Source organism: Aquidulcibacter paucihalophilus (assembly GCF_002105465.1).
Lineage (GTDB): Bacteria > Pseudomonadota > Alphaproteobacteria > Caulobacterales > Aquidulcibacteraceae > Aquidulcibacter > Aquidulcibacter paucihalophilus.
Genome location: NZ_NCSQ01000058.1, coordinates 57,672 through 100,913, shown reverse-complemented (window position 1 = coordinate 100,913; position 43,242 = coordinate 57,672). Strand labels below are relative to the sequence as shown.

The 43,242-nt window shown below is 56.5% G+C and carries 43 protein-coding genes (1 of these 43 cut by a window edge); 24 read left to right on the top strand and 19 right to left on the bottom strand.

Going from position 1 to position 43,242, the window contains the following annotated elements; genetic code table 11:
• Window positions 1–237: 237 nt before the first annotated feature.
• A complete protein-coding gene (locus B7364_RS05015; RefSeq protein WP_085338833.1) occupies window positions 238–1,050 on the bottom strand; it encodes a LytTR family DNA-binding domain-containing protein in 813 nt (270 codons plus the stop codon).
• A 107-nt stretch (window positions 1,051–1,157) separates the two neighbouring features.
• Here B7364_RS05015 and B7364_RS05010 point away from each other — a divergent pair, with 107 nt between their 5' ends.
• From B7364_RS05010 to B7364_RS05000, 3 genes are all read left to right on the top strand, one after another.
• Entirely contained in the window at window positions 1,158–1,745 is a 588-nt protein-coding gene (locus tag B7364_RS05010; RefSeq protein ID WP_085338832.1) for a DUF2306 domain-containing protein, read from the top strand.
• A 167-nt stretch (window positions 1,746–1,912) separates the two neighbouring features.
• A complete protein-coding gene (locus B7364_RS05005) occupies window positions 1,913–3,289 on the top strand; it encodes a M28 family peptidase (protein WP_232780812.1) in 1,377 nt (458 codons plus the stop codon).
• Between the two features lie 11 nt (window positions 3,290–3,300).
• Window positions 3,301–4,350, top strand: a complete 1,050-nt coding sequence (locus tag B7364_RS05000) for an RluA family pseudouridine synthase (protein ID WP_085338830.1) — start codon at window positions 3,301–3,303, stop codon at window positions 4,348–4,350.
• 429 nt (window positions 4,351–4,779) lie between these two features.
• Here the strand turns inward: B7364_RS05000 and fumC are convergent, their stop codons facing one another.
• Window positions 4,780–6,165 carry a class II fumarate hydratase gene (fumC, locus tag B7364_RS04995; protein WP_085338829.1) on the bottom strand — a complete coding sequence of 462 codons (1,386 nt, stop codon included), beginning with the start codon at window positions 6,163–6,165 and terminating at the stop codon, window positions 4,780–4,782.
• Between the two features lie 45 nt (window positions 6,166–6,210).
• Window positions 6,211–8,058 (bottom strand): DUF4153 domain-containing protein, encoded by a 1,848-nt coding sequence (locus B7364_RS04990; RefSeq protein ID WP_085338828.1) that lies wholly within the window; start codon window positions 8,056–8,058, stop codon window positions 6,211–6,213.
• A gap of 78 nt (window positions 8,059–8,136) precedes the next feature.
• On the opposite strand from B7364_RS04990, the gene B7364_RS04985 reads away from it, so the two are divergent.
• Both B7364_RS04985 and B7364_RS04980 read left to right on the top strand, forming a co-directional pair.
• Window positions 8,137–8,613 (top strand): PaaI family thioesterase, encoded by a 477-nt coding sequence (locus B7364_RS04985; RefSeq protein WP_085338827.1) that lies wholly within the window; start codon window positions 8,137–8,139, stop codon window positions 8,611–8,613.
• Window positions 8,610–9,068 (top strand): PaaI family thioesterase, encoded by a 459-nt coding sequence (locus tag B7364_RS04980; RefSeq protein ID WP_085338826.1) that lies wholly within the window; start codon window positions 8,610–8,612, stop codon window positions 9,066–9,068. The genes B7364_RS04985 and B7364_RS04980 overlap by 4 nt, the downstream gene beginning before the upstream one ends.
• Before the next feature lie 93 nt (window positions 9,069–9,161).
• Here the strand turns inward: B7364_RS04980 and purB are convergent, their stop codons facing one another.
• The 3 genes from purB to B7364_RS04965 all read right to left on the bottom strand — a co-directional run bounded on the left by purB (window position 9,162) and on the right by B7364_RS04965 (window position 13,515).
• Complete coding sequence (gene purB, locus B7364_RS04975) at window positions 9,162–10,478, bottom strand: adenylosuccinate lyase (RefSeq protein ID WP_085338825.1); 1,317 nt, start codon at window positions 10,476–10,478, stop codon at window positions 9,162–9,164.
• A 78-nt stretch (window positions 10,479–10,556) separates the two neighbouring features.
• Entirely contained in the window at window positions 10,557–11,972 is a 1,416-nt protein-coding gene (locus B7364_RS04970) for a spinster family MFS transporter (RefSeq protein ID WP_106407561.1), read from the bottom strand.
• 121 nt (window positions 11,973–12,093) lie between these two features.
• Complete coding sequence (locus B7364_RS04965; protein ID WP_085338824.1) at window positions 12,094–13,515, bottom strand: spinster family MFS transporter; 1,422 nt, start codon at window positions 13,513–13,515, stop codon at window positions 12,094–12,096.
• Between the two features lie 404 nt (window positions 13,516–13,919).
• Here B7364_RS04965 and B7364_RS04960 point away from each other — a divergent pair, with 404 nt between their 5' ends.
• The 7 genes from B7364_RS04960 (at window position 13,920) to ilvC (ending at window position 20,048) form a co-directional block, all read left to right on the top strand.
• Window positions 13,920–15,716: an acetolactate synthase 3 large subunit gene (locus B7364_RS04960; protein WP_198534041.1), complete on the top strand. Its 1,797-nt coding sequence runs from the start codon at window positions 13,920–13,922 to the stop codon at window positions 15,714–15,716.
• A gap of 533 nt (window positions 15,717–16,249) precedes the next feature.
• The gene (locus B7364_RS17815) at window positions 16,250–16,426 is read left to right on the top strand and encodes a hypothetical protein (protein WP_198534040.1); all 177 of its coding nucleotides are present in this window, start codon (window positions 16,250–16,252) and stop codon (window positions 16,424–16,426) included.
• Entirely contained in the window at window positions 16,423–16,776 is a 354-nt protein-coding gene (locus B7364_RS04955; RefSeq protein WP_085338823.1) for a nuclear transport factor 2 family protein, read from the top strand. The genes B7364_RS17815 and B7364_RS04955 overlap by 4 nt, the downstream gene beginning before the upstream one ends.
• 33 nt (window positions 16,777–16,809) lie before the next feature.
• Entirely contained in the window at window positions 16,810–17,352 is a 543-nt protein-coding gene (gene ilvN, locus B7364_RS04950) for an acetolactate synthase small subunit (protein ID WP_085338822.1), read from the top strand.
• 72 nt (window positions 17,353–17,424) lie between these two features.
• Entirely contained in the window at window positions 17,425–18,090 is a 666-nt protein-coding gene (locus B7364_RS04945; protein WP_085338821.1) for a hypothetical protein, read from the top strand.
• An 11-nt stretch (window positions 18,091–18,101) separates the two neighbouring features.
• The gene (locus tag B7364_RS04940) at window positions 18,102–18,893 is read left to right on the top strand and encodes a nuclear transport factor 2 family protein (RefSeq protein ID WP_085338820.1); all 792 of its coding nucleotides are present in this window, start codon (window positions 18,102–18,104) and stop codon (window positions 18,891–18,893) included.
• Between the two features lie 135 nt (window positions 18,894–19,028).
• Window positions 19,029–20,048: a ketol-acid reductoisomerase gene (gene ilvC, locus B7364_RS04935; protein WP_085338819.1), complete on the top strand. Its 1,020-nt coding sequence runs from the start codon at window positions 19,029–19,031 to the stop codon at window positions 20,046–20,048.
• Between the two features lie 583 nt (window positions 20,049–20,631).
• On the opposite strand, the gene B7364_RS04930 is transcribed toward ilvC, so the two are convergent.
• Entirely contained in the window at window positions 20,632–21,414 is a 783-nt protein-coding gene (locus tag B7364_RS04930; protein WP_085338818.1) for an SDR family NAD(P)-dependent oxidoreductase, read from the bottom strand.
• Between the two features lie 115 nt (window positions 21,415–21,529).
• Between B7364_RS04930 and B7364_RS04925 the strand changes: the two genes are divergently transcribed.
• Genes B7364_RS04925 through B7364_RS04915 form a run of 3 tightly spaced genes read left to right on the top strand, consistent with a single transcriptional unit; the run spans window position 21,530 to window position 24,495 of the window.
• Window positions 21,530–22,534: a glycosyltransferase family 2 protein gene (locus B7364_RS04925; RefSeq protein ID WP_085338817.1), complete on the top strand. Its 1,005-nt coding sequence runs from the start codon at window positions 21,530–21,532 to the stop codon at window positions 22,532–22,534.
• On the top strand, window positions 22,521–22,952 hold the full coding sequence (locus B7364_RS04920) for a GtrA family protein (protein ID WP_157893500.1): 432 nt from the start codon (window positions 22,521–22,523) through the stop codon (window positions 22,950–22,952). The genes B7364_RS04925 and B7364_RS04920 overlap by 14 nt, the downstream gene beginning before the upstream one ends.
• On the top strand, window positions 22,939–24,495 hold the full coding sequence (locus tag B7364_RS04915; protein ID WP_157893499.1) for a hypothetical protein: 1,557 nt from the start codon (window positions 22,939–22,941) through the stop codon (window positions 24,493–24,495). Before B7364_RS04920 ends, B7364_RS04915 begins: the two co-directional genes overlap by 14 nt.
• On the opposite strand, the gene B7364_RS04910 is transcribed toward B7364_RS04915, so the two are convergent.
• Window positions 24,485–25,210 carry a class I SAM-dependent methyltransferase gene (locus B7364_RS04910; protein WP_085338814.1) on the bottom strand — a complete coding sequence of 242 codons (726 nt, stop codon included), beginning with the start codon at window positions 25,208–25,210 and terminating at the stop codon, window positions 24,485–24,487. The two genes, B7364_RS04915 and B7364_RS04910, sit on opposite strands and share 11 nt — an antisense overlap.
• A gap of 254 nt (window positions 25,211–25,464) precedes the next feature.
• On the opposite strand from B7364_RS04910, the gene B7364_RS04905 reads away from it, so the two are divergent.
• Window positions 25,465–27,054, top strand: coding sequence for a hypothetical protein (locus tag B7364_RS04905; protein WP_085338813.1), 1,590 nt, complete (start codon window positions 25,465–25,467; stop codon window positions 27,052–27,054).
• Here B7364_RS04905 and B7364_RS04900 read toward each other — a convergent pair.
• The gene (locus B7364_RS04900; protein WP_085338812.1) at window positions 27,051–27,503 is read right to left on the bottom strand and encodes an NUDIX hydrolase; all 453 of its coding nucleotides are present in this window, start codon (window positions 27,501–27,503) and stop codon (window positions 27,051–27,053) included. The genes B7364_RS04905 and B7364_RS04900 overlap by 4 nt on opposite strands.
• A gap of 14 nt (window positions 27,504–27,517) precedes the next feature.
• Here B7364_RS04900 and B7364_RS04895 point away from each other — a divergent pair, with 14 nt between their 5' ends.
• Together B7364_RS04895 and B7364_RS04890 are read left to right on the top strand one after the other, a co-directional pair.
• Window positions 27,518–28,192 carry an SOS response-associated peptidase gene (locus B7364_RS04895; RefSeq protein WP_085338811.1) on the top strand — a complete coding sequence of 225 codons (675 nt, stop codon included), beginning with the start codon at window positions 27,518–27,520 and terminating at the stop codon, window positions 28,190–28,192.
• 142 nt (window positions 28,193–28,334) lie between these two features.
• Entirely contained in the window at window positions 28,335–29,600 is a 1,266-nt protein-coding gene (locus B7364_RS04890; protein ID WP_085338810.1) for an MFS transporter, read from the top strand.
• Here B7364_RS04890 and B7364_RS04885 read toward each other — a convergent pair.
• From B7364_RS04885 to alaS, 5 genes are all read right to left on the bottom strand, one after another.
• On the bottom strand, window positions 29,597–30,631 hold the full coding sequence (locus B7364_RS04885; RefSeq protein WP_085338809.1) for a patatin-like phospholipase family protein: 1,035 nt from the start codon (window positions 30,629–30,631) through the stop codon (window positions 29,597–29,599). The two genes, B7364_RS04890 and B7364_RS04885, sit on opposite strands and share 4 nt — an antisense overlap.
• A complete protein-coding gene (gene yaaA, locus B7364_RS04880) occupies window positions 30,631–31,425 on the bottom strand; it encodes a peroxide stress protein YaaA (protein WP_085338808.1) in 795 nt (264 codons plus the stop codon). The genes B7364_RS04885 and yaaA overlap by 1 nt, the downstream gene beginning before the upstream one ends.
• Window positions 31,426–31,507: 82 nt before the next feature.
• Entirely contained in the window at window positions 31,508–31,870 is a 363-nt protein-coding gene (locus tag B7364_RS04875) for an Mpo1-like protein (protein ID WP_106407560.1), read from the bottom strand.
• An 81-nt stretch (window positions 31,871–31,951) separates the two neighbouring features.
• The gene (locus B7364_RS04870) at window positions 31,952–32,404 is read right to left on the bottom strand and encodes a hypothetical protein (RefSeq protein ID WP_085338806.1); all 453 of its coding nucleotides are present in this window, start codon (window positions 32,402–32,404) and stop codon (window positions 31,952–31,954) included.
• Entirely contained in the window at window positions 32,405–35,050 is a 2,646-nt protein-coding gene (alaS, locus tag B7364_RS04865; protein WP_085338805.1) for an alanine--tRNA ligase, read from the bottom strand.
• A 215-nt stretch (window positions 35,051–35,265) separates the two neighbouring features.
• On the opposite strand from alaS, the gene B7364_RS04860 reads away from it, so the two are divergent.
• Together B7364_RS04860 and B7364_RS04855 are read left to right on the top strand one after the other, a co-directional pair.
• Window positions 35,266–35,835, top strand: a complete 570-nt coding sequence (locus B7364_RS04860; protein WP_085338804.1) for a hypothetical protein — start codon at window positions 35,266–35,268, stop codon at window positions 35,833–35,835.
• Between the two features lie 203 nt (window positions 35,836–36,038).
• On the top strand, window positions 36,039–36,305 hold the full coding sequence (locus tag B7364_RS04855; RefSeq protein WP_085338803.1) for a type II toxin-antitoxin system RelB/DinJ family antitoxin: 267 nt from the start codon (window positions 36,039–36,041) through the stop codon (window positions 36,303–36,305).
• Between the two features lie 7 nt (window positions 36,306–36,312).
• Here B7364_RS04855 and B7364_RS04850 read toward each other — a convergent pair whose 3' ends face one another.
• The 4 genes from B7364_RS04850 to grxC all read right to left on the bottom strand — a co-directional run bounded on the left by B7364_RS04850 (window position 36,313) and on the right by grxC (window position 39,608).
• Window positions 36,313–37,962 carry an amidohydrolase gene (locus tag B7364_RS04850; protein ID WP_085338802.1) on the bottom strand — a complete coding sequence of 550 codons (1,650 nt, stop codon included), beginning with the start codon at window positions 37,960–37,962 and terminating at the stop codon, window positions 36,313–36,315.
• A gap of 94 nt (window positions 37,963–38,056) precedes the next feature.
• A complete protein-coding gene (locus B7364_RS04845; RefSeq protein WP_085338801.1) occupies window positions 38,057–38,536 on the bottom strand; it encodes a DUF1178 family protein in 480 nt (159 codons plus the stop codon).
• On the bottom strand, window positions 38,533–39,351 hold the full coding sequence (locus B7364_RS04840) for a carbon-nitrogen hydrolase family protein (protein WP_085338800.1): 819 nt from the start codon (window positions 39,349–39,351) through the stop codon (window positions 38,533–38,535). The genes B7364_RS04845 and B7364_RS04840 overlap by 4 nt, the downstream gene beginning before the upstream one ends.
• A 2-nt stretch (window positions 39,352–39,353) precedes the next feature.
• A complete protein-coding gene (gene grxC, locus B7364_RS04835; protein WP_085338799.1) occupies window positions 39,354–39,608 on the bottom strand; it encodes a glutaredoxin 3 in 255 nt (84 codons plus the stop codon).
• 74 nt (window positions 39,609–39,682) lie between these two features.
• On the opposite strand from grxC, the gene B7364_RS04830 reads away from it, so the two are divergent.
• Window positions 39,683–40,231: a DUF1003 domain-containing protein gene (locus B7364_RS04830; protein ID WP_232780811.1), complete on the top strand. Its 549-nt coding sequence runs from the start codon at window positions 39,683–39,685 to the stop codon at window positions 40,229–40,231.
• Between the two features lie 11 nt (window positions 40,232–40,242).
• Window positions 40,243–40,803: a 16S rRNA (guanine(966)-N(2))-methyltransferase RsmD gene (gene rsmD / locus B7364_RS04825; RefSeq protein WP_085338798.1), complete on the top strand. Its 561-nt coding sequence runs from the start codon at window positions 40,243–40,245 to the stop codon at window positions 40,801–40,803.
• Window positions 40,804–40,810: 7 nt separating this feature from the next.
• Here rsmD and B7364_RS04820 read toward each other — a convergent pair whose 3' ends face one another.
• The gene (locus B7364_RS04820; RefSeq protein ID WP_085338797.1) at window positions 40,811–41,539 is read right to left on the bottom strand and encodes a DnaJ C-terminal domain-containing protein; all 729 of its coding nucleotides are present in this window, start codon (window positions 41,537–41,539) and stop codon (window positions 40,811–40,813) included.
• Between the two features lie 169 nt (window positions 41,540–41,708).
• Between B7364_RS04820 and pdxH the strand changes: the two genes are divergently transcribed.
• Window positions 41,709–42,377: a pyridoxamine 5'-phosphate oxidase gene (gene pdxH, locus B7364_RS04815; RefSeq protein WP_085338796.1), complete on the top strand. Its 669-nt coding sequence runs from the start codon at window positions 41,709–41,711 to the stop codon at window positions 42,375–42,377.
• 37 nt (window positions 42,378–42,414) lie between these two features.
• Window positions 42,415–43,242: the 5' portion of an SDR family NAD(P)-dependent oxidoreductase gene (locus B7364_RS04810; protein WP_198534039.1), read on the top strand. It continues 33 nt past the right edge of the window; 828 of the gene's 861 nt are visible here — the first part of the coding sequence; it begins with the start codon at window positions 42,415–42,417; its stop codon lies off the right edge, out of view.

Below are 43,242 nucleotides of genomic sequence, written 5' to 3'. Positions count from 1 at the left end.
ACGCGACAAATCGCCCGAACACACTGGATGAAGCGGTTTGGGTGACCAGAATGGGCACCAAAGCGCTTCTAGACAAAAAACTCTCCCCGCCGCCACAATGCCATCTCTGCCTAGGCGTGCGCCGCCCGCGGGGACCCTACCGGGCCTCGCGGCATTTTGCGAAGCAAGGTCTGGGAGGCGGCTGACGACACAAGCGATGACGTCGCGATTGTTACGGGGCTTAGCGGTACAATCCCCCTAATACCACCCAATCTCGCGCAGGGCTTTGGCATAGGTGCGGCTGACGGGGACTTGGGTGTCATTGATGAGGGTAAAGACGGCTTTGCCATCGCCGCGCTCGACATCTTTGACGGCGGCTCTGGCGACCCACCATGAGCGATGCACTTGCGCGCCCTCAATACCGTCAAGCTCGCCAATGGCATCGCTCAAGCGCATCAGGATAAGATCGGTACCGCGTGAACTATGAATGCGCAAATAATGATCTTCGCTGGAGACTGCGTAGATTTCTGCTCCCCGCAGCGCGATCGGAAGGCGCTCTCGGAAGCGAACCTGGGGAGGGGCGTCGTCGGCGTTCTGAGGCGAGGGCGCGCCATGGGTTTCGCGTGGTGCCTGATTGGTGAAGGTTAAGATGCCTGACATGAAGGCCGAGACCAGCGTCACCGTCGGGAAGAAGAAGGGTAGATGCGCTAGCTTTACGTGTCCTTGAAACGCGAGCCCTGTCACCGCCCACACGATGAAGGTCATGGGAATGGCGACGAGCACCGTCACAACGGCCCAACTTAACAAAGGTGAGCGGGCCCAACGTTCAATCGCGACCAGTTTCCAACTGATCAGACCACCAATAAAGGCACCCGCCAACATTACGGGCAACCAATAAGCAAAGCGTGCCCAAAGCGGCAGATCTTGGGTTTCAAAAGCACCAGACACCGCCAAGAGGCTGCCCAACGCCACACTGATGATATAGCCGCGCCGGTGCTCTGCACTGACAAACAGGTGCGTCCAACTGGTGTTTGGCGCTTCGTGAATAACAGGGCTTGGTGTTTCGCGCATGAAGCCAGTTTCTCTACGTAATGGCGCGTGCAAGCACCCAAAGCTTCTTCTAACCAAAGCCTGCGTCGCTCGCAAAGAGCTTCTGACACGATTTGGAGTTTAAGCTGATGACCGACATTTCCTCCCCCCCAAATACCCAACTCGAACGTGCCGCACCCAGCCCGCTGGGGAAATTGCTGGCCATAGTCCAGCCCCTGCTGGGGCATTTGTTCGCCATAGGTATCGTGGCTTTCGCGCTTTCAGTATTTGGACCGAACGTTTGGTCGTATATATTAAGCCAGAATTTTATCCCGCATGCGCCAGATTGGCATGTCTTCACAAAACTCCCCTTGGTCACTCTGATCCATATCGGCGGAGCGACAACTTCTTTGGTTCTGGGTGCCATCGTGTTGTTTGGACCCAAGGGAACACCCAGCCATAAGTTGATGGGGCGGGTGTGGGCCGTGACCATGCTGACCACGGCACTTTCCAGCTTTTTCATGAAAAGCTTTGCCCCCATGCTGGGTCAATTCGGCCCAATCCATATCTTGTCAATTTGGACACTTTATAGCTTGCCGCGCGCCATTTGGTACATCCGCCAAGGCCATGTGGAAGGACATTTGAAAACGATGCGCGGCCTTTATTTCGGCCTGTGCTTAGCTGGGCTCATGACCTTTATTCCTGGTCGCACTTTCTATGCCCTCATGTTTGGATAGGCCTTGCCATGTATCCTTGCCATGTACCTAAGCCTCGCCCGACTGGCCAAATCAATCCTGCCCGATTGTCTGGCCTTTCGTTTGGCGACTAGGTCTCGACGGTAAATGGGCTTGCCTCATATCCACGGTCACGACTACGATGCTGGCCAGAAATGAAGGGGCAAATGATGGGCAGAGTTCGCGCGGGGCTTGTTGCAGCTATAGTGGCGGTGTTGCCAACGCTGGCCGGGGCACAGACTCCGATTCCAAGCCCACCGGCTAAAGCCTTGATTGAGGCGGCGCTCAAGGATGATCGCGCCTATGCCATCACCCGGGATTTGAGCACTGAAATTGGGCCGCGCCTTGCGGGAAGTGAAGCTGAAGCCCGCGCGCGGGCTTGGGCGGTGGCACGCCTGACGCAGGAAGGCTTTACCGACGCGCGGATTGAGACCTTCCCCTTGACCGCGTGGGAGCGTGTGGTTGAAAGCGAAACCATTTTGGGGCCACATAGCCAACGCCTTGAGGCCCACGCAACGGGCGGCTCGCCCTCAACGCCGCCAGAGGGCATTGTTGGCGAAGTGGTACGGTTTGCCGACATGGCCGCTTTGCGGGCAGCTGCTCCGGGCTCTTTGACGGGTAAGATTGCTTTTGTCGATGATGTCATGCCTGTGACCCAAGATGGCAGCGGCTATGGCAAGGCGGTGGTGAAGCGGCGGGAATGTTCTTCGGTTGCTGCTGATTTAGGCGCAATTGGCTGTTTGATCCGCTCGGCTGGAACCTCAGAGCGGGAAGTCCATGTCGGCCAAGGGGCACGCGGGCAGCAAAGCAAATTGCCGGTGTTGATCCTAGCCAATGCTGACTCCAATCAATTGGGCCGTGTGTTGCAAAAAGGGCCGACCCAAGTGCGCATGCTGGTGCAAACCAAGGTTCAACCCGCCGCCCTGTCTGGCAATGTGATTGCGGAGATGCGCGGCACAGAGCGGCCAGATGACTATGTGGTTCTGGCCTGCCATTTGGATTCTTGGGACCTTGGGACGGGTGCCCTGGATGATGCGGTGGGCTGTGGGATTGTAACCGCCGCTGCCAAGATTGTGCGCGAGATCGCAGGCCCGCCCAAGCGCTCCATCCGAATGATTTGGTATGGGGCCGAAGAAGTGGGCCTGATCGGCGCAGCCGCCCATGCGCAAGCCATGAAGGACAAAGCCGATACGTATGTGTTTGCGGCAGAATCCGATTCTGGCGATGGTAAAGCCTATCAAGTTGACTTTGGCTTTGGTGCAGGGACAGGGGCTATCAAGGAAGCCATTGCGAAGGCGCTTGCGCCTTTGGGTGTTGCGCGTGGGACAGACACTGCGCGCGGCCAATCCGACATCTCAACCTTGCGGCCTTTGGGCGTGCCGGTGATGGATTTGCAGCAAGATGCCAGCAAATATTTCTCCATCCACCATACGCCTGACGATATCCTGGAAAATGTTGACCCCGAGTCCGTGCGTCAAAATGTGGCCGTCTATCCTGTGACAGCATGGTTTGCGGCTTGGACGACACTTGATTTCCGGGCGCAATAGTTATCACCAGCATGGAAGATGATGAGTTTGCCGATCTGGAGGCCCTAGACGCCCCCGACGTTGCGCCGAGCCTGCAGGAAGTCGTCGTCTCGCCCGAGGCTGCGGGCGAGCGCTTGGATAAGTTCTTATCCGAGGCCTTTCCAGCCCTTTCCCGCTCGCGCATCAAGCAGTTGATTGAAGCGGCGCGGGTGTATCGCGACGGGGTTAAAGAGATGAATGTCTCGGCCAAGGTGAAGGCCGGCACCCATTATCGTCTTGAAGTCCCGCCGCCTGAACCCGCCGAGCCACAGGCTGAAAACATCCCCCTGTCGATCCTTTATGAGGATGCACATGTGTTGGTAGTCGATAAGCCTGCCGGCCTGTCGGTTCATCCGGCCCCGGGCAATTGGACGGGGACTTTGGTCAATGCCGTCTTGTGGCATGCGGGCGATAGCTTGAAAGTGGTGGGGGCAACCGGCAGGCCAGGCATCGTACATCGCTTGGACATGGATACGTCGGGCGTGATGGTCGTATGTAAGAGTGAATTTGCTCTAGCCTCGCTGGGGCGGCAATTCCAAGACCGCACGATCTCGCGCCGCTATCGGGCTTTTGGCGTGGGCCAGCCGAAATCGCCTTGGGGCAAAGCCGGGCGGGTGGAGGCGCGGCTTGCCCGCGACCCGCGCGATCGTAAGCGCATGGCGGTCGTGGCAGAAACAGCCGCTGCTGGGAAGAATGCCGCCACCAATTATGAGATCGTCAAGCGCTTTGGTATCGGCCTGCACGGCAATCCGGGCGCTGCGGCAACAGAGATGGTGTGTGTGCTCGAGACCGGGCGTACCCATCAAATCCGCGTCCATATGGCCCATATTGGCATGCCCTTGATCGGCGATCAGGTCTATGGCGATACCAAAGCGGCCCGTGCCCTCAACACCGCTTTGCCAGAAGCGGTACGCTTACAGCGCCAAGCGCTGCACGCGGAAACCTTGGCCTTTACCCATCCAGCGACAAGTGAGCGGATGAGCTTTCAAAGCGACCTGCCAGAGGATCTATTGGCATTGCGCGCTGTCCTTTCCGACCTATAGAATTGGCTTCCTTAAAAAGGCCGACATCATCATCTCGCGGCCGCACCCTATTGGCTACCAGAACCGCTTCTGTGGGCCTGTTCGGACGCTTTGGCGCGTTGGTCCAGATTTTCCCAAAATCATGTGGGGAATTTGCCGAACCGGCGCAGGAAAGCTGCGAACTGACCTGTCAAATTGCCCAGAAATAAGTAAATCCGGCCTTTGGTTAGGCCTAGCCCGGACCAAAGTTGTCCTAAGCAGGCGCGTTTCAAGGCTCGCAGCGTTGCACTGGTCCTTTCAGGCCTCGGCTGCCCATCTCCACCCTCCAAACAGACGCTATTTCTCTAAAGGCAGCCCTTCGCGTTCAACCAAAGCATCTAGAGCCTCGAAGCCCGCTTTGAGTGGCCTCGTCCGTCTGATCCGAGTTTGGCATCGTCTCGGACGTCCACCTCACCCCGGTGCGATCATCAACTCAGGGCGGACGATGGCGTCGAAGTCTTCGCCGCTAATGCCTAGGGCAATGGCTTCCTCGCGCAGGGTGGTGCCGTTCTTGTGCGCGGTTTTGGCGACTTTGGCGGCCAGATCATAGCCATATTTTTCCTTTAGAGGCGTTACCAGCATCAAGGAATTGGCGAGGCCCTTGGCGATATTGTCGAGGCGCGGTTCAATCCCCACCACGCAATTATCGGTGAAGCTGACAGCGGCATCGCCCAAAAGCTGGACCGATTGCAGGAAATTATAGGCCATCATCGGGTTAAAGACATTGAGTTCGAAATGGCCTTGGCTGCCGGCGAAGGCGATGGCGGCATTATTGCCCAAGATGTGCGCGCAAACCTGGGTGAGGGCTTCGCACTGGGTCGGGTTGACCTTGCCCGGCATGATGGAACTGCCGGGCTCATTCTCAGGCAGGGCCAATTCGCCCAAGCCGGCACGCGGGCCTGAGCCCAAGAAGCGGATATCATTGGCGATCTTAAAGCAGCTCATAGCCACGGTGGTGATAGCGCCATGGGTGAAGACCATGGCGTCGTGGGCGGCCAAAGCCTCAAACTTATTGGGTGCGCTGGTAAAGGGCAGGCCCGTCAGGCCCGCAATTTCTTGCGCCACAGCTTCTGCAAAGCCAACGGGGGAGGCCAGGCCCGTGCCCACAGCGGTGCCGCCTTGGGCCAATTCCATCAGGGCAGGCAAGGTTTGGCGGATGCGCGCGATGCCATTTTCAATCTGCTTGGCATAGCCCGAAAACTCCTGACCCAAGGTGACCGGGGTTGCATCTTGGGTGTGGGTGCGACCGATCTTGATAATGTCGGCCCACGCTTTGGCCTTGGCATCGAGGGCTGCGTGCAAATGCGTCAAAGCGGGCAAGAGGTGGTGGGTAACTTCAACCGCACAGGCAATATGCATGGCAGTTGGAAAGGTGTCGTTTGAGCTTTGGCTCATATTCACATGATCATTAGGGTGGACGGGCTTTTTCGAGCCCATCTCGCCGCCCAGTATCTCAATCGCGCGGTTCGAGATGACTTCATTGGCATTCATATTGGATTGGGTGCCAGAGCCTGTTTGCCAGACCACCAGCGGGAAATGGTCATTCAGCTTGCCATCAATCACTTCTTGGGCCGCCTGAATGATGACTTCGCCCAGGTCCTTATCCATTTTGCCCAGCTTCATATTGGCCAAGGCCGCGGCTTGTTTGACGATGCCAAGCGCTTTGACGATGGACAAGGGCTGCTTTTCCCACCCAATCTTAAAATTGCCCAGCGAGCGTTCTGCCTGCGCACCCCAATAGCGGTCTGATGCGACTTCAATGGGTCCAAACGTATCGGTTTCGGTGCGCGTGCTCATGGGGTGCCTCTCCTCAATAACTTCGCCCGTGCATAAAGCTGTTAGTTATGGCTTTGAAGGGGCTTGTGCTGCGGGCTCTGCAGATTTGGCTTTGGCGGGCTTGGGTGGCACCGGGTTCATATGAAAGATGACATTGGGCGGACGTTCGTAAAGCTGGAACCGGACCCTAGCCTCACCAATCATCAGATCCTTGAAGCGCGGTTCGACCATCCGAATATCACCGGTTTCAAGGCCTTTGACGATATCCTCGTTCGTGGCCCCACTTTCGGTGCGCAGCACAACCCACGTCTCGTCTTTCTGCTTAAATCCGGTGATGCCACCAGACGTGCTGAGGATGATGACTTCTGGTTTGGTGTCGGCGTCCAAGTCGAGCAGGGCCGCTTTACAGGTCGGCTCGCCCTTAATTGGTTTGGTGACCAGACAGTCAGGCACGAGTTGGATTGTTTCGCTGTCAAACCGTTGCGCCACAAAACTGGCTGGCAGGCTTGCGCCCTTAGGCATGACCACTTCGAATGCTGAAAGGTCGGGGCGATTTTTCTCTGCCGTTTCACGATCTTCTAGAAAATGACGGCGTTCGCCAAGCAGATTGGCTTTTGCCTTCGCCGCCACTTTGGCCAGTGCCGCATTTGGCGATTGGGTCAGCTGGTCTAGCGCCTTTGTACCATAAGTTCCTGCATCATAGCGCAGGAACCACCAATCAAACGTCTCAGGCTTTACCAGGCCCGAAGTGAGGCGCTTGACCTGATTATCGACGCTCAAACGGGCAGGTGAGGCGAGTGGGGTTAGGATCGCGACGAAGACAACGCATTTGAACACGGCCAAACCGATATTGAGGGGCTTAAGAAGCTCCATCCATGGCCCACGCCAGAAAACGGCGGTGCTGTAACCCAAGCCATAGGCCAAAGCGATCACCACCACCATGCCCGCCAACGTGCGATCAATTGTGAGGCCATATTGGTTGATCCGCAGGCCCAAGCTCCAAGCAGCTAAAGTGGCGAAAACCAACAAAAGGAGTGCGGCCAGCCGCACGCACCATTTCAAAACCACTTGGACTTTGCGGTCTGTCTCGCCTTGCTGAAAGGCCGCATTGATCAACACAACAAAGCCAATACAGGCACTTAAAAGTGTCGCGGTTGCGGCCTTTGTATCCCACAAGGGCTGTAAGCCGCTAAAGGCGAGACTGACAGCAAAGATCGCCCCGATCAGGGTGATGACGGGTAAGAGCCACGCCAAGACGCCCAGGGCAAGGCCACGAACATTGGCCAAAAGCTTGGGTTGGATGTCGCCCAAATGAACCGCGCTTGCGAAAGCAAGGCCTGTGATGGGGCAAGCAAAATATTCATTCTTCAATAAGTCTTCGAGCCAATTAAAGCCGATAAAGCCCAAGAGGGCCGCACCCAAAAGCAAAATCCCCCAGAACAACAGCGTAAAGCCAATGGCCAGGATCAGTTGGACGCCACGTTTCCACGCCTCATCGAAATAGAATTCATAAGGCGCAAAGGGCTTACCGGCTTGATCGGCTGTCGACACCAATTCATTGGCAATGAAGGTAAGCGCCAAGAGGATCAGGATGGAGGGCAATTCGCCTGCGTTGCTGGCGCCTGAATAAATCCGCATATGCCAGAGTATGAAGCACAGCGCAGCCCCGGCCAGTGCGGCCCAGATAGCAAGACTCACCCGCCGCATCACGGCCGCCCCGGCCCAAAGGATAAAGGCCACCAATGTCAAAGTCTGCGCGATGACTTCCCGCCAATCCTGTTTCAAATAGGTTTCGGCGCTGCGGCTTACCTTATCGGCCACAAGGAAGGCTACGCTTAGCCCGAAGACAAGGCCGACACCAAGGCGCAAGAATAAAGCCAAGCGTTCAGGAAGCGGTTGGCTTTTGGCAATCATCCTTATCTCTCCATCAGGCGGGCATTTACCCTGTCTTGCCACGTTTCCAAATCCAGCGCACCCAATTAAGGTAGCCTCATGCGTGATGACACACCTCTTTGGCAGAGAATGGCCACGGCCGGGGCCATGATGATCCAAGGCACGCCGCAAGCTCGTGCTTTGGGCATGCGGGTTGTCTCCATCACCGAAGCCCGCGCTGTCGTTGAAGTGGATTGGCGTGAGGATTTGGTGGGGGACCCAGAGACCGGCGTCATCGCGTCAGGCGTGGTGACGACCCTCTTAGACAATACCTGCGGGGTTGCCGCCTTTGCGGCGCTGAGCGAGCCAATGTCGACGGCCACACTCGACCTGCGTATCGACTATATGCGGCCTGCCAAGAAGGGCGCGACCATTCGTGCGGAAGCCCATTGCTATCGCATGACCAAAACCGTGGCCTTTGTGCGCGCCTTTGCCTTTGATGGCGCAGATGAAACCGATCCGGTGGCCGCTGCCCAAGCGGCCTTTATGATGGGCACTTCGGGTCGTATGGGAAAGAACCGGAGGCCACCGAAATGAGTGATGCACCCGCCACCCCCACGCGTGTGAATTTAAGCGAGCTCAGCACCATGTTTCAGGCCGTGCCCTATGCCAAATTCTTGGGGGTGCAATTGGAACTCAAAGGGGATGAGCTCACGGCTATTTTGCCCTTCAAGGATGATTTGATCGGCAATCCTATGCTGCCCGCCTTACATGGCGGGGTTGTTGGGGCCTTGATGGAACTGACCGCCGTGGCGCAAATTTTCTTAGCACAAGGTGGCAAGAAAATCCCTAAAGTCATTGATATATCTATTGATTATCTCCGCTCTGGAAGGCCCATCGACACCTATGCGCGCGCCCATGTCACCAAGCTGGGTCGCCGGATCGCCAATGTGCGGGTTGAGGCTTGGCAATTTGACCGCGCCGATCCCATCGCGGCTTTGCACGGCCATTTCTTGCTGAAGAGTGATGAGGCTGAAGCGGAAACAAACTGACTTGAAACGGCTTCAGGCAGCACGCCGCTTGCCTTGAGGCCCCGTCGTGTGCGCCCAAACTCGACGGCTGTTCTTGCGCAAGTGGTCTAACGCCTAGCCAAACACCCGCGCGAAAATCGTGTCGACTTGGGCGAAATGGTGGCTGTCGTCGAACAGGCTTTTGATATGGTCAGGCGTCAAGAGGCTGGTAACCTGGCTGTCGGCCAGAAGCCGGTCGAGCAGGGCGGTGGCAGGCCGGGGGCTGGGAAGTGACCACACCGCCATCGCATTGGCCTGCACCATCTTATAGGCGTCCTCGCGGCTTGCCCCGGCTTGGGTCAGCGCTAAGAGCACGCGCTGTGAATTGTGCAACCCACCCAGCAGGTCGAGATTGGCCTGCATGCGTTCTGGATAAATCAGCAGCTTTTCAACCACCCCGGCCAGACGGTGCAGCGCAAAGTCGAGGTGGATGGTGGCGTCAGGGCCAATGCCGCGCTCAACGCTGGAATGGGAAATATCCCGCTCGTGCCACAACGCCACATTTTCAAGGGCAGGCATTGCGGCTGAACGGACGAGGCGGGCAAGGCCCGTCAAATTCTCAGTCAGAACGGGGTTGCGCTTATGCGGCATGGCCGAAGAGCCCTTTTGCCCGGGCGAGAAGAATTCTTCAGCCTCCAGCACTTCCGTGCGTTGCATGTGGCGGATTTCGGTTGCCAAACGCTCAATCGAGGAAGCCACAACCGCTAAGGCGCAGAAGAAAGCGGCATGGCGGTCGCGCGGGATGACTTGGGTGGAGACGGGCTCAATCGCGAGGCCCATTTTGGCGGCAACATGGGCTTCGACGCGTGGGTCGATTTGGGCAAAGGTGCCGACCGCACCTGAAATCGCACAAGTCGCGATTTCGGCCTTGGCCGCAATCAAGCGGGCTTTGGCGCGCTGAAACTCAGCATGGAAGCCAGCCAGCGTGACACCAAATGTGGTCGGCTCTGCATGGATGCCGTGGCTACGCCCAATGCGCACGCTGTGCTTATGCTCTTTTGCCCGCGTCTCAAGGGCGGCCAACACCCGGTCGACGCCTGCAATCAACAAGTCACTGGCACGGGCCAGTTGGACTGCAAGGCAGGTGTCGAGCACGTCAGAGCTTGTCATGCCTTGGTGGACGAAGCGGGCGTCAGGGCCCACAATCTCGGCCAAATGGGTCAAGAAGGCGATCACATCATGCTTGGTCTCGGCCTCAATCGCGTCAATCCGCGCGACATCAAAGACCGCATTTCCTGCCTTATCCCAAATGGTCTTGGCTGCTTCCCTCGGGATCACGCCCAACTCGGCTAGCGCATCGGCGGCATGGGCTTCAATCTCAAACCAGATCTTGAAACGGGTTTGAGCGTCCCAGATGGCGATCATTTCAGGTCGGGCATAGCGGGGGATCATAGGTAGCAGTCCATCGTGCAGGAAAAAGGGCCGCCGAGGCTACTCGGCGGCCCTGTTTCGAGGCTGTTGCCTCTCAGGTCAAGCGGCCTTTGCTTCTGCCGCCGTATCTGCAAGGTCCTTCACAATGGTTTTCCGGCCCATCCAGAAGAAGAAGATGACCAGAACGCCCACCGAGGACGTTGCCAAAAGCGACCAACGAATGCCTTCAGCTTGGGCTGCGGCACACATGGCATTGGCTGCAGTTGCTGCCCCCTTTGCGCAGAAGACAGCATAGTCCGCACCCGCCCCCAATGTGGCAAAATGCTGATTGGCAAACACGTCAGAGAAGAAGCCAATCGCGGTAGGGCCGGCACCCAGTCCGATCATATTGACGACAAACAGCATGATCGCCACCGCCGTTGCCCGCGTGCGCGGCTGAACCAGGCTTTGAACCGCAGCATAAACAGGTCCGTACCACAGCGAGTTCAGCAAGGTCGGGATCGCCAAGAAGATAATCGCCATCATCGCCGTCTCAGCAAACATGGCCATCCAGAAGAAAGGAATGCCAATAACAAACGCAATCAGCGGGACCGTCATATAGGCGCGGGTGTCTTTCTTGGCGGCCCGGTCGGCGAGCATGCCGCCGATCAAGGTGCCAACAACCCCTGAAACCAGGGTCATAACCGCCATGGCTGCCCCACGCTCTGCCAGGCCCATTTCATGCACGCGGGTCAAGAAGGATGGCAGGAAATAAGCATGGCCATAACCAAGGAAGGAAATCGTGGTCGCGGCAAATACGGCATACCAATAGGACTTTCGCTTCCGCAGTTCCTTTAATGCATCACCAAAACTAGGCGCGCTGCCTGCTTTCGGCTGGGCAACAAGTCCTAAATTACGCGGCTCTTTCAACGTAACCCACGCAATGATACCCAAGATAACGCCCGGCAGGCCCACCGCGAAGAAGGCTGCCCGCCAGCCAAACTGCTGCGCGATCAAGGCCCCAACGATAAAGCCTAGGGCAGACCCGATGGGAACACCCAATGAATAAAACGCCAACGCCGATGCCCGCTTTTCAGGTCCGACATAGTCAGAGATCAAGGAGTGGGCAGGGGGCGTGCAGCCTGCCTCCCCAACCCCGACACCAATTCGCGCCAACAATAATTGGGTGAAATTGTGGGCAGCCCCAGAAAGAGCGGTAAAACCACTCCAGACCACCACAGCGACCGAGATAATCCGGACACGGTTTCCCCGTTCGGCGTAACGCGCGATCGGTATTCCGAGGAAGGTATAGAAGAAAGCAAAGGCAAGGCCGCCTAAAAGGCCTAATTGGCTGTCGGTAAGGCCGAGATCCTTCTTGATCGGCTCTGCCAAAATTGCGACAATCTGGCGGTCGACAAAGTTAAGCGTGTAGATGATTAACAGCATCCACAGGGCATAGCGCACATAACTTTGGCTAAAGGCCGCAGGTGAGCCAGTCGTTCCAGAGGCGATAATCGTGTCTGAAGGTTTGTCCATCCGGTCGTTCCCCTTTTAGGCAGGTCTAACGCTTGCCTTTCTTATCGGCCTACCATCGGGCCGACTTGGAAAAAAGCAATGCCATGGCGCGATTTATTTGCATGGTCGAGGGTGGGCTTCATCAAGATGTTGTCACCTTGGCTGGCAAAAGGGCCCGTCCGCCAAGCCAGAATAGCACCGCACTCATCAAGCCAAGGTGGCACGCGATGATCAAGCTCCAGCGCAAGCCCTCTTGGCGCGCGACCACACAGGCGGCTTCGCCCGCCGTAGCGGCTGCTTTGCCGCAAGCCGTGGCAAAATCTCCTACGCCCAAGGCGCTGCCATCAAACATCAGATTGCGCAAAGCATCCGACAAAACGCCTGCAAACAAAGGCCCGACGCCAAGGCCTACCAAATTGACTACAAACAACGTGATGGCAACCGCCATCGCCCGCTGGTTTGGCGGCACAACTTTTTGGACGGTAGCAAAAGCAGGCCCATACCAAAGCGAGTTTAAAACTCCGGGGATCCAGATCAGCACTAAAGCCGTCTGCCAAGACGCTGACATATAGCCTGGCGTGAAGGTCACACTTGCAATCGCCATCCCGATGGCGGGAACATATAGGAAGGCGGCAGGGTTCTTGGCCCCATATTTGTCAGCGAAATAGCCACCGAGCCAGGTTCCGATCAATCCACCTACCCCTGAGGAAATCCCGAGCCAAATGCCCACTTCGCCCGCACTCATGCCATGAATCCGTTGGAAAAAGGCTGGCGTGAAGACGCCTTGGCCATAGCTGACAAAGGCCGCACTGGCGGAGGCGAGTGTGACAAACACATAGGCCCGCGATTTGAGCAGCGCCTTTAGCGTTGACCATACACTGCCTTCCCCTGTGGTCGCATGCGTTGGAAAGCCCAAGGTGCGGCGCGGTTCCTTTAACGTGTACCAAGCTACAAGGGCGAGGGCGACGCCGGGCAAGCCAGCGACCAAGAAAGCCGTACGCCAACCCCAAATATCAGCAATGACACCGCCGAGCACAGCCCCTAATAAACTGCCAGCTGGGACACCAAGGCCATAAAAGGCAATGGCGCGGGCGCGTCGGTCAGCTGGCACATAGTCGGAAATCAGGGAATGGGCTGCGGGCGTACACCCTGCTTCACCAATGCCAACGCCGATGCGGCCCAAAAGCATTTGCGTGAAGTTCTGGGCCAAGCCGCATAAAGCGGTAAAGCCGCTCCACACCGCTAAAGAAATCGAGATGATCTTCACCCGGTCGCTGCGGTCGGCCAAACGGGCAATGGGAATACCCAAGACCGTATAGAAGAACGCAAAGGCGAGGCCCGTCATAATGCCGATCTGCCAGTCATCCAGCACCAATTCGCGCCGGATTTCTTCAGCCAGAATGCCAACAATGCTGCGATCGAGAAAATTGAGGATATAGATGATCAACAACATCCAGAGGGCATAGCGGATATAGGCTGCACTCAATTGGGGAGGGGTGCTGACGGTCGCATCGGAATCTGCCTTTGGGCTCCACGCGCCCACGGCTTCGCGTTGATCTGACATGACATCTCCCCGTATTTCTTTTTGTGCTGGATTGATTCAAGCACTTTGATTTAGGGCTCAGCTTAACCAAACTTGCCCACTTGCAAACAACTGAAATGGGCAGAACACGGTTTTGTGTGTATTTCTGCTGTACTTGGATTTAAAATCCAATTTTTCGGTATGCGACGGAATTAAATTCTAAGAAATTTTACTTGACCAAGGCGCGGCGCATGTTTATGCCTTTCGTCGAAGTTTGAGGAAACTCCATCATGCGCAACGTCGCACGTGTACTCGTTAGAATGCCGCGGCTTGGTGAGGGATAGTCCTCTCACCAAATCGCGGCGTTGCAACACAAGGGGCTCACCAAGCCCCTTTTTTCATGCCCAGAAAACCGCCATAAGCACAAAAACTTGGAAGTCCGCCCGATGTACGACACAGAAATTGAGACCAGCACGATGACAAAGCCTGAACCGATTGAACTGACGGGTGCCGAAATTCTGGTGCGGGCCATGCAAGAGCAGGGCGTGGAAACGATTTTTGGCTATCCTGGCGGCGCGGTTCTGCCGATTTATGATGCGCTTTATCAGCAAGAGCAGATCCAGCATGTGCTGGTGCGCCATGAGCAAGGTGCCGGCCATGCCGCAGAAGGCTATGCCCGGTCGACGGGCAAGTGCGGGGTGGTGCTGGTAACCTCCGGGCCGGGTGCCACCAATGCGGTGACGGCTTTGGTCGATGCTTTGATGGATTCGATTCCCTTGGTGTGCATCACTGGCCAAGTGCCCTCGCATTTGATCGGCTCAGATGCATTTCAAGAATGCGATACCACCGGGATCACACGGTCTGCCACCAAGCACAATTATCTGGTCAAGGACGTCAATGATCTGGAGCGGATCGTGCATGAGGCTTTTCAAGTTGCCACCACAGGCCGGCCTGGCCCTGTGCTGATCGACATTCCCAAGGATGTCCAATTCAAAAAGGCGCTCTACCGCGGCAAGCCCAATGATTTGTCGCCCAATTATCGCCCGCCAACCAATCCAGACCTGATCGCGATTGAAAAAGCGGTTGAATTGATGGCCTCAGCCAAAAAGCCAATCTTCTACACCGGCGGTGGGGTGATCAATTCCGGGCCAGAAGCCTCCCGCCTATTGCGCCAATTGGCGGCGGCAACGGGCTTCCCGGTCACCTCAACCTTAATGGGTTTGGGCAGCTTTCCAGCCAGCGACCCCCAGTGGCTCGGGATGCTGGGCATGCACGGGGCTTATGAGGCCAATATGGCCATGCATGATTGCGATGTCATGATTTGTCTTGGCGCGCGCTTTGACGACCGCGTGACCGGGCGTCTAGATGCTTTCTCGCCGGGGTCGAAGAAAATCCATATCGATATTGATCCCTCCAGCATCAATAAGAATGTGCGGGTGGATATTGGCATTGTCGCCGATGCAGGCAAAGCAATTGCCGCCCTTTTGGCCCAGTGGCAGGCGCGCGTTGGCAAGCCAGCTCAGATTGCCGATTGGAATGCTCAGATTGACCGCTGGCGGGCACGCAAAGGCTTTGCCTATCGCCAAAGCGGCGAGGTGATCAAACCCCAATATGCGGTTGAGCGGCTCTATGAACTCACCAAAGACCGCAAGACCTTCATTACCACCGAAGTGGGCCAGCATCAGATGTGGGCCGCCCAATTCTATCGCTTTGAAGAGCCCAATCGCTGGATGACCTCAGGCGGGCTTGGCACCATGGGCTATGGTCTGCCTGCCGCGATTGGCGTGCAGATGGCCCATCCGGATGGGCTGGTGATTGATATTGCCGGGGAAGCCAGCATCCAAATGTGCATTCAGGAAATGAGCTGTGCGGTCCAATATGGCCTTCCAGTCAAGATTTTCGTGCTCAATAATGAATGGATGGGCATGGTGCGCCAATGGCAGCAATTGCTGCATGGAGAGCGCTATTCCCAAAGCTATTCCCATTCCTTGCCCGATTTTGTGAAGCTGGCCGAAGCCTATGGGGCCAAAGGCATACGCTGTGAGGATCCAGCCCAGCTTGATGCCGCGATCCAGGACATGATCGACTATGATGGCCCGGTGATCTTTGACTGCCGCGTCACCAAGGATGAAAATTGCTTCCCCATGATCCCATCGGGCGCGGCGCATAATGAAATGCTGCTGGGCGATGATGGCCAAGACCTCGGCACCGCCATTGATGAGAAGGGGCGGCAGTTGGTGTAGGGGGGGGCTAGCTGCCGTCACACAGGTTTGTCCAGACGCGCTTTGGTGCAGACCCTGCTGCACGCAAAGCGCGGGACGCGTGTGAAATCGTCCTCTTCCGGCCGTCAAGGCACGCTTCGCTCTCTGGCCTTGACTGCCGCAATCGGACTCAGACACCCGGCGATGTGGCCACCAGTTCAAGCGGGTCAAGGGTAGAAGCGAAGCGTCCCTTGATGCGATTGAACGGGTAAAAGAGAATTGAAACAAGGTTTTGCGTATCCAAAATGGTCACCAAAACCGTTCCCAAACGAACCGGCTCGACTTCAGAAGCTACCGCCCCATAATCTCATGGCGCGCCGCTTGGGCTGATAACGTGCAGCGGGTGAGTTTGCGGACAGACGCAGCGGTGTCGATGGCGGCTAGGTAGGCCTAGTTCCGCCCGAGTTTGGTGGATGCTAATCCACATGCAAAGCTGAGAATAAAGGTGTCAGCATGCGATAGCCGGGACTAAAATCTGCTGTCAGCACATCCAACTAGAATCAGAGGAGCAACCATTGATCTTGAAAAAGTTCCCGTTCTGGGTGGCTGCTCCGGTTGCAGGTTGGGCGATGCTGTTTCCCGCACAAACCCTGAATGTGCCACCACCACGTGCGCCGGTTCCAGTTCACGGTTCTGGCCGCGAAGGCTGGGACCCGAATGAGGGGGAGTTTGACGGGGATGGGGAGGCATGATGACCGACCCTGCCACGTTTGCCGCCACTTGGATCGCCGATTGGAATGCCCACGACATTGAAAAAATCCTCGCCCATTATGCGCAGGATGTCGTGTTTCATTCCCCCAAAGTCGCGCTTCGCACTAAGGGCGAAAAGACGTTCTTCACCAGTCGGGAAGAATTGCGCCCCTATTTTAGTTTTGCCTTTCAAATCCGGCCGCATCTGCGCTTTACCCTACTCAACATCTGCCAAGATCGGCAGGGCTTAGCTTTGATCTACCAAGATGAAACAGGGGCGACAGCCACCGAACTGATGGATTTGAACGAACAAGGGCAAGTGGCGTTTGCACGTGTCCTCTATGATCGCTAAAGCAATCTGAACTCAGCCAGTCGAGACCCATTCATGACCCAGCCCGGTTCAGCTTATTTCATTCCTGAAGGCGAAAGCCCCATCATCCGCACCACTTTGGCGGTCATCGTCACCAACGAACCGGGGGTCCTTGCCCGCGTGGTCGGGCTGTTTTCGGCGCGCGGCTATAATATCGAAAGCTTGACGGTGGCCGAGACCGATCATGAGGCCCATACGTCGCGCATTACGATCGTCACTTCGGGAACGCCCAGCGTCTTGACCCAGATACGCGCCCAATTGGGCCGATTGGTGCCGGTTAAGCGCGTGATCGACTTTTATGGCGATAGCGATGCCGTCGCGCGCGAACTGGCCTTGATCAAAGTGGCTGGCACGGGCGATGTACGGGTAGAAGCCATGCGCTTGGCCGACGCCTTTAAGTGCCGGATCATGGATGCAGGTTTGAACCATTTTACTTTTGAATTGACTGGCTCCTCAAAAAAGCTGGATGATTTCATCGATTTGATGCGCCCACTTGGCCTTGTTGAAGTCTCGCGCACGGGCGTTGCCACCATACGCCGGGGTCGGGATGTGATTTAGGGCCCGGCATCAAGGCGCTTTGGTTCGGGAATTGGCCTTGTTTTGGCCCAAAGTTCACGTTTGGATGGATAGATGAAAAGCTCTCTGAGATATCTCATCATGCTGGCGATTGCTGCGGCTTTGGGGCTAACCATTTTTCTGGTGGGCCAGCGCGAGCCTGAACAAAAGGCCCTATTTTTGGGCGTCGATGGCGACCCGCGCATGCGCTTGTGCGACAGCCCCGTGAATGGTGAATTGGCTGATCCGGCCATTTTGAAAGCCATGGGGATCGACACGCCCTTTGCCAAAGCGGCAGATGATAGGGCGGCTTATCGGATTTCGGTTTTGCGGCCTGCCAGCGGGGAAAGCATTTCCATCACCTTTCGGACGCCGGAAGATGTACCCGGGCGCTATGAGATGGTGCGGTGGGACGGCAAGGCAATCAGCCGCGCCAGCGGAACTTTGGATGTGACCGATGCGGCGAGCCTGGTTTATGCGTTTGAGGACGCCAGAATTTGGGGCGAGTTGAAACGTACCATCGAGACTTTGGCCCGCGCAGGCCAAGCCACCGCGGTGATCGAAGTGCGCGCGCCCAAGCGGGAACGCTGTGTCTCAACCCGCTATGATGATGAGCGGGTGCAGCCTCTCTTGGCCGTCTTCGCCAAAAGATTCGCCTTCCTGCCAGGTGCTTTGCCGGTTGAAGGCCTGATCGCTCCGCAAGCAGGCTTTGCGCCTAAGCCTGCGAACAAACCAAACTAGGGGAGGGGTATATGAGACGCTTGACTGGCGCCATAATCGGGTCCCTCATTCTTGCTTGCGCCGTCGGGCTGCCTGCCGCACAGGCGCAGACAAGCAAAAAGGCCACCAATCAAACCAAAGCAGCGGCAAAGCCAGCACCTGCGCCAAAGGCTGAATGGCGCGCGCCCGCTCCTGCCGCACCCGCTGCCGCCGCTGCTGCCCCAAGCCCAGAAAGCACCGCCCCCCTCTCGCCAGAGGAAGAAGCTCAGAACTTGGCAGCGGCTAAGGCGACACCTGATGCCGCCCTTGCCTCGCCCGAAGGCTTGCGGGCTGTCCAGGCTTTGCCAGCTGAAGCGGCTGAAGCGGCAAAGCCCGTCGATGAAAGCGAAGAATTGCTCACGATTGATCGCGCCTTTGCCGCCAATCTCGTCGCAAATGGGCCGCTCAAAGCCTATGAAGCCATGATGTCGGCTGAAGGCGTGTTACATGATGCATCTGGCTCGTCTCCAGCGGGGGCTGCGGGCGCACAGGCGCGCTTTGGGACATTTCCTGCCGATGTGACTCTCGAACGCAGCCCAGAGAGTGCGATGGCCGCCGGTGGCTCTGGTTCATCTTGGGGGCGCTATGTGATCCGGCGCGGGGATAATCAGCTCAGCCTTGGGCGTTATGTGACCGTATGGCGGCGCGAAGCGGGGGGGTGGTTGATTGTCACCGAGCTGGCCGCCGGTCGCGCTGGCCCACAAGCCGCGGCTGCGGCAGGGCCGCTACCGCGCAAGCCACCCAGCGTGGCACCTCGCCCACCGGCATCAGCGCCACGGAACTGAGGACTTAGCTGAGATCGAACCCCCATATGCTGATGGCTTCGATTGACCTCGACGCAAAAAAACGCTCTTAACCCGGGGCAAATTCAACTTGGCTTGCACTATTGTGCCGCTACAATTTCAATCTGGAGAGAAAAAATGCGCGTGTTCTATGACGCTGACTGTGACCTTGGCCTGATCAAGGACAAGATTGTCGCGGTGGTTGGCTATGGCAGCCAAGGCCACGCCCACGCGTTGAACATGAAGGATTCTGGCGTGAAGAACGTCTGGGTTGCTCTGAAGGCAGGTTCTGCCTCAGCGGCCAAGGCGGAAGCGGCTGGCCTGAAAGTTGTAACCGTCGCAGAAGCCGCCCAAAAGGCCGATGCCTTGATGATTGTGACTCCTGACGAGATCCAGCCAGAACTTTATGCAACTGAAATCGCGCCCTATATCAAGCCTGGTCAAACCCTCATGTTTGCGCACGGCTTTTCGGTGCATTTCGGTCTGATCCAGCCGCCCAAGGGCGTGGACGTGGTGATGGTGGCACCAAAAGGCCCCGGCCACACAGTGCGCAGTGAGTATCAGAAGGGTGGCGGCGTGCCATGCCTTGTGGCGGTGCAACATAATGAAAGCGGCAAAGCCCTTGATTTTGCTTTGGCCTATGCCTCGGCTGTCGGTGGTGGTCGTTCGGGCATTATCGAAACCAATTTCCGCGAAGAATGCGAGACCGATTTGTTCGGCGAACAGGCTGTTTTGTGCGGTGGCTTGGTCGAGTTGATCCGCGCGGGCTTCGAAACCTTGGTGGAAGCAGGTTATGCGCCTGAAATGGCCTATTTTGAGTGCTTGCACGAAGTGAAGCTGATCGTAGACCTGATCTATGAAGGCGGCATCGCCAATATGAATTATTCGATCTCCAACACGGCAGAATATGGTGAATATGTCACCGGGCCACGCATCATTACGGCTGAAACCAAGGCTGAAATGAAGCGCGTGCTGGAGCATATCCAAAATGGCGGCTTTGCCCGCGACTGGATGCTGGAAAACAAGGCTGGCGCGCCCTTCTTCAAAGCGACCCGCCGTCTGGGTGATGAGCATCAGATCGAAGCCGTCGGTGCCCGCCTGCGCGCCATGATGCCCTGGATCGGCAAGAATAAAATGGTCGACAAAGCAAAGAACTAACCGGTTTGCCGATCCAAGATTTTTAAAGAACACGCCGGTCGCGCCAGCGCGACCGGTGGGATCGGCAAGAATAAAATGGTCGACAAAGCAAAGAACTAACCGGTTTGCCGATCCAAGATTTTTAAAGAACACGCCGGTCGCGCCAGCGCGACCGGTGGGATCGGCAAGAATAAAATGGTCGACAAAGCAAAGAACTAACCGGTTTGCCGATCCAAGATTTTTAAAGAACACGCCGGTCGCGCCAGCGCGACCGGTGGGATCGGCAAGAATAAAATGGTCGACAAAGCAAAGAACTAACCGGTTTGCCGATCCAAGATTTTTAAAGAACACGCCGGTCGCGCCAGCGCGACCGGTGGGATCGGCAAGAATAAAATGGTCGACAAAGCAAAGAACTAACCGGTTTGCCGATCCAAGATTTTTAAAGAACACGCCGGTCGCGCCAGCGCGACCGGTGGGATCGGCAAGAACAAAATGGTCGATAAGGCGAAAAACTAACGGCCTGCAGGCCGGGGGCTTGCCCCCTCCGCCGTAAAAGGGGGAGGCGAAGCCCTTTTGATAGGTTCCTCCGCCTCAGGCGCTAGCCTTAAAAAATCGAATAGCCCCCGTCGATCACCAACGTATCGCCCGAATGATAGGCGGAAGCTTGGCTGGCGAGATAGACGGCGATACCACCGAAATCGTCTGGTGTGCCCCAGCGGCGCGCGGGCACGCGAGGGATGACTTTTTCGGCAAAGGCGGGGGAGTTTTGTGCCATCTCGGTCATGTCGGTGGCAATCCAACCGGGCAGGATCGCATTGGCCCGCACACCATAGCGCGCATGCTCAACCGCGATGGACTTGATCATGGAGATAACCCCGCCCTTGGTGGCCGCATAAGCTTCGTTGCGTGCGGCCCCTTCAATCGCGGCAAGAGACGCAACGCCAACCAGCGACCCACCTGGGTCGCCTGCTTTAGCCCGCTCGACCATATGGCGGCACGCCTCACGCAAGGTGAAGAAAACGCCGTCGAGATTGACCGCTAAGGTTTTGCGATAGGTCTCGGTGCTCATATCCAAAAAGCTTGGCGCGCCATAGCCAACGCCAGCATTGGCAAAGACCGTGTCGATGCGGCCCATTTGAGCGACCGTGTCGGCCATAGCGGCGACCACTTGATCTTCGTGGGCGACATCAACCTCCCACGCCCTGGCCTTGACACCATGGGCTGCGAGTTTTTGGACAGCTTCTTGATTGGCAGCAGCTTTACGTCCCCAAATGGCGACATCGGCCCCGCAGGCAGCCAGCGCCTCTGCCATACCAAGGCCAATACCGCGATTGCCGCCTGTAACCAATGCGACATGTCCAGCTAAATTAAAGGGTTGATAGGCCATGGTGTTTCCCTGAGTCTTTGTGTGTGGATATTCCGCCCACACTAGCAAGCGCCCATCAGGGCGCAAGTGTTGAATGGTTTGTGCTTAAAGCGCGGACTCGCTATGAAATACTTCCATGTCCTATTCAGATTCGTCGCCAAATTCTGTCGTTCGCGTGACCCGTGATGGGTCTGCTAAGATCAGTATTGTCGTTCCCTGCTACAATGAGGAGGCCGTCATTGGTCTGTCTCACGCACAGTTGAAAGCCGTGCTGGAGTCTTTGTGGGCTGCCGAGCGCCTCGACTATGAAATCATCTATGTCGATGATGGCAGCCGCGACCAAACAGCCGTTAAGCTAAACGAACTGGCAGCAGGTGATCCGCATGTACGTGTGGTGATGCTGTCACGTAATTTCGGCCATCAGCCCGCAGTAACAGCCGGTTTGGATCAAGCCAACGGTGATTGCGTGGTGATTATTGACGCCGACCTGCAAGACCCGCCTGAATTGATAGCCGATATGGTGAAGCTATGGCGCGAGGGCTATGATGTGGTCTATGGCCAGCGCACGGACCGCGAGGGCGAGAGCGCCTTTAAGCTCGCCACAGCGCGCGTCTTTTATCGCGGCCTGAATTCCTTATCCGACGTTGATATTCCCCTCGACGTCGGCGACTTCCGTTTGATCGATCGGCAAGTGGTGGACGCCATTGGCTCCATGAAGGAACGCGATCGTTTTCTGCGTGGCATGATTAGTTGGGTTGGCTTTCGCCAGACCGCGCTTCCTTATCGTCGGGCGGCCCGTGCGGCGGGTGAAAGCAAATATCCCTTACGCAAAATGGTCTTGTTTGCCCTAGACGGCATGCTGTCCTTCTCGCTGGCGCCGTTGCGCTTTGTTATCACGCTGGGCTTGTCCATCTTCGTTCTGTCAAATGTTGGCATTGTCTACGCTATCTTGAACCGCCTCCTGACCGATCAATGGGTGAGCGGTTGGACCCTTTTGTTTATCGCCGTCATGTTTATGGGCGGGATGCAATTGATGGTTTTGGGCATGATCGGGGAATATGTCGGCCGCATTTATATGGCCTCCAAAGAAAGGCCGCTTTATCTGGTCAAGCGCTTCATTGGCTTCCATGACCGGGGCTGATCTGAGAGCCAAGGCCATATTGGGTTTGCGCTATGTCGTCGCCGGGGGCTTGACCTCGCTTGTCTATATCATCGTCTATAATCTGATGGTCTATCTCGGCCTTGTGCGTTTCTTTGCCTCCAATTTGGCCTATGGCGCGGCGCTTTTGTTTCAATATTCAGCGCATGGGAAATTCACATTTGGCCATCGAGAGACAAAACCCGGAACCCTATGGCGCTATCTCTTTGCGGTCGGGGTTGGCTTTTTGATCGCAGCCCTCATCAGCCAAGCCAATACCAAGCTCTATGATCTGCCCGACCTTGTGGTTTCGGCCATTGTGATGGTGATTGTGGCGTGCACCAATTTCCTGTTCTTCAACTTCTGGGTCTATGCAGACCATACAGCCAAGCCGGTACAAGGTGACCATGACAAAAGTTGAGCGTGTTTCCACCCTGTATGTCGTCGGTGGGTTAGCATGTGTCGTTTTGGGCCTTGCTTTGTCTTTGGTTGTTTTGCCAGGCCCCGACCTATTATGGCGCCTCTATATTGCAGACGGTTTATTAGACGGCAAAGTGCTTTACCGCGACTTGCTGGAGGTCAATCCGCCGCTTTGGTTCTGGGCGGCTTTACCCGCGGCTTGGGTGGCGCAACATACGCCGATCTTAGCCTATCACGCGCTGATGGGTCTCAATTTGATGGTGATCTTTACGGCCACCGCCCTTTTGTATCATGTGGCCAAAAAGACGCTTGGAAGTGCGGCTGCGGCCTCGACCGCTTTTGGGTTTCTTCTGGCCATGTGTTTGGTCAGCGTCGGCGATTTTGGCCAGCGTGAACAATCCTTGATGATGGCCTGTAGTCTGTGGATTGCCTTGCTGTGTGCCCGGCTTGAAGGCCAAAAAGTTGCCTTGCCACTTGCCATTTTGGTTGGGCTTTTGAGTGCTTATGGCTTTGCGCTGAAACATTATTTCGTGCTCTTGCCGCTTGTATTGGAAGCTTGGCTCCTCTGGCGGCAAAAACGGGCTTGGCGGCCATTTCGCCCGGAAAATCTAACACTGGCCGTTTGTGCCATCGCCTATGCCGCGGCCACTTTGACATTTACGCCCGACTTTCTGGGGCGCATGTTGGATTTGATACAAACCGCCTATTATGCCTTTGGCCCATGGAATGCCTTCTCGTCCTACGAGCGCAAAGTTCGCCTGGCGATGCAGGGTTTATTTGTCTTTGTCCCCATGGCCATCATGCTGTTGACCAAGGAACGGCGCGACTTTTGTATCGCTTTGGCGATTGCAATCGTTGTCTGTTTGGCAATCGTCATGCTCCAGCAGAAAGGATGGCGCTATCATTTCATCGCAGCCCACGGCCTGTCGGTGATGCTGTCCATCATGGTTGTCCATAAGGCTTTCTTCAATCCAGACGGTGGCACCCGGATTGCCTTACCCCTTGTTGCCACGCTGACCCTGATTTGGACGGTGGTTGCCATGCCAGCGATTGGCAATGTTCAAACCCGCGGCCAAATTGTCGAGCCGCTCTTGAAGTCAATCGTTGCCAAAGAGCCCAAAGAGAACCGGATATTCATTCTCTCGATTGGGCCGGACTATGCTTTTCATCCATTGGCAGATGCGGGTCGGTCTTACTGGTCTCGTTATTATTCGATGTGGATGGTGCCTGGGCTTCTAACCCCAAACAATAATCCCAAACTCGAAGCGATCCGCAAAGTCGAGAAGGACCGGGTACGGGCAGAATTTATCGAAGATGTTCAGTGCAGCCGGCCCGACTTGATCATTGGGGAAGTCGGTTATGTCAGAACGCCAAACGCCATTCGGCTTGATTCAATCGCCTATCTGACCGAAGATCCAGCCTTCAAGGCTTGGCTTGGCAATCATTATTTGGTCGAGCCCAATATTGGCCCATACCCCATCCGGCGACTTAACCGGAACGTTCCTCTACCAGCGCCTTGTAAGCGCGCCGCCCCTACGCCTTAACTATCACGACCAGCGAGACGCCGAGGGGGAGGGGGAGGCGTCCGATCAGATGGCGTTCAAACGCGAATATAGCTTCCAAGAGCTTGTTCAGCCAAGCCGATGGCATGCCAGTATCGACTTCCTTGCTGCCCGTCAGATTTTTCATCCAGCGGACACCGGCAATCAGGGGCAAAAGCAGGGTGTTGAAATAGCTCATCATCTCAATCTTGAGGCCAGCTGCTTCAATCGCCTGGCGCAGGGTCTGGGCGGTATAGCGACGCTTATGGTGATGTTCCTCATCGTGCGGGCTCCAGAGCGAGGGCATGGCCGGAACCGTCAATAAGAAACGTGCATCTGGCTTAAGCTTTTGGGCGACGGCCTTCAGCGCGCCCACATCATCATCCACATGCTCCAACACATCGAGCATAACGGCGAGGTCGAGGCTTTTTTCCGCGAGGGGTAGGCCATCTGGCAACCGGCCTTCCAAGACGGTGGCATCGGCCCGGGTGGCGGCATAGGCGCGCGCATCGGCATCAGGCTCCACTGCCGTCAAGGTTCCAAAGCGGGCGAGCACCGGCAAATTGGAACCTGTGCCACAGCCAATTTCTGCGATGGTTAGATTGGGGCGCTTGGCAATATGTTGGGTGATCATTTCTGCCACGATGCGCCGGCGGGCGCGGTACCACCAGTGATTTTCGTCAATGGCTGCCATTTCTGTATAGGCGGAACGTTCCATGCACTCAGGCTCCCTGCCATCCAAATCAAGGATGGACTTAACCGCGCTCCCTTAGCAAAGGGCTGGATGACAGTGGATTAACAAGTCAGCTTTAGCTGCAATTTTATGCATTTGCTGCGGTCAGATGAGAAATTTGCTTACTTTAACGGCTATTTTCGCAAAGTTGCGCAGTAAATTGTGTTCTAGCTTGGCTTTGAACCTGCTAAAGCGCGCTCTTCCATCCCACAGTTGCATCCCGGTCAAACAAGTCTCGCATGACACTTACCACTTCCCTTTTGTCTGGCGCACGCACGGGCAGTGCGACCAACACGACCGCGACCACGCTTTTTGGCTTGGCGTTGGCTGGTATTTTGGTTGTGGGCTTGTGGTCGATGCTACAGCTGACGCCTACAGGCGATATCGTCTGGCGGCTCTATGTGGCCGAGCAAATGGCGCATGGCAAAGTCATTTATCAAGATGTGATTGAGACCAACCCACCTTTATGGTTTTGGGCAGCTTTGCCTTGGTATTATGTGGGCACACTTCTCGGCGTCGCCCCCTATCACGTCCTGGTGGTTGGGGTGACGGGGCTGGCTATGTCGGCGATTTGGGCCTTAAATCGCTTGACGCGGGAGTTGGTTCCGACAGGTCAGCGTCAGGTCTTATTGCTGGCTTTTGCACTGTCCTATCTGATTTTGCCCTTGGGCGAGACGGGGCAGCGTGAACATGCCTTCTTTGTCGCCTCGGTATTGTGGACGGCCCTTGCGGTGGCCCGCATGGAAGGCAAGCCGATCTCTTCGGCAGCCCTTCTGATCACCTTGGGTTTTTCCGCTTATGGCTTTGCGCTGAAACATGTGTTTGTCCTGGTGCCTTTGCTGATCGAGGGCTGCATGATGGCGCGCTTGCGCCGTGCCTACCGGCCAATCCGCTTTGAGACCTTAGGGCTAGCAGCCGCTGCGGTGCTTTATACCATGGCGCTCGTCCTGTTTGCGCAGGACTTTTTCTCCCGCATTGTACCAATGGTGATGGTGGCCTATTCCAATTTTGGCCCTGTCATGCAGCTCGCCCCAAGCCGCCGCTTGAGCTTTATCTTGGGCACGACGAGCTTTGCTATCATCCCCTTTATCATGGCGCTTTTGGCTTGGGATAAGCGGTCGCTCACATTAGGCCTTCTGGTTACCCTTACAGCCATGTTGCTGGCCATATGGCTGCAGATGAAGGGTTGGCGCTACCACATGCTGGCCGCTCAAGGACTGTCCTTGATGTTGGTGGTCAGTATTGGAGCCAAAATGGTGGCAGAGCGTCGCTGGGTTGTTGCGACCCTCGCCGCTCTGGGCCTCGCCCTTCTGTCGCATCAGGCCATTTATAAGCCGATCAACCGTGTCTTGCTTACCAAGGGACAGCCTGTCTTCCCAACCTTACGCAAGTTTGTGAATAATGAGCCGAAAGAGAGCCGGATTGCCATTCTGTCTATTTCGCCGGAACACGCCTTTTACATCGTCCGTATCCTCGATCGCCCGATTATCTCGCGTCATTATGGCATGTGGATGCTGGTTGGCTTGGAAGTGCCCCAGGCAGATCCCAAGAAAGAGGCGTTCCGCAAGATGGAGCTGGACCGCGTGCGGCGTGAATATATCGCTGACCTAACCTGTCGGCCGCCCGATGTCGTGGTGGAAGAATATGGCCGCGTCTTTGCCAATCGCTTGGTTAGTTTCAATACCTTGTCCTATTTGCGCGAGGATCCAGATTTTGATGCCTGGTTTGCCAAGCATTATCGCTTTGATAAGCCCCTTGGCTATCGTCAGTTCGCGTGGCGCTTAAAGGGTGAGCGACCGAAAGATCAAGCCTGCGAGCACAATCCTTAGGCCGAAGGCAAGGCGGTAAGCCACAGGCGGTGGCCTGCGTGAATGATGCGGATTGTCTCGTCCCACAAGCCAAAGGTGTCTAAGGTCTCAAGGGCGACAAAGCGCGCTTCACTGGCATCATCGCCCGCCCGAACCGTGCCAGAGCGATAGCGTGCCACATAGTCGATCAGCACATAATGGCGCGTGACATCGCCCGTGGAGCGGCTGGTGAAAATTCCATCCACCACATCAATCAATCCCAGAATTTCGGCGGTCACGCCTGTTTCTTCCGCCAGTTCGCGTATCGCCGCATCCATCGCCTTTTCCCCCCACTCCAGTTTGCCACCGGGCATAGACCATTCGCCTTGTCGTGGAGGATTGCCGCGGCGGATCAACAGGACATGGCCAAGCTCATTAAAGCAGACAATGCCAACCGCAGGCACGGGAACAGGTTTGGCTTCCAGGGTCATGGCTTTGTGCTAGCATGGAAGCTATGTGTGGACGATATGCTGTGACATTACCGCCTGATGCGATGGCAACCCTCTTCGGGTCTGCTGATCGGCCCAATTTTGCCCCGCGCTGGAATGTGGCCCCAACCCAAATGGCCCCGATGGTGGCAATCGGGCAGGCCGGCGATACACGTATCTTGCAAGCACGCTGGGGCTTACGCCCGGCTTGGATGGCCAAAGACCCACCGACGGGACCCCTGTTTAATGCGCGGGGCGAGACCGTGGCCGACAAGCCCGCCTTCCGCACTGCCTTTGCCCGCAAGCGCTGCCTGATCCCCGCTGATGGCTTTTATGAGTGGAAGCGCGACGGCAAGCAGCGCACACCTTTTTTCATCGCCCGGTCAGATGGTCAGCCCGTGGCTTTTGCTGGCTTGTGGGAGGCTGCCAAGGACGAAGAGGGCGGTCTATTGCTGTCGATGAGCATTGTCACCACCGCTGCCCGTGAGAGCTTTAAAGAGCTGCATGACCGGTTCCCGGTGGTGATAGAGCCCGACCATTGGCGCATGTGGTTGACGGCCAGCACCCCGCCAGAGGTTTTAAAGCAGATGCTGGTCCCGCCCGCTGACGGTGTGATGGTCCCGCGCCAAGTCAGCGACCGCGTCAATAAGGTCAGCCATGATGATGCAGCGTGCCTAGAGCCAGTTGCCTGAAACTTTGGTAGGCTGGGTGGTATTTTGAGGAAGACAAGCTTGCACAAATGGCGTTAGACTTTAACCTAGACGTTTGGAATCGGACCGGATTTTCCAGCCCATCCAACCCTGCGTGCGATATTCGAAAAGCGAGGGAATTGAGATGCGTGGTGAGGCACAACCCCAGTCCGGTCCATCTGATGCGGGTAACCGCCCGAAGATTTCCAAGGAGGTCTGGTTTTTACTGTTTGTGGTTGGCACCGCCTTCATGGCGAGTCGCTATGATTTCCAGCTTTCCACGCTGGCCTTGCCGCAATTCCAGCAGGCTTTTGGCTATGACGACCAGACTTCGATCCTGATCGGTACCCTTGCCAAAGTCGGTGCAATCCCAGCTGTGATGCTGACCTTGATGGCAGACCGGATTGGCCGCAAGCCGCTTTTCCTGATGGCGATCTTGGGCTTTTCAGCTTCCGCGCTGTTGACCGCCGCCGCGCTCAACCCTGTGATGTTGGCGGGTGGGCTTTTTTTTACCCGCCTGTTCACGATGGTCGATGAATTGTTGGCGGTTGTGCTGTTGGCAGAAGCCGCCCCTCCCCAAGCTCGGGCTTGGATGTTGGGCCTCTTGTCCCTGCTGGGTGCCTCTGGCGACGGGGTGGCATTGGCGGTCTATGGCAGTTTTGCCGACCAGTCCGATGCCTGGCGCTTTATGTATGCGGCTGGGGCGGTTCCTGCGCTTTTGTCCATCATTTGGCGTTTGGCACTTCCAGAAAGCGCTGCTTTCCTTGCCGCAAATCAAGCAAAACAAGCCAATCAATTCGAGCTGATCCGCATATATCGACGACCGGTGCTGTTGATTGGGATCGCCTATTTCCTATTCTGGCTGCCGATCTCGCCCGCTTTGTCCTATAATTCGCAATATCTACAATCGGTCGCCAAGTGGGAGCCGAGCCAAGTGGCGCTTGTCTCCTTTGCCGCAGGCATGATTGGTCTTGTTGGAACCTTTTTGGGCGGGCGACTGGCAGACCGATTTGGGCGCAAGCCGGTTGCCATGATTGCGACCCTGATCTGCGTGCTGGGTCTCTCCGGCGTCTATCTCAACAGCACATTTGGCTTTGTCGGTGGGGCGCTCAGCATTGGGTACATGGCGTGGTTTGCTGCCTCGGTAGCGCTGCGGGCAACCATGACAGAGCTTATCCCCACCAAGGCGCGGGCAACCGTTGCTGGCACATCCGAGATTGGCGCCTCAAGCGGTGCGATTTTGGGCGGCAGTTTGGTTGCTTTCCTGATCCCGGTATTGGGCGGCTTGGGCCATGCCTTAATCGCCATCATGCCCATGGTGGTTCTGGCCTTAATCGCAATTATCTGTTTGCCTGAAACCAAAGGTCGCGTGCTTGGTGAAGGCGAAGAGGCCGAAGACACCAAAGCTTAGCGGTCAAGAAAGTCCTTGGCTAAATCGACCGTGCTGTGGTGACCCACCGCCGTGCCGCAGGACTTAGACCAAGCTTGCCAAGCCGCCCGGCCCTGATCGCGCAGGCCAGTCAGAAAATCCCAGTCGGTGTTGAATTTGCTGGCAGCTCCAAGACCTTTCAACGCATCATCAGCCTTGATCGCATGGACCTTCACCGCCCGATAGCGGTCCTTCAATTTGCTGCCCATCTCCTCATCTTCCAGCAGACGCTGGACAAAGGCGATGGCGCGCAATTCGGCAATCAGGCTGGCATTGAAGGTGATCTCGTTCAGCCGGTCCATAATGGCCGCGCTGGTCTTGGGCACGGTGTCGAGGGTTTGGGGGTTGAGGGCGCATAACAGCACATCATCGGGCAGCCCCGCCTCGTAAAAGAGCGGCCACAGCGCCGGATTGGCCATATAGCCGCCATCCCAATAGGCTTCCCCATCGACTTCAACCGCTTGGAACAAATAGGGCAAGCAAGCTGAAGCTAAGGCCACATCGGCGCTAACCTCGTGGGTTCGAAACACTTTTGCCCGCCCACTCTTCACATTGGTGGCAGCGATGAAGAGCTTAAGGGGCGGGTCTTTCACCAGGCTTTCAAAGTCCACCACATCCTGAAGAGTGTCGCGTAATGGGTTGAAATTCCAGGGATTAAACTCGTAGGGGCTGGCGACGCTGGTCAAGGCATCAAACCATTGAAAGCTTGCCGCCTTAAAGAGGCCAAATGGGTCAAAAGCTTTGCGAATGGCATTCAGGCTGACTGGGCTAAAGGGCCCACGCGCAGTGCTGATTTTCTCCCAAAATCGGTTAAGTGCCTCACGCGCACCCAGATTGCCGCCTGTGCGTAGCCCATCGGCGCAGACGACAGCATTCATCGCCCCCGCACTGGTGGCTGTGATGGCGGCAATATCAAACCGGCCTTCTTCCAACAGGCCATCCAAAATCCCCCACGCAAAGGCCCCGTGCGAGCCGCCACCTTGGAGCGCAATATTGAGAGAAGGTTTGCTCATCAAAGCGAGCCCACTTTGCCGGGAGGTTGCGGCCGCGAAAACACCCACATGTCGGGCTGAGAGCTTGTCTCGTCATAGCGATAGCCATCCCGATCAAAGGCCTTGATGCCTTCAGGGTCGATGATCCGATTTTCGATACAGAAGCGGGCCATCGCGCCACGTGCGCGCTTGGCATAAAAGCTCAAAACGCGGGCCTCGCCATCCTTTATCTCTTTAAAATGCGCGGTAATGACGCGCGCCTTCAAAGCCTTTTTCGAGACGGCGCTGAAATATTCGGTGGAAGCGAGGTTCAAGACCGTAGGCGTGGGTTGGCCCGCTAAATCGGCATTGATGGCCTTGGACAGACGGTCACCCCAGAAATCATAGAGGCTTTCCCCACGTTTGGTTTTCAGCCGCGTGCCCATCTCTAGCCGATAGGGCGCGATCACATCGAGCGGGCGCAAGAGGCCATAGAGGCCAGATAGAATACGCACATGATCCTGCGCCCAATGAAGGTCTTCCGCACTTAAATCGCGTGCCTGCAAGCCTTGATAGACGTCCCCATTAAAGGCGAGGGCTGCCTGCAACACCTCCGGTCCCTCCAGTGCCGGGTCAAAAGCTTGAAAGCGCTGATAATTCAGCTCCGCCAAATTGTCCGACAAATGCATCAGCTTCGCGATCTCTGAACGCTTCAGCTTGGCCGTTACTTTGGCAAGGGCGGCAATATCGGCTTCAAGACGCGGCTTGGTAGCCGGAAGCTCTAGCTCGACCGGCGCATAATTTAGGTTTTTAGCAGGGGAGAGAAGAATCAGCATCACTTTAAAATAGGGATGCTTGGGCGAGGGGGCAATGCATGATGCTTGCCCCCTGCAGGGTGCGGATTGGCCTATAGGCCGCTTAGAAAGCGCGCTTACCCGTGATGGTTTCACCAAACATCTTGAAGTCGCCCATCAGGCTCCAAGCGGGATAGGTAAAGGTGGCGGGCTTATTCTTTTCAAAGAAGAAATGGCCAACCCAAGCAAAGCCATAGCCGACAATGGGGGCTGCGACCAAATATTCAAACCCGCCGACGACGCCCCACAGGACGACATTGAGCAAACACAGACAAACCAGGCCCGTGCCCACAATATGAAGGCGGCGGCTGATCACATTTTGGTGCTCAGACAGATAAAAGGGGTAAAACTCCTCAAAGCTCGCAAAGCGGGCAGGGGTGGAGTTTGGTGCTTCGGTCGAAGTGGTGGTGGCGTGTTCGTCGGTCATGCTGTGCATGTGTGGTGGCCCGCCCAGAAGCGCAAGGGCCCACTCGGCTATTTGGGGAAAAATTTTTATTGGGATCTGCCCCTAAACCTTCTGCCGCACCACACGCACCGCACAGCCCAGTGCCGCCTCAATCGGGACAAGAGCCTCGGGGGCGAGTTTGCCGACACCGGCATTGGCGGCAACCAAGGTGAAGCGGCCAAAGGCGGCAGCGGGCTGATAGATCAGCGCGTTCAGATTGGTTTGCCCGCCGCAACAGGCTGCCACTACGGCCAAATCCTCAAACTCGGCCTCCGCCGCCTGATCCATTGCGCCTTCCCACCAAGCTTGCGCATCCTTCCTGCAGAGCGGGCAGGTGATGGCCTCAAAGGCCTCGCCTGCATCTATGAAGCGCACATCGTCAAACATGTCATAGGTGACTTCCTGCGCGCGCGGCAGCAGGGCCTCGAGCGCGTCGGCCCCTGCTTCGGCTTGCGCCTCGCTGGGCACATAGGTGGGATCGGTCGGGATGAGGATCAGAAAGTCCAGCGATTTCATCTAGCTGGCCATCGCCGCTTTCACGGCGTCTAAACCAGCTGCGGCGGTATCCGCCGTCGGCGCACCCCCTTGGGCAAAGTCAGGCTTGCCGCCACCGCCTTGCCCGCCCATCGCCGCCACGGCCACTTTGACGAGATCAACCGCGCTGACGCTGGCGACCGTGCTGGCCACAGCGATCGCGGCTTTGCCGTCGGCTGCAGCAACATAGGCCACAACCCCAGTGCCCAGCTTTTGGATTGCCTCGTTGACCATGGGGCGCAAGTCCTTTGCCCCGATCCCATCGAGAATGCGGGCGTCGAGCTTGATGCCCTTGATCTCTTCAATCGCCGCTGCGGCACCACCGCCGCCACCGAGAGCCAGTTTTTGCTTAGCGTCGGTCAGTTCTTTTTCCAGCCGCTTACGCTCTGCAATCATGGCTTCGATCCGCGCGGGCAGGTCGGGCAATTGGGCTTTCAAGGGTTCTGCCGCGGCACGCGCAATGGCGGCTTCGGCTTTCAGGTGATCCAGCGCAGCTTGGCCCGTGGCGGCTTCAATCCGGCGCACGCCTGCAGCCACGGCGCCTTCTGAGACGATCACAAAGCTTCCAATATCGCCCGTGCGGCTGACGTGGGTGCCGCCGCACAATTCGACCGAATAGGACTTGGGCGCGTGATCGAGTTTGCGACCCATGGCCAGCACGCGCACTTCATCGCCATATTTTTCGCCAAACAGCGCCATCGCGCCTTCGGCAATGGCTTCATCTGGCGTCATCAAACGCGTGGAGGCTTCGGTATTTTGCCGCACGACCGCATTGACCTCAGCCTCAATGGCATCAATTTCTGCCCGCGACAGGCCAGCGCCATGGGCAAAGTCAAAGCGCAAGCGGTCTGCTTCCACCAGCGAGCCCTTCTGCGTCACATGCGGGCCCAAGACGTTTTGCAGCGCCGCATGCATTAAGTGTGTGGCGCTGTGGTTGGCGCGGATGGCATTGCGGCGGGCGGTATCGATGGACAAGAGCGCCGCATCGCCCACTTTGATCGCGCCATCTACCAATTTGCCTTTATGGCCATGGATGGCCCCGGCACGCTTCAAAGTATCTTCGACTTCGAAAACGGCACCATTATCAAAGCGGATCACACCGTGATCCCCAGCTTGACCACCACTTTCGGCATAGAAGGGGGTTTGGTTGAAGACGAGCTCGCCGCTGTCACCTTTAGCCAGCGCATCAACTTTAGCACCGCCCACAATGATAGCGGCCAACTGGCCACTGGCTTCGCTTTGGCTATAGCCCAAGAATTCGCTGCCGCCTTGTTCATCCTTCAAGGTCAACCAAATGGCATCAGTCCCCGCTTCGCCACTGCCAGCCCAAGCGGCCCGTGCCAAAGCCTTTTGCTCGTCCATAGCGGCATGAAAGCCTGCCATATCGACGCCGATCCCGCGTGCACGCAGCACGTCTTGGGTCAGGTCCACCGGGAAGCCATAGGTGTCGTAGAGCTGGAAGGCTGCCTTGCCTGGCAATTCTTGGCCTTTGGATAGCCCCGCACTTTCTTCCTCCAGCAAGGACAGACCGCGACCCAAAGTACGGCGGAAGCGCACTTCTTCCTGCTCTAGGGTTGAGGTGATGAAAGCTTCTGCGCGGCGCAGTTCTGAATAAGCGCCACCCATTTCTTGGATCAGAACTGGGGCCAAGCGGTGCAGCAATGGCTCACTCGCACCCAGCATATGCGCATGGCGCATGGCACGGCGCATGATGCGGCGCAGCACATAGCCGCGTCCTTCATTCGAAGGCGTAACCCCATCGGCGATCAGGAAGCTGGAGGCGCGAATATGGTCGGCAATCACCCGGTGGCTGGCGCGTTTATCGCCTTCTGCCTTCACCCCGGTCAGGTTTTCAGATGCGGCAATCAAGGTCTTGAACAGGTCGATGTCATAATTGTCGTGTACGCCCTGTAGGACGGCCGACACCCGCTCTAGCCCCATGCCAGTGTCGATGCTGGGTTTTGGTAGGCTGGTTTGGCTGCCATCGGCATGGCGCTCAAACTGCATGAAGACGAGGTTCCAAATCTCAATCCAGCGATCACCATCTTCTTCGGCACTGCCCGGCACACCACCCCAAATGTGGTCGCCATGATCATAGAAGATTTCGCTGCAGGGCCCGCAAGGGCCCGTATCGCCCATTGACCAGAAGTTATCGCTGGTGGGGATGGAGATGATGCGGTCATCAGAAAGGCCTGCAATCTTGCGCCATAGTGCGCGCGCCTCGTCATCGGTGTGATAGACGGTCACGATCAGTTTGGCCGGATTAATGCCAAAGTCCTTGGTCAATAACTCCCACGCATGGCTGATGGCATCTTCTTTGAAATAATCGCCGAACGAAAAATTGCCCAGCATTTCAAAGAAAGTATGGTGGCGCGCCGTATAGCCGACATTGTCGAGGTCATTGTGCTTACCACCCGCGCGGACGCACTTTTGGCTCGTCACCGCACGTGGCGGTTGCGGCGGGTTTTCGGCCCCTGTGAACACGTTCTTGAACTGCACCATCCCGGCATTGGTGAACATCAAGGTCGGGTCATTATGCGGCACCAACGGGCTTGAGGCCATGATTGTATGACCCTTGGATTTGAAAAAGTCCAAAAACGCGGTCCGAATGTCGTTAACGCTAGCCATAACTTCCCGTCCAGGCACCTGACGTGCCGCTTAGAATTGTGTTGGCAAATCTATAGGCAGCCATGGCCGCAACGCCAAGTGGCTTGCGGGATGGATTGCAGGGGGCGGGGTGGTGTCGCCAATCCTCACAATGTGAAGTTGGAGAACCATTCGATGTGATATAATACCGGGGGGTCACGACTCGTATTAGCCGATTTTGCGTGAAAGTTTTCCGAATGAAACGACATCGGCGGGTTTTGCTAGCTGGACTATTTGTTGTTGCCTTCGTGATTGCTCTCTGGACGATTCAAGGCGGGACCAAGCAAGAAGCAGTTGATGCGTCACTAGTGCCAAAGGTTGCCGCCGCCCAAAAAGACTGCCAACGCAAAGAACGGGTCTTTTCAGAAGCGTCCGCTTGTGAAATCTCACCAAGTGGTCTTTCGCAAATGCAAGAATTGTGCGCGCAGACACTCATTCAGCAACGAGCAAGCACGCTAAAGCGTAAGTCTTCAGAGAGCTTTCTGCAGGAAATTGGAATTTGCCAGTTTCGCTATGGCGATCCAATTGGTGAGGACGCTGGGTGGTCGCTCTTAACATATGACGTTCAGTTCGGGGCTGGCATGGGACCAAGCTACAATATTTCAGAGCCCAGTCTGCCTGCATCGACACTTGGTCAAAAATGCGAAAAATTTGGCGAAATTAGCTTTTCATGCAAGTTCGAGAACGATGGCAAGTGTTCTAGCGTCGTCGTCAATGAGAAGAAGAATTTTACCGGGTTCGAGTGCATGGATGATGTGCAATACTGAAAAGCCTTTGGTGGCACCCACTCAAATAGTCCGGTGTGCCTCGCCGACATGGAGCAGGCATTGCAAGAGTTCGCTGTGTGAGCCTAGCCGAAAGTGCTATTGAACAAACTGGGCTTTCGTTGCCCAAAGCAGCAACAAACTCACTTCCATGTACGATATTTGTAGCTATATTGTAGCTACAAATATCTGATTGGACGTTAATCATGGCTAGCGATCAAGTTGTGCGGGCGCGCATCAGCGCAGATCTGAAGCAAGAAGCGACAGAAGTTCTCGAAAAAATGGGGCTGTCGGTTTCGGACGCCATCCGCATGATGCTGGTGCGAGTCGCGGCTGAACGGGCTTTGCCTTTTGACGTGAAGGTCCCCAATCAGGCTACGCAAGCGGCCATGGATGAGGCGCGAGCCGGGAAGGGCAAGCGCTTTGAGCGCGTCGACGACTTAATGAATTATCTGAACAGCGCCGACGACTAACCCAGCCCTAACCCTCATACACAATCTTGCCGTCGACCATGGTGAGGACGGTTTTGGCGTCGAGAATGTCGGCGGGCTTGGCGGCCATGAAATCGCGCGAGAAGACGCTGATGCTGGCGGCTTGGCCGACGGCTAGTGTGCCCCGGCGGCGCTCGGCGCCCACGGCATAGGCGGCAGAACGGGTGAACATGGTAAGGGCTTGCTGTCGGGATACGCGCTCTTCCAATCCCCAATCCGGGCCGACATAGCCCGTGAGCGCATGGCGATAAATCGCGGCATAGAATTCAATGCGCGGATCGCCTTGTTCAACTGGCGCGTCAGAGCCGCCGCAAACAACAGCACCCGTCTTCAATAGGCTTGTCCAAGCATAGGCTCCTTTAAGGCGGTCTGGACCCAATCGCGCGGGGGCAAAGAACAGGTCGCCAATGGCATGGGATGGCTGCATGGACGCGATCACGCCCAGTTTCGCAAAACGCGGCATATCGGGTGGCGAGACCACTTGCGCATGCTCAATCCGCCAGCGGCGATTGGTTCTGGCAGGGCCCAAGACGCGTTCAAACCAGTCCAGACTTTGCCGATTGCCGCGGTCACCAATGGCATGCATGGCCACTTGTGCGCCGGACTTTTTGGCCCGCTCCAGCACGGCTAGGACTTGGGTTTCTGGTGTCAACAACAGGCCTTCTGAATCCGGTGCATCGGCATAGGGTGCAAGCAGGGCTGCCCCGCGAGAGCCTAAGGCCCCGTCGGAATAGATTTTCACCCCGCGCGTGCCAATCCGCCCCGTGGCATCGACGCTCGGCCCGCGTGACAAAACCTCGGTGGCAAAGGGGATGTCGAGATAATTATCGACCCGCAATTGAACCTCACCAGAAAGCGCTAGCGCTTTCAAAGCGATCAAATCCTCACCCGATACGCTCATATTATGCAGGCCCGTCCAACCGCGTGAGGCATAAAGGCGGTCTGCTTTAACCAAGGCTTGGCGGATCATGTCTGACGTTGCCGTTGGCATCCGGCTTTCTACGAGAGCTTGGGCATTATCAATCAGCATGCCAGTTGGCTCGCCCGAGGCATCTTTCAAGATTTGCCCGCCAGCAGGGCTTTGCGTGCTTGCATCAATCCCGGCAAGTCTCAGCAAGGCCGTATTTGCCAAAGCGGCATGGCCATCAGAACGACCCAAAAGCAAAGGCCTGTCTGGCACAATCGCATCCACATCGTGGCGGGTCGGGAAACGGCCTTCGGGCCAATGGGTTTCAATCCAGCCACGCCCGGCTATTGGCCCCGTTGGATTTTGGACCACCCAAGCAGCAAGCTTGGCCTGAAGCTCCCCAATGGATTTGACGCTATCAAGGTTTAAGGTCATTTCGCGCAAGCCAATACCCGTCATATGGGCGTGGCTGTCGACGAGGCCCGGTAGAGCGGCTGCCCCGGCCAGATCAATCTCCTTGGCACGCGGCAGGGCGGCGCGAACCGTGCGCAAGCTGCCGACAGCCACAATTGTGCTCCCCTCAATCGCAACGGCCTGCGCGGGGGCTTGACCCGCCACGCCTGTATAGATGGGGCCGCCTGTTAAGATCGTTCGAGTGGAGGGGGGTGAGGCCAAAACTGGACCGCCCAATAGGCTCGCCGACCCAAGTGCCAATAGATCGCGACGATTCATACCCATTCTCCCTCTCCGAAAGATGGAGAGTCAGGCACATAGGCTTGGCTGTCAATCGCTGAGGGGGGTCCACCCACAGCCAAAGTCCTGCGCCCTAATGATACCCGCGGACGGGCTTTGGAGTTGCAAGTGCGGGTAAAGGTGCGACGGAAATACCGTCCTCAATCAGCTCTTTGGCTTCTTTGGCCGTCGCTTGGCCATAGACGAGACGCTCTTCTGTCTCGCCTTTATGCATCGCGCGCACTTCTTTGGCAAAGGCGTCGCCAACATAATCGTAATTCTTCTCGATATGTTCCTTCCAGCCATGGAAGAAGGCTTTGACAGGTTCTGGCAAGCTCAAAGTATCCGGAGCATTGGTCAGCGGCACGGGCGTCTCAGTCCCAGCAGGTGGGGCAGGGCGGGCAGATTTTGACAACAGGACTGCCGGGGCCATTGGTGCTTTCTCAACGGCCTTTGAGCCACATAAGGGGCATTCAACCAAGCCGCGTTCGACTTGGGTTTCATAGCCTGAGATGGAATCAAACCAGGCCTCCCAATCATGGGCCCGATCACAGCGAAGCGCATATTTAATCATGGGCTTTGATAGTCACGGTCATGGGTCAAACAAGGAATTTTCTCACGGGCGCTACCAACGCGCTCGAGATCGAGTTCGGCAAACAACACAGCCAGATTATCGTGAGGAAGTTCACCAATGATTTCACCCCATGGGGAAACAATCAGACTGTGGCCAAAAGTGGCGCGGCCATCCTCGTGATTACCACCTTGGGCGGCGGCCAGAATGAAAGCACCCGTCTCAATCGCGCGGGCACGCAACAAAGTATGCCAATGCGCTTTGCCGGTGGGGGCAGTAAAGGCTGCGGGTACCGCGATAATTTGGGCCCCGGCTTTTGCCAAATCCCGATACAAATGCGGGAAGCGCACATCATAGCAAATGGTCAGGCCCAAAGTACCAAAGTCTGTTTCCACGACGACGGCTTTGTCGCCCGGCTCATAGGCTTGGCTTTCGCGCGTTTCTTGCCCGGCACCCAAATTCACATCAAAGAGATGGATCTTGTCATAGGTGGCCAAAAGGCTGCCGTCCGGGCCAAACAAATGGCTGCGATTGGCTGCTTTGCCGCTGCGTCGCTTTAATAGGGCCGAGCCAATCAGCAGATGCACCCCATGGGCCTTGGCTTGTTCGCCATACCAATCCAGCGCCTCTGGCTCATCCTCAAAAAGGGCCGCTTCATCAAAGCGGGCCCGGTCGCGTTGTAGGATATTGGTGCCTTCGGGTGTCACGATCAGCTTGGCCCCAGCCTTGGCGGCGCGGGTCAGTAAGGGTTCAAGCTGCGCGCGCGCGGCATCCAAGCGTGCCGGCGTGCGCAATTGGAGGAGCGCGACCTTAACCAAGGCTAGGCGCTCAACAAGGGATCGAGACCACCCTTGGCCTCGAGTGCCATCAAGTCATCGCAGCCACCAATATGGGTTCCGCCGATGAAGATCTGTGGAAACGTGTTGCGCCCGGATAATTCATTCATCTTGGCGCGGACCTCCGGGTTGGAAGCGGCTTCGATATTGGTGATATCGGCACCCTTCTTTTCCAAGAGAGCTAAGGCCCGCTCGCAATAGGGGCAAAAATACTTGGTATAGATGGTGACTGCTGCCATGGGACCGATCCTAAAAAATTGTGGTTCGCATCTTTGTCATATAGAGATGATTAGCCTGATTTGGAGCCCCTACCATGACCCAATCTTACACTTCAGCGACCGTTCCTGCTGATCAGCCCCCTAGTCATGCGCATATGTTGGGTCAAATCCTCCTCGAAGAGGGTGGATTTGCACGACTTTCTGCGAAGGACCAAGCTTTGGTGTGCGCCATTGCGCACCGCGTTCACAGCACGCAGGATGCAAACGAAGCATTTGAGCTGCAAACTACCTTTGGTCAGAAGCTGGCAGACCGGGTCGCGGAGGTCGGCGGTTCGTGGGGTTTTGTGATCGGTTTTTGTGTTTTTCTAGTCATCTGGGCGCTGTTGAACTTGGTCATTTTGCACGGCCAAGCCCGCTTTGATCCCTATCCTTTCATCTTCTTGAACTTGATCCTGTCGATGCTGGCAGCCATCCAAGCGCCCATCATCATGATGGCCCAAAACCGCCAGGCCGAGAAAGATCGCCTGACCACCCGCATGGATTATGAGGTCAATGTGAAGGCCGAGCATGAAATTGCCCTGTTGCGCCAACATATCACCCAGCTACATGACAAACTCGACCGCCATTTGGCCCAAACGACTTAGAGGCTGAATTTATGCGAATTGTTTCAGGGCGGTGGAAAGGGAAGGCCTTGGTTGCGCCTGCCGGGGATGCAACAAGGCCGACCTCGGATCGGGCGCGTCAAGCTATTTTCAATATTTTGGAGCACGCCCCATGGTCGTCCGGCCTAGCTGGGGCGAAGGTGCTGGATTTGTTTGCTGGAACAGGCGGGCTGGGCTTGGAGGCCTTATCACGCGGCGCGGCGCATTGTTTGTTCGTCGATACTGACCCTGCGGCGAGGGCGGCACTTGCCACCAATATTGAGGCTTGTTCGGCCCAAGGCATAAGCCGCATTTGGAAGCGTGATGCGACGGATTTGGGGGCGATGCCAGCGTCAGCCAATGGCCCTTTTGATCTGGTGTTTCTCGATCCGCCCTATGCCAAAGGTTTTGATTTGGCAGCCCTTAAAGGCTTGCGGCAGGGGTGGTTACATGATGGCGCGCTCATCATGCTGGAGCGCGGTCGAGGCGAGGTGCCACTTCAGGCTGAGGGCTATGAAACGATTGATAGCCGTAGCTATGGCGCAGCCGAAGTGTCCTTTTTGAAGCCGGTTTAGCGCGCGTTTAGGCGACTTGATCTTGACCAAACAGGCCACCGCCAGCACGCGGGCGACGGGCTTTGGCGAGGATTTTGTCCAAGGCTGCAACCGCACGGTCTGTCATGGTTTCGATGATTTCGACATCAAGATAGAGGTCCCCAGCTGGGCGGCCATTGGTAGCGGGCAAACCGCGGCCAGCAACCAAAAGGCGGTCACCGTCTTGGGTATCCTTGGGCACATTGAGGCGCAAACGACCCATGGGCGTTTCGATCTCAACGCCACCGCCAGATTTAGCCTGCGCAGCCGACAGAGTCAGCGTGGTCACGATGTTACCACCATCAATCTCAAAACCGTCGGTGTCTTCAATGCGGATCACGCAGGCCACATCCGTCTTGCCGATGCGGGCAATGATGCGGTCGCCAGAACGAGCACCAGCCGGGACACGGACACTGGCTTTGCCAAGTGGGCAGGAGCCTTTGACCGAACCGCCACGGGCGGCGATCCAGACTGAAACTTCAAGATCAATTTCCGTCATGCGACCAGCGCGCGGGCTGCCGACGCGGCCAATATCCGCCGAAGCCGCACCCAAGGTGATGACGCGGTAAGCTTCACGGGCCTCTTCAAAACGTTGTCGTGCCTGAGGGTCCGAATTCACATCGGGGTGGCAGGATTTGGCGACAGCATGAAACGCGGCCTTGGCGGCACGAGGATCAGCATTGGGCTCTAGCCCGAGGATGGCATAGGGTGAAGACATGGGTCAGACCATCGTCTCGGCACGGTTAACGACGTGTAAATTCAATCGTTAAATTTCACCTTTTAACGCGTGATTTCTGCAGGCAGGGCAGCGCAATTTTTCAACTCCCCGTGAGATCCATTTGAGGTCGCGAGTTGGCGATTGGCAGGCGCTGCACTACATAGCATGGATGACCTCCAACACCCTGATCCCCCCGACCCCGTCTGAGGCCGAATATCAAGCCGCGGCTGTGGATAGCGTGCCTGTGCTTGACCCTGGTTCTGACCCATTCGAGCTGTTTGGTACATGGCTGAAAGAGGCCAAGGAAACGGAGATAAATGATCCCAATGCGATGGCATTGGCAACGTCGGACACGACGGGTCTGCCGGATGTGCGCATGGTGCTTTTGAAGGATTTTGACCAACAAGGGTTTGTTTTTTATACCAATCTGGAAAGCTACAAGGGCCAGCAATTGGCTGAGAATCCCCAAGCCGCGCTCTGCTTTCATTGGAAAAGCCTACGTCGGCAAGTGCGCGTCCGGGGCGCGATTACTTCGGTCAGCCAAGAAGAGGCCGACGCCTATTTTGCCTCACGCGCCCGCGATAGCCGCATTGGCGCTTGGGCGAGTACGCAATCGCGTCCCTTAGAAGACCGCTTTGCATTGGAGAAGAGAGTGGCGAGCTACGCCTTGAAGTTCGGCATTGGTGAAGTCCCCCGTCCGGACTTTTGGTCAGGCTTTCGCCTGGTGCCCACACGGATTGAGTTCTGGCGCGACCGTCCATTTCGCTTGCATGATCGGTTAGAGTTTATGCGGGCCGATGCTTCGGCAACATGGTCCACTTCCAAGCTTTATCCGTAGAGCGATCAACCCTTTTTCGTTTCAGAGAGTTTCAATCATGCGTGCAGATCAAATGGCCTTTCTGGTCACAGGGGCTTCGACCGGCATTGGTAGGGCAATTGCTGACCGGCTGGTGGCCCAAGGCCATTATGTATTTGCCTCAGTTCGTAAACAGGCCGACGCCGAGGCCCTAAATGCTGCTTTTGGTGCCAATGGCCAAGCTGTGCTGTTTGATGTCTCGGACCTCGATGCCATTGAAGCTGCCGCGCAGACCATTGGTGATGCACTCGCAGGTCGCACGCTCGCAGGTCTTGTGAACAATGCCGGGATCGCGCTGCCGGGGCCTGCCTTGATCCAGCCCTTGGACGAGATCGAGCAAGTGATGAATATTAATTTCATGGGTGTGGTCCGCTGTTGCCGTGTCTTTGCGCCACTTTTGGGCGCTGACCCAAGCCGGACCGGGCCCAAGGGTCGGATCGTGAATATCACATCGGTCTCGGGCAAATTCGGCTATCCATTCACTGCCGCGTATGTGGCCGCCAAACACGCCGTTGAAGGCTTCTCTGACAGCCTCCGGCGGGAGCTTTTGTTGGTTGGTATTGATGTGATTGTGGTAGGCCCAGGTGCAGTCAAGACGCCGATATGGGAGAAGGGGGCAGCAGTCGGGGGCAATAAATATCGTGACACGATTTGGGGTAAGCCTCTCGAGCGCTTGACCCAATCCTTGGCCGCCATGGACCAAGAAGGCCTTGACGTCAGCGTGGTTGCCAATTTGGTGGAAGAGGCACTCACGACATCCAAGCCCAAAACCCGCTACGCGCCTGTTCCCAATAAGCTTGTGAATTGGTGGCTTGCCCGCTTCCTACCTCCGCGCATGGTTGACCGC

Coding starts and splice junctions, on each gene's coding strand:
- B7364_RS05015 (WP_085338833.1), bottom strand. CDS start 1,050: ATGCGCGAAACACCAAGCCCTGTTATTCACGAAGCGCCAAACACCAGT.
- B7364_RS05010 (WP_085338832.1), top strand. CDS start 1,158: ATGACCGACATTTCCTCCCCCCCAAATACCCAACTCGAACGTGCCGCA.
- B7364_RS05005 (WP_232780812.1), top strand. CDS start 1,913: ATGGGCAGAGTTCGCGCGGGGCTTGTTGCAGCTATAGTGGCGGTGTTG.
- B7364_RS05000 (WP_085338830.1), top strand. CDS start 3,301: ATGGAAGATGATGAGTTTGCCGATCTGGAGGCCCTAGACGCCCCCGAC.
- fumC (WP_085338829.1), bottom strand. CDS start 6,165: ATGAGCACGCGCACCGAAACCGATACGTTTGGACCCATTGAAGTCGCA.
- B7364_RS04990 (WP_085338828.1), bottom strand. CDS start 8,058: ATGATTGCCAAAAGCCAACCGCTTCCTGAACGCTTGGCTTTATTCTTG.
- B7364_RS04985 (WP_085338827.1), top strand. CDS start 8,137: ATGCGTGATGACACACCTCTTTGGCAGAGAATGGCCACGGCCGGGGCC.
- B7364_RS04980 (WP_085338826.1), top strand. CDS start 8,610: ATGAGTGATGCACCCGCCACCCCCACGCGTGTGAATTTAAGCGAGCTC.
- purB (WP_085338825.1), bottom strand. CDS start 10,478: ATGATCCCCCGCTATGCCCGACCTGAAATGATCGCCATCTGGGACGCT.
- B7364_RS04970 (WP_106407561.1), bottom strand. CDS start 11,972: ATGGACAAACCTTCAGACACGATTATCGCCTCTGGAACGACTGGCTCA.
- B7364_RS04965 (WP_085338824.1), bottom strand. CDS start 13,515: ATGTCAGATCAACGCGAAGCCGTGGGCGCGTGGAGCCCAAAGGCAGAT.
- B7364_RS04960 (WP_198534041.1), top strand. CDS start 13,920: ATGTACGACACAGAAATTGAGACCAGCACGATGACAAAGCCTGAACCG.
- B7364_RS04955 (WP_085338823.1), top strand. CDS start 16,423: ATGATGACCGACCCTGCCACGTTTGCCGCCACTTGGATCGCCGATTGG.
- ilvN (WP_085338822.1), top strand. CDS start 16,810: ATGACCCAGCCCGGTTCAGCTTATTTCATTCCTGAAGGCGAAAGCCCC.
- B7364_RS04945 (WP_085338821.1), top strand. CDS start 17,425: ATGAAAAGCTCTCTGAGATATCTCATCATGCTGGCGATTGCTGCGGCT.
- B7364_RS04940 (WP_085338820.1), top strand. CDS start 18,102: ATGAGACGCTTGACTGGCGCCATAATCGGGTCCCTCATTCTTGCTTGC.
- ilvC (WP_085338819.1), top strand. CDS start 19,029: ATGCGCGTGTTCTATGACGCTGACTGTGACCTTGGCCTGATCAAGGAC.
- B7364_RS04930 (WP_085338818.1), bottom strand. CDS start 21,414: ATGGCCTATCAACCCTTTAATTTAGCTGGACATGTCGCATTGGTTACA.
- B7364_RS04925 (WP_085338817.1), top strand. CDS start 21,530: ATGTCCTATTCAGATTCGTCGCCAAATTCTGTCGTTCGCGTGACCCGT.
- B7364_RS04920 (WP_157893500.1), top strand. CDS start 22,521: ATGACCGGGGCTGATCTGAGAGCCAAGGCCATATTGGGTTTGCGCTAT.
- B7364_RS04915 (WP_157893499.1), top strand. CDS start 22,939: ATGACAAAAGTTGAGCGTGTTTCCACCCTGTATGTCGTCGGTGGGTTA.
- B7364_RS04910 (WP_085338814.1), bottom strand. CDS start 25,210: ATGGAACGTTCCGCCTATACAGAAATGGCAGCCATTGACGAAAATCAC.
- B7364_RS04905 (WP_085338813.1), top strand. CDS start 25,465: ATGACACTTACCACTTCCCTTTTGTCTGGCGCACGCACGGGCAGTGCG.
- B7364_RS04900 (WP_085338812.1), bottom strand. CDS start 27,503: ATGACCCTGGAAGCCAAACCTGTTCCCGTGCCTGCGGTTGGCATTGTC.
- B7364_RS04895 (WP_085338811.1), top strand. CDS start 27,518: ATGGAAGCTATGTGTGGACGATATGCTGTGACATTACCGCCTGATGCG.
- B7364_RS04890 (WP_085338810.1), top strand. CDS start 28,335: ATGCGTGGTGAGGCACAACCCCAGTCCGGTCCATCTGATGCGGGTAAC.
- B7364_RS04885 (WP_085338809.1), bottom strand. CDS start 30,631: ATGAGCAAACCTTCTCTCAATATTGCGCTCCAAGGTGGCGGCTCGCAC.
- yaaA (WP_085338808.1), bottom strand. CDS start 31,425: ATGCTGATTCTTCTCTCCCCTGCTAAAAACCTAAATTATGCGCCGGTC.
- B7364_RS04875 (WP_106407560.1), bottom strand. CDS start 31,870: ATGACCGACGAACACGCCACCACCACTTCGACCGAAGCACCAAACTCC.
- B7364_RS04870 (WP_085338806.1), bottom strand. CDS start 32,404: ATGAAATCGCTGGACTTTCTGATCCTCATCCCGACCGATCCCACCTAT.
- alaS (WP_085338805.1), bottom strand. CDS start 35,050: ATGGCTAGCGTTAACGACATTCGGACCGCGTTTTTGGACTTTTTCAAA.
- B7364_RS04860 (WP_085338804.1), top strand. CDS start 35,266: ATGAAACGACATCGGCGGGTTTTGCTAGCTGGACTATTTGTTGTTGCC.
- B7364_RS04855 (WP_085338803.1), top strand. CDS start 36,039: ATGGCTAGCGATCAAGTTGTGCGGGCGCGCATCAGCGCAGATCTGAAG.
- B7364_RS04850 (WP_085338802.1), bottom strand. CDS start 37,962: ATGAATCGTCGCGATCTATTGGCACTTGGGTCGGCGAGCCTATTGGGC.
- B7364_RS04845 (WP_085338801.1), bottom strand. CDS start 38,536: ATGATTAAATATGCGCTTCGCTGTGATCGGGCCCATGATTGGGAGGCC.
- grxC (WP_085338799.1), bottom strand. CDS start 39,608: ATGGCAGCAGTCACCATCTATACCAAGTATTTTTGCCCCTATTGCGAG.
- B7364_RS04830 (WP_232780811.1), top strand. CDS start 39,683: ATGACCCAATCTTACACTTCAGCGACCGTTCCTGCTGATCAGCCCCCT.
- rsmD (WP_085338798.1), top strand. CDS start 40,243: ATGCGAATTGTTTCAGGGCGGTGGAAAGGGAAGGCCTTGGTTGCGCCT.
- B7364_RS04820 (WP_085338797.1), bottom strand. CDS start 41,539: ATGTCTTCACCCTATGCCATCCTCGGGCTAGAGCCCAATGCTGATCCT.
- pdxH (WP_085338796.1), top strand. CDS start 41,709: ATGACCTCCAACACCCTGATCCCCCCGACCCCGTCTGAGGCCGAATAT.